At 54.6% G+C, this 56,182-nt stretch carries 56 protein-coding genes, 1 pseudogene and 2 riboswitches (1 of these 59 cut by a window edge); of the genes and pseudogenes, 39 read left to right on the forward strand and 18 right to left on the reverse strand.

The features are described from left to right. Positions 1-125: 125 nt before the first annotated feature. The 3 genes from PKY88_06470 to PKY88_06480 form a co-directional block, all read right to left on the reverse strand. Positions 126-1,469 carry a hypothetical protein gene (locus PKY88_06470; protein ID HOQ04840.1) on the reverse strand — a complete coding sequence of 448 codons (1,344 nt, stop codon included), beginning with the start codon at positions 1,467-1,469 and terminating at the stop codon, positions 126-128. Positions 1,470-1,537: 68 nt separating this feature from the next. Next, on the reverse strand, positions 1,538-2,521 hold the full coding sequence (gene galE / locus PKY88_06475) for a UDP-glucose 4-epimerase GalE (protein HOQ04841.1): 984 nt from the start codon (positions 2,519-2,521) through the stop codon (positions 1,538-1,540). Further along, complete coding sequence (locus PKY88_06480; GenBank protein HOQ04842.1) at positions 2,518-3,087, reverse strand: hypothetical protein; 570 nt, start codon at positions 3,085-3,087, stop codon at positions 2,518-2,520. Before PKY88_06480 ends, galE begins: the two co-directional genes overlap by 4 nt. A 131-nt stretch (positions 3,088-3,218) precedes the next feature. On the opposite strand from PKY88_06480, the gene PKY88_06485 reads away from it, so the two are divergent. Together PKY88_06485 and PKY88_06490 are read left to right on the forward strand one after the other, a co-directional pair. Next, a complete protein-coding gene (locus PKY88_06485; GenBank protein HOQ04843.1) occupies positions 3,219-4,157 on the forward strand; it encodes a site-specific tyrosine recombinase in 939 nt (312 codons plus the stop codon). Between the two features lie 106 nt (positions 4,158-4,263). Next, positions 4,264-5,271, forward strand: a complete 1,008-nt coding sequence (locus PKY88_06490) for a hypothetical protein (protein HOQ04844.1) — start codon at positions 4,264-4,266, stop codon at positions 5,269-5,271. Between the two features lie 18 nt (positions 5,272-5,289). Here the strand turns inward: PKY88_06490 and PKY88_06495 are convergent, their stop codons facing one another. Both PKY88_06495 and PKY88_06500 read right to left on the reverse strand, forming a co-directional pair. After that, on the reverse strand, positions 5,290-5,838 hold the full coding sequence (locus PKY88_06495; GenBank protein HOQ04845.1) for a DUF2617 family protein: 549 nt from the start codon (positions 5,836-5,838) through the stop codon (positions 5,290-5,292). Between the two features lie 197 nt (positions 5,839-6,035). Then, complete coding sequence (locus tag PKY88_06500; protein ID HOQ04846.1) at positions 6,036-6,923, reverse strand: CPBP family intramembrane metalloprotease; 888 nt, start codon at positions 6,921-6,923, stop codon at positions 6,036-6,038. 64 nt (positions 6,924-6,987) lie between these two features. Here PKY88_06500 and PKY88_06505 point away from each other — a divergent pair, with 64 nt between their 5' ends. Then, positions 6,988-7,653 (forward strand): endonuclease III domain-containing protein, encoded by a 666-nt coding sequence (locus tag PKY88_06505; GenBank protein ID HOQ04847.1) that lies wholly within the window; start codon positions 6,988-6,990, stop codon positions 7,651-7,653. Between the two features lie 12 nt (positions 7,654-7,665). On the opposite strand, the gene PKY88_06510 is transcribed toward PKY88_06505, so the two are convergent. Together PKY88_06510 and PKY88_06515 are read right to left on the reverse strand one after the other, a co-directional pair. Next, entirely contained in the window at positions 7,666-9,531 is a 1,866-nt protein-coding gene (locus tag PKY88_06510; GenBank protein HOQ04848.1) for a hypothetical protein, read from the reverse strand. Position 9,532: 1 nt separating this feature from the next. Further along, positions 9,533-11,350, reverse strand: a complete 1,818-nt coding sequence (locus PKY88_06515) for a hypothetical protein (protein ID HOQ04849.1) — start codon at positions 11,348-11,350, stop codon at positions 9,533-9,535. 207 nt (positions 11,351-11,557) lie between these two features. Here PKY88_06515 and rimO point away from each other — a divergent pair, with 207 nt between their 5' ends. From rimO to PKY88_06530, 3 genes are all read left to right on the forward strand, one after another. After that, positions 11,558-12,916 (forward strand): 30S ribosomal protein S12 methylthiotransferase RimO, encoded by a 1,359-nt coding sequence (gene rimO, locus PKY88_06520; GenBank protein ID HOQ04850.1) that lies wholly within the window; start codon positions 11,558-11,560, stop codon positions 12,914-12,916. Positions 12,917-12,984: 68 nt separating this feature from the next. Continuing rightward, the gene (locus PKY88_06525; GenBank protein HOQ04851.1) at positions 12,985-13,398 is read left to right on the forward strand and encodes a hypothetical protein; all 414 of its coding nucleotides are present in this window, start codon (positions 12,985-12,987) and stop codon (positions 13,396-13,398) included. A 73-nt stretch (positions 13,399-13,471) separates the two neighbouring features. Beyond that, on the forward strand, positions 13,472-13,762 hold the full coding sequence (locus PKY88_06530; GenBank protein ID HOQ04852.1) for a hypothetical protein: 291 nt from the start codon (positions 13,472-13,474) through the stop codon (positions 13,760-13,762). Between the two features lie 109 nt (positions 13,763-13,871). On the opposite strand, the gene PKY88_06535 is transcribed toward PKY88_06530, so the two are convergent. Further along, complete coding sequence (locus PKY88_06535; GenBank protein ID HOQ04853.1) at positions 13,872-14,489, reverse strand: methyltransferase domain-containing protein; 618 nt, start codon at positions 14,487-14,489, stop codon at positions 13,872-13,874. Between the two features lie 99 nt (positions 14,490-14,588). After that, a riboswitch (TPP riboswitch) is annotated at positions 14,589-14,700 on the forward strand. A gap of 54 nt (positions 14,701-14,754) precedes the next feature. On the opposite strand from PKY88_06535, the gene thiF reads away from it, so the two are divergent. The 11 genes and pseudogenes from thiF (at position 14,755) to PKY88_06590 (ending at position 21,224) form a co-directional block, all read left to right on the forward strand. Continuing rightward, on the forward strand, positions 14,755-15,366 hold the full coding sequence (gene thiF, locus PKY88_06540) for a sulfur carrier protein ThiS adenylyltransferase ThiF (GenBank protein HOQ04854.1): 612 nt from the start codon (positions 14,755-14,757) through the stop codon (positions 15,364-15,366). Then, on the forward strand, positions 15,363-15,578 hold the full coding sequence (gene thiS, locus PKY88_06545) for a sulfur carrier protein ThiS (GenBank protein ID HOQ04855.1): 216 nt from the start codon (positions 15,363-15,365) through the stop codon (positions 15,576-15,578). The genes thiF and thiS overlap by 4 nt, the downstream gene beginning before the upstream one ends. Positions 15,579-15,609: 31 nt before the next feature. Further along, on the forward strand, positions 15,610-16,383 hold the full coding sequence (locus tag PKY88_06550; protein ID HOQ04856.1) for a thiazole synthase: 774 nt from the start codon (positions 15,610-15,612) through the stop codon (positions 16,381-16,383). 4 nt (positions 16,384-16,387) lie between these two features. Further along, the gene (gene thiH / locus PKY88_06555; GenBank protein ID HOQ04857.1) at positions 16,388-17,542 is read left to right on the forward strand and encodes a 2-iminoacetate synthase ThiH; all 1,155 of its coding nucleotides are present in this window, start codon (positions 16,388-16,390) and stop codon (positions 17,540-17,542) included. 35 nt (positions 17,543-17,577) lie between these two features. Beyond that, positions 17,578-17,639, forward strand: a riboswitch (Fluoride riboswitch). 71 nt (positions 17,640-17,710) lie between these two features. After that, complete coding sequence (gene crcB / locus PKY88_06560; protein HOQ04858.1) at positions 17,711-18,088, forward strand: fluoride efflux transporter CrcB; 378 nt, start codon at positions 17,711-17,713, stop codon at positions 18,086-18,088. Between the two features lie 14 nt (positions 18,089-18,102). Next, on the forward strand, positions 18,103-18,462 hold the full coding sequence (locus tag PKY88_06565) for a DUF190 domain-containing protein (protein ID HOQ04859.1): 360 nt from the start codon (positions 18,103-18,105) through the stop codon (positions 18,460-18,462). Continuing rightward, positions 18,459-19,061 carry an isoprenylcysteine carboxylmethyltransferase family protein gene (locus PKY88_06570; GenBank protein HOQ04860.1) on the forward strand — a complete coding sequence of 201 codons (603 nt, stop codon included), beginning with the start codon at positions 18,459-18,461 and terminating at the stop codon, positions 19,059-19,061. Before PKY88_06565 ends, PKY88_06570 begins: the two co-directional genes overlap by 4 nt. Before the next feature lie 122 nt (positions 19,062-19,183). Further along, on the forward strand, positions 19,184-19,366 hold the full coding sequence (locus PKY88_06575; protein HOQ04861.1) for a hypothetical protein: 183 nt from the start codon (positions 19,184-19,186) through the stop codon (positions 19,364-19,366). Further along, positions 19,339-19,691 (forward strand): annotated as a pseudogene (gene eno / locus PKY88_06580) (phosphopyruvate hydratase). The gene PKY88_06575 and the pseudogene eno overlap by 28 nt, the downstream one beginning before the upstream one ends. An 11-nt stretch (positions 19,692-19,702) precedes the next feature. Then, positions 19,703-19,909: a hypothetical protein gene (locus PKY88_06585; protein HOQ04862.1), complete on the forward strand. Its 207-nt coding sequence runs from the start codon at positions 19,703-19,705 to the stop codon at positions 19,907-19,909. 109 nt (positions 19,910-20,018) lie between these two features. Beyond that, entirely contained in the window at positions 20,019-21,224 is a 1,206-nt protein-coding gene (locus PKY88_06590) for an MFS transporter (protein HOQ04863.1), read from the forward strand. Here the strand turns inward: PKY88_06590 and PKY88_06595 are convergent. The 3 genes from PKY88_06595 to PKY88_06605 all read right to left on the reverse strand — a co-directional run bounded on the left by PKY88_06595 (position 21,178) and on the right by PKY88_06605 (position 23,972). Continuing rightward, a complete protein-coding gene (locus PKY88_06595; protein HOQ04864.1) occupies positions 21,178-21,801 on the reverse strand; it encodes a CDP-alcohol phosphatidyltransferase family protein in 624 nt (207 codons plus the stop codon). The genes PKY88_06590 and PKY88_06595 overlap by 47 nt on opposite strands. A gap of 50 nt (positions 21,802-21,851) precedes the next feature. Continuing rightward, the gene (locus PKY88_06600) at positions 21,852-23,168 is read right to left on the reverse strand and encodes an NCS2 family permease (GenBank protein ID HOQ04865.1); all 1,317 of its coding nucleotides are present in this window, start codon (positions 23,166-23,168) and stop codon (positions 21,852-21,854) included. 138 nt (positions 23,169-23,306) lie between these two features. Further along, entirely contained in the window at positions 23,307-23,972 is a 666-nt protein-coding gene (locus tag PKY88_06605; GenBank protein HOQ04866.1) for a PEP-CTERM sorting domain-containing protein, read from the reverse strand. 139 nt (positions 23,973-24,111) lie between these two features. On the opposite strand from PKY88_06605, the gene PKY88_06610 reads away from it, so the two are divergent. From PKY88_06610 to PKY88_06645, 8 genes are all read left to right on the forward strand, one after another. Beyond that, positions 24,112-24,438 carry a hypothetical protein gene (locus PKY88_06610; protein HOQ04867.1) on the forward strand — a complete coding sequence of 109 codons (327 nt, stop codon included), beginning with the start codon at positions 24,112-24,114 and terminating at the stop codon, positions 24,436-24,438. 60 nt (positions 24,439-24,498) lie between these two features. Further along, on the forward strand, positions 24,499-24,714 hold the full coding sequence (locus PKY88_06615; GenBank protein ID HOQ04868.1) for a hypothetical protein: 216 nt from the start codon (positions 24,499-24,501) through the stop codon (positions 24,712-24,714). A gap of 131 nt (positions 24,715-24,845) precedes the next feature. Beyond that, complete coding sequence (cimA, locus tag PKY88_06620) at positions 24,846-26,429, forward strand: citramalate synthase (protein ID HOQ04869.1); 1,584 nt, start codon at positions 24,846-24,848, stop codon at positions 26,427-26,429. A gap of 89 nt (positions 26,430-26,518) precedes the next feature. Then, positions 26,519-27,055, forward strand: coding sequence for a YeeE/YedE thiosulfate transporter family protein (locus PKY88_06625; GenBank protein ID HOQ04870.1), 537 nt, complete (start codon positions 26,519-26,521; stop codon positions 27,053-27,055). 12 nt (positions 27,056-27,067) lie between these two features. Beyond that, on the forward strand, positions 27,068-27,598 hold the full coding sequence (locus tag PKY88_06630; protein HOQ04871.1) for a YeeE/YedE thiosulfate transporter family protein: 531 nt from the start codon (positions 27,068-27,070) through the stop codon (positions 27,596-27,598). 102 nt (positions 27,599-27,700) lie between these two features. Beyond that, complete coding sequence (locus PKY88_06635) at positions 27,701-28,615, forward strand: TIM barrel protein (GenBank protein ID HOQ04872.1); 915 nt, start codon at positions 27,701-27,703, stop codon at positions 28,613-28,615. 18 nt (positions 28,616-28,633) lie between these two features. Next, on the forward strand, positions 28,634-29,275 hold the full coding sequence (locus PKY88_06640; protein HOQ04873.1) for a DUF1080 domain-containing protein: 642 nt from the start codon (positions 28,634-28,636) through the stop codon (positions 29,273-29,275). Positions 29,276-29,316: 41 nt separating this feature from the next. Further along, the gene (locus PKY88_06645; protein HOQ04874.1) at positions 29,317-30,609 is read left to right on the forward strand and encodes a Gfo/Idh/MocA family oxidoreductase; all 1,293 of its coding nucleotides are present in this window, start codon (positions 29,317-29,319) and stop codon (positions 30,607-30,609) included. Between the two features lie 75 nt (positions 30,610-30,684). Here PKY88_06645 and ppk1 read toward each other — a convergent pair whose 3' ends face one another. The 5 genes from ppk1 to PKY88_06670 form a co-directional block, all read right to left on the reverse strand. Next, positions 30,685-32,796, reverse strand: coding sequence for a polyphosphate kinase 1 (gene ppk1, locus PKY88_06650; protein HOQ04875.1), 2,112 nt, complete (start codon positions 32,794-32,796; stop codon positions 30,685-30,687). A gap of 10 nt (positions 32,797-32,806) precedes the next feature. Beyond that, the gene (locus tag PKY88_06655; GenBank protein HOQ04876.1) at positions 32,807-34,375 is read right to left on the reverse strand and encodes a Ppx/GppA phosphatase family protein; all 1,569 of its coding nucleotides are present in this window, start codon (positions 34,373-34,375) and stop codon (positions 32,807-32,809) included. A 32-nt stretch (positions 34,376-34,407) separates the two neighbouring features. Continuing rightward, positions 34,408-35,019 carry an HD domain-containing protein gene (locus PKY88_06660; protein ID HOQ04877.1) on the reverse strand — a complete coding sequence of 204 codons (612 nt, stop codon included), beginning with the start codon at positions 35,017-35,019 and terminating at the stop codon, positions 34,408-34,410. Beyond that, the gene (locus tag PKY88_06665) at positions 35,000-35,998 is read right to left on the reverse strand and encodes a CHAD domain-containing protein (GenBank protein ID HOQ04878.1); all 999 of its coding nucleotides are present in this window, start codon (positions 35,996-35,998) and stop codon (positions 35,000-35,002) included. Before PKY88_06665 ends, PKY88_06660 begins: the two co-directional genes overlap by 20 nt. Before the next feature lie 131 nt (positions 35,999-36,129). Further along, positions 36,130-36,594 carry a PEP-CTERM sorting domain-containing protein gene (locus PKY88_06670; GenBank protein HOQ04879.1) on the reverse strand — a complete coding sequence of 155 codons (465 nt, stop codon included), beginning with the start codon at positions 36,592-36,594 and terminating at the stop codon, positions 36,130-36,132. Between the two features lie 336 nt (positions 36,595-36,930). Here PKY88_06670 and PKY88_06675 point away from each other — a divergent pair, with 336 nt between their 5' ends. The 3 genes from PKY88_06675 to PKY88_06685 all read left to right on the forward strand — a co-directional run bounded on the left by PKY88_06675 (position 36,931) and on the right by PKY88_06685 (position 41,618). Next, complete coding sequence (locus tag PKY88_06675) at positions 36,931-38,697, forward strand: formate--tetrahydrofolate ligase (GenBank protein HOQ04880.1); 1,767 nt, start codon at positions 36,931-36,933, stop codon at positions 38,695-38,697. Between the two features lie 82 nt (positions 38,698-38,779). Then, complete coding sequence (locus PKY88_06680; protein ID HOQ04881.1) at positions 38,780-40,891, forward strand: lipid-A-disaccharide synthase N-terminal domain-containing protein; 2,112 nt, start codon at positions 38,780-38,782, stop codon at positions 40,889-40,891. A gap of 1 nt (position 40,892) precedes the next feature. After that, a complete protein-coding gene (locus PKY88_06685; protein ID HOQ04882.1) occupies positions 40,893-41,618 on the forward strand; it encodes a glycosyltransferase family 2 protein in 726 nt (241 codons plus the stop codon). Between the two features lie 46 nt (positions 41,619-41,664). Here PKY88_06685 and PKY88_06690 read toward each other — a convergent pair whose 3' ends face one another. Next, positions 41,665-42,645, reverse strand: coding sequence for a DUF547 domain-containing protein (locus PKY88_06690; GenBank protein ID HOQ04883.1), 981 nt, complete (start codon positions 42,643-42,645; stop codon positions 41,665-41,667). Between the two features lie 282 nt (positions 42,646-42,927). Between PKY88_06690 and PKY88_06695 the strand changes: the two genes are divergently transcribed. From PKY88_06695 to PKY88_06740, 10 genes are read left to right on the forward strand one after another with little or no spacing between them, the layout of a single operon-like run. After that, positions 42,928-44,070: a hypothetical protein gene (locus tag PKY88_06695; protein HOQ04884.1), complete on the forward strand. Its 1,143-nt coding sequence runs from the start codon at positions 42,928-42,930 to the stop codon at positions 44,068-44,070. 51 nt (positions 44,071-44,121) lie between these two features. Continuing rightward, positions 44,122-45,963, forward strand: a complete 1,842-nt coding sequence (locus tag PKY88_06700; protein HOQ04885.1) for an ABC transporter substrate-binding protein — start codon at positions 44,122-44,124, stop codon at positions 45,961-45,963. Continuing rightward, positions 45,960-47,795, forward strand: coding sequence for an ABC transporter substrate-binding protein (locus PKY88_06705; GenBank protein HOQ04886.1), 1,836 nt, complete (start codon positions 45,960-45,962; stop codon positions 47,793-47,795). The genes PKY88_06700 and PKY88_06705 overlap by 4 nt, the downstream gene beginning before the upstream one ends. Continuing rightward, complete coding sequence (locus PKY88_06710; protein ID HOQ04887.1) at positions 47,792-48,730, forward strand: ABC transporter permease; 939 nt, start codon at positions 47,792-47,794, stop codon at positions 48,728-48,730. Before PKY88_06705 ends, PKY88_06710 begins: the two co-directional genes overlap by 4 nt. Further along, positions 48,696-49,706, forward strand: a complete 1,011-nt coding sequence (locus PKY88_06715) for an ABC transporter permease (protein ID HOQ04888.1) — start codon at positions 48,696-48,698, stop codon at positions 49,704-49,706. Before PKY88_06710 ends, PKY88_06715 begins: the two co-directional genes overlap by 35 nt. Before the next feature lies 1 nt (position 49,707). After that, on the forward strand, positions 49,708-50,694 hold the full coding sequence (locus tag PKY88_06720) for an ABC transporter ATP-binding protein (GenBank protein ID HOQ04889.1): 987 nt from the start codon (positions 49,708-49,710) through the stop codon (positions 50,692-50,694). Then, on the forward strand, positions 50,672-51,691 hold the full coding sequence (locus tag PKY88_06725) for a dipeptide ABC transporter ATP-binding protein (GenBank protein HOQ04890.1): 1,020 nt from the start codon (positions 50,672-50,674) through the stop codon (positions 51,689-51,691). The genes PKY88_06720 and PKY88_06725 overlap by 23 nt, the downstream gene beginning before the upstream one ends. Before the next feature lie 51 nt (positions 51,692-51,742). After that, the gene (locus PKY88_06730) at positions 51,743-52,105 is read left to right on the forward strand and encodes an STAS domain-containing protein (protein HOQ04891.1); all 363 of its coding nucleotides are present in this window, start codon (positions 51,743-51,745) and stop codon (positions 52,103-52,105) included. A gap of 45 nt (positions 52,106-52,150) precedes the next feature. Then, on the forward strand, positions 52,151-52,606 hold the full coding sequence (locus PKY88_06735) for an ACT domain-containing protein (protein ID HOQ04892.1): 456 nt from the start codon (positions 52,151-52,153) through the stop codon (positions 52,604-52,606). A 52-nt stretch (positions 52,607-52,658) separates the two neighbouring features. Then, positions 52,659-53,888 carry a PQQ-binding-like beta-propeller repeat protein gene (locus tag PKY88_06740; GenBank protein ID HOQ04893.1) on the forward strand — a complete coding sequence of 410 codons (1,230 nt, stop codon included), beginning with the start codon at positions 52,659-52,661 and terminating at the stop codon, positions 53,886-53,888. A gap of 10 nt (positions 53,889-53,898) precedes the next feature. On the opposite strand, the gene PKY88_06745 is transcribed toward PKY88_06740, so the two are convergent. Beyond that, entirely contained in the window at positions 53,899-54,840 is a 942-nt protein-coding gene (locus PKY88_06745; GenBank protein HOQ04894.1) for a fumarylacetoacetate hydrolase family protein, read from the reverse strand. A gap of 243 nt (positions 54,841-55,083) precedes the next feature. Here PKY88_06745 and PKY88_06750 point away from each other — a divergent pair, with 243 nt between their 5' ends. Next, positions 55,084-56,182: the 5' portion of an alpha-L-fucosidase gene (locus tag PKY88_06750; GenBank protein HOQ04895.1), read on the forward strand. 731 nt of this gene lie beyond the right edge of the window; 1,099 of the gene's 1,830 nt are visible here — the first part of the coding sequence; it begins with the start codon at positions 55,084-55,086; its stop codon lies off the right edge, out of view.

Below are 56,182 nucleotides of genomic sequence, written 5' to 3' on the forward strand. Positions count from 1 at the left end.
CGAAAAATCCTGAATATCCCGACGGCCCGTTTTCGAAAAAAGTATTAAAAAGGAAAAGTGAACCGCTTCAGATGCTGTCGGGAGGTTTTTGGACGGAATTGCTTGAGGTCCGCCGCCCGGCCTGTTTAATTCGTCAATCCCGCAATTGCCGCACCGACCAGCGTGGCATTGTCCACACTGACAATTTCGGTGAAAACTCCTTTTTTGTTTTCCAGATAGTCTTTCAGATAAAACTCCACACGGCTTTTGAGGGACTTCATTCTGTAAAACGTCGTGCCCTCCGCCACGATGCAAATCGGACGTGTGGGGTCTGTCCCCTGACCGGACTGAAGGGCTGCACTGGACAGATTCAGTGCAGCCAGTTTTGCCGCCCGCTCCGTGAGGCGGTCCGCCAGTCCGTAAAGAATCTGCACATCCTCCGGCAAGCCCTGCCGCACCGCCGCCGCCAGACGGCCTGTACCGTAGGGATGCTCCAGAAACTCATTCATCTCCTTGGTAGTCAGATTTTCCAGGTTTGACAGCGGCTCGGCGGCTTGGCGGCTGAAAAGCCCGTCTTTGCACGCCTGCCGAATCACCAGACCCAGCAGGCCCCCTAAATACGCCCCCGAAATCATTTTTTCAAACCTCTGTGAGCCCGGATTGACTGTGGACTTGTCAAATCGAATATCCAGTTTGCCGCGATGACAATGCCCAAAACCGCCGGATTCCGTGTTGATAATCTGACTGCGGCTTAAATCCAAATCCTTTTTCTTGAGGATATTGGCATTCTTTTCGATGTAGCAGCAGTTTGTCCCGGTTCCAAGAATAAAGCCGATCATTCCCCCAAAGATTCGGTTTTGATACCCGCAGCCCGCCAAAAGGGTCGCCACCGTATCATTCAGCAGCACAATATGTTTCCGACCCAGTCCGGCGGCCTGAAGGGCCTCATTGAGCCGCTCGCCAATCATCTGACCGATGACCGACGGGGCTTTAATTTCTTTGGCAAAGCGGAGCAGCCGCCCGTCTTTATTCGGGTACATCTCCACCGGATACGAGAAGCAGAATCCCAGCCGCTCGGAGGCATCCCCGATGTCGCGAAAATAACCGGCCATAATTTTGAAAAACTCCTCCGCCGAGACCTCTTTTTCGATGCCGGGCATGGAAAACAGCCGCAAATTCTCCAGAATCGGTCTTCGCTGCTCATCAAAAATCACCGTAGCCGATCGGAAATTGGTTCCTCCGGCATCGGCGACAATCACCCGCTGTCCGACCGGCACATCCGCATCCGCCTCCAGATACGTCGGAATCATCTCCACCGTGCTTTTCTTTCCGGCAAGCCCCTTCTGCATCTCCGCCAGAAACCGGCCGACATTCTCCTCAAAATCCACATCGAGGACATCCATTTTATAGTCCCGAAGGAAACGAATCACCTGCCGGCGGACCGATTTTGGATGGACCGGTCCGGACCTTTCTGTTCTCTTCCTGACCAAGATTTCATCCTCCTGACTGAAATGCTTCGTAATCCGTCATCCGCCTGCGGCGGTCTGCTGCCTCTGCGTTATGACTCGTATCCGTCCGGATGCGCCGTATGAAATCTCCAGGCGCTCTCGACAATGGTTTCCAGGTCTGGATACCGGGTTTTCCATCCCAATTCCCGAATGGCGCGGGAGGCATCGGCTGTGAGCACCGGCGGGTCGCCCGGACGGCGGGACGTCTCTTCCACACGAAACGAACGCCCTGACACACGCCGCACCGTGTCAATCACCTGACGGACGGAATAGCCGGTTCCGTTGCCCAGGTTGTACACCAGCTCGCGCTGGTTCGCCAGCCGCTCCAGAGCCAGCAGATGCGCTGAACACAAATCCTCCACATGGATATAGTCGCGAATGCACGTGCCGTCCGGCGTCGGATAATCCGTGCCGTAAATCCTGATGGACGGCCGTTTTCCCATCGCCGCCTGAATAATCAGCGGAATCAGATGCAACTCCGGGCGATGGTCTTCGCCGAATTGAGCATCAAAACCCGCCCCGCACGCATTAAAATAGCGAAGCGCGGCGTAGCGAAGCCGTCCCGTCTGACACTGAAAATGACACATCCGCTCTACGGCCCATTTGGTCTCTCCGTAGGGATTGATGGGGTCTTTCGGCAGGTCCTCCGGGATTGGAATCGTCCGGGGCATCCCATACACCGCCGCCGTGCTGCTGAAGACGAACTTCTCCACCCCCGCCTTCTCCATTGCCTCCAGCAGAGTCCGCGTTCGGCTCACATTGTTGTCATAATAGCGAAGCGGCGCTTCGACCGACTCGCCGACCTCGATAAAGGCCGCAAAATGCATTACGGCTTCGATTCGATGTTTTTTCAGAACCTCGACTGTAAACTCCAGATTTCCAAAATCCCCCTGCACAAACTCCGCACTTCGCACGGCGGCTCGATGTCCCTTGCTCAGATTGTCCAGCACAACCGGACGATGTCCCGCCCGAGCCAGCATCTCGGTCATGTTGCTGCCGATATAGCCGGCCCCGCCGCAAACCAGGATGTTCATTCTTTTCCTCCGTGAGAAACTGTCTTCTGAATCGAACGCAGAATTTTTTGTTCCAGCCGCGGGTCCGTCCCCAAATCAATCCACTCCGCCTTTGCCAGAACCTCCTGTCTCATTTGAAGAGACTGCCGGCGGGTACCGCTGTCTGTGATAAAACCTCCCGCTCGACTCATTCCCTCCAGCGGGCGGTCCGGAATGCTCAGCCGCCGAACCAGCACCCGGCAGTTAGCGCAGACCCGATTGCCCTCTGCTTCCATCCGAATCTCCGCAATTCGCTGAAGACTGTGCATGCTCGCCTCGGCCGTATCGGAAGGGCCGGCATTGTCCCCGCGCCAAAATTCAAAAAACTGGGCTCCTCGAAGCGGATAGGTGATAATTCGGCCTGCCTGAATGTCTGATTTTTCGATGGCAAACTGCATCCGGGTCAGGGTTTGCTCCGCCGCAGAAAAAACCTGGTCCATCGAAACCGATTCCAGACAAATCGGCTCTGTCTGTTGGCTCTGCTTTGTCGAAGCGCAGCCGGCCAGCAGTACCAGGACAAATCCGAGAAAAATCCTTTTCTGTTTCATACCTGTCTCCCTGTAAGTTAATGCAAAATTGTATCCGGAATCCTCTCTTTTCTCAAGCATCCTTTTGTTTTTTCCCTCCCGCTGTCCGTTATTCAACCTCCGGGCAAGCGGTTGTCGATAAGAAAGAAGAAATGAATAAACTGAATGTCCAAATCCAAAATGTCCGAAAACGCCTGGCCGAGCAGCCCCTCGGGAAAATTGTTGAGCAATTTCTCGACTATTTGCTTGTCGAGGCGGGTCTGTCGGCCAATACAATTCTGGCCTACGGCAGGGACCTGCTGGAGTTTTCCCGCTTTTGCCGCAGCCGAAATGTTCATCGGCTCCAGGATATTCAGCCGTCCGTCGTTTACCAATATCTGCAAACCCGCTGCGGGCTTTCAGAGGCGTCCCTGAGCCGACATCTGGTTGCCGTCAAAATGATGCTTCGATTTGCTGTGCTGACGGGTCTTTTAAAAGAGACCTTCATCGATACGCTCGAAAGCCCCAAGCAATGGCAGAAACTGCCCGCTGTATGCTCCAAAGAGCAAATCTTTGCTTTGCTGGATGCGCCCGGCCCCGATGACCCGTATTGGTTTCGGGACAAGGCGGTTCTCGAACTGCTTTACGCGACCGGGGCCCGCGCTGCGGAGGTGGCCGCTCTGGAAATCAAAGACGTAAACCTGTCCGTCGGATATGTCCGCTGCTTCGGCAAGGGACGAAAAGAGCGCATCGTTCCTTTAGGACGTCCGGCGGCTCAAGCCGTTCAGGCCTATTTGGAAAACCTGCGTCCGAAGTTGGCCAAACCATTCAGCGGTTCTGCCTTGTTTTTATCACGAACCGGTCGTCCTCTGGACCGAATCGAACTGTGGCGAATTGTCAAGAAATACGCCCGCCGTGCCGGTCTGCCCAAAAAGCTGACCGTCCATACCCTCCGTCACTGTTTTGCCAGTCACCTGCTGGCCGGCGGCGCCGACCTGCGCTCGCTTCAGGAAATGCTCGGTCATGCCGACATCCGAACCACCCAGATTTACACCCACGTGGACCACAATCGCCTCAAAGCCATTCATCGAAAGTACCACCCGCGCCCCTGAAAACCAAAGATTGACAAATCCCGCCGGTCTGATTACCATTGAGAAGGAATCGAGAACAGTTTTTGCACAATTTGGGAGCCAGAGAGCCCCTCCTAGGAGAGAAAAAATGGATTTTATACTGTCTCCAAAACAGCCGGCTTACCGAAAAGGTTTCCTTTGGCTTCTGATTTTTATCAGTTTGTTTGTTATTTCGCTGTTGTGTTTTGCCGCCGGCCGGCTGTTTGAAGTTCTCAGCTTTTTGGTGCTGCCTTCTGTTTTTTTGTTTTTGATTACCGCCTCTATCGGGGTCATCGCCGTTCTGCTGTATCTGAACGATATTGCTCTGTGTCTTCACGCTGTGATTGAAAAAATGGAGCAGACCCTCGAATCACTCGGACGTCAGCAGACTCTGCTGGTGAAAATCTCTCAGGCCGTCCGCGTCAGCGACCGGGCCAAAGAAATTATTTTCCGCGATGCCGAACAAATTGAACTGGGCGAAGCTGTGTTGAGCAAAGTGCATCAGCACGATTTTGAAGCGGCGGAGGCCATGCTCGATGAAATGGCCAAAGAGGCCCGCTACAAAGAGCTGGAATCCCGCCTGCGGCAGATGGCCGTCAAATACCGCACGGCCACCGAAGAGGGACGAATCAACCAGATTATCAATCACATCAACGACCTGCTCGAGCGGCACTTGTGGGCGCAGGCCGCCGCCCAGATTGAAAATCTGCTGACGCTCTATTCTTTCTCCGAAAAAGCCCGGCAGATGCCCGCCAAACTGCAGGAAAAGAAAAACCAGTACAAACGCAAACTTCTGGCCGAATGGGACAAGGCGGTCAAAAACAAAGAAACCGACCGCAGTCTGGAAATCCTCAAAGAGCTGGATATGTATCTGACTCCGGCGGAGGCCTTAGCCCTTCAGGAATCCGCCAGCACCGTCTTTAAAACCAAGCTGCACAATCTCGGCGTTGAATTCCAGATGGCGGTTACGGAGAAAAACTGGAAGGCGGCCCTGCACGCCGCCCGGCAGATTGTTCAGCATTTTCCCAACAGCCGAATGGCGGCGGAAATCCGCGGGAAAATGGATATCCTGCAGGAGCGGGCCCGTCAAACTGCTTCGGAAGGCACCGCTTCCTGACGGATTTTGGGGGTCGGCTCAGCCGCGCATATCAAACAGCGACTGAGTCTTGATAATCGTCAGCTGCTCCGGGAACGCGTGAAATGCATGAATGTGAAGTTCATCCCGGCGGGCCTCAAAATCGATATAACTGAACGGCTCCAGTCCCTCAGCCGAGACGCTTCCAAAGGCGACAAACAGCCCCCGGTTCCGGGCAAACCGCTGCAAATCGATGTGGCTCTGCCGATAGAGATTCGGACTCATCTTTTCAACCTGAAAGTCCGTCATATAACTCAAACCGCGGCTGAGGGTGCATTTGTGGGTCCGCGGTCCTCGAAACGGAAACCGCTCCACCAGTCCTCGGCGCGGCAGCGGCTGGTCCGGACCGCTGATCAGTTCCGTCAGGCAGTTGTCGTCTGCAAAAACACTCACCACGTGCGAACAGCCGGTTGCCCACAGCAGCATCTCGTACCGTTCCGTTTTCAGATGCCGTCGTGCGTAAATCCGAAACAGTTCAGGATGCAGCGGACGCTGAAAAAGGGAGAAGGTCAATTCGCTGACTGCCAGGTTGGTCTTCGGAACATCCATTGCTTTCCTGCCTTTCTGTGCAAATCCCTGTTTGTCTTTTCTCATTATACCAAAGCCGAAAAAGACAAATCAAGGCCCTTATCAATACTGAAAAAACGGTTCAGTCCGCTTTATCGGACTTAATTTTTGCAAGTCTGTACGAAACAACGACTAAAGAAGTGCAGAAAAATTGAGAAATTTTTGCTTTTTCAGAGATTTCACTGAAAGACAAGCAGGTTCAGAACGGCTGCCAGAATGTCGTAAAAGGCGTGAGTGCCTGCTGTGATGCCGAACCCCCGGAACGCATACAGCACAGCAAAATACACGCCTGCAATCATCCGAAAGAAAAACTTGCTTCCCTCAAAGGCCTCGCCGGTGCCCAGCCGGCCGTTCACAAAAAAGACATGATGATGCACGCTGAACAGAAAGGCTGACACCAGCACTGCCCCGATGACCGACTGTTTTCGCGTGAATCCCAGAATATCCTGAAACAGGAGCATCAACACGCCGATTAAAATCAGCCGAAAAACCAGTTCTTCATAAATCCCCGCCCCGATGCCGGTGATGACCTGCAGCCACAGCTCCTGACGGGCTAGGCCGACGGCGGAGGAAAGAAGCAGGGCCGCATTGGAAGAGATTTCCGTCGTCCGATTCAGCAGAAGACTAAGGACAATCAGCGGTACCGACAGCAGCAGGCACTCGCCTGTCATCGGCAAAAAGTCCGGCCAGTGAATCCGCCAGGGACTTTTGGAGGTGATTTGAAAAATCAGCAGAATCACCAGCGGAACCAGCGGGGTAGCTACCCAAATCATTCGGGGAGAAAACCCCAGGTACTCCAGAACGTTTTGGACCCACAAAAACGCAACCACTCGGGTCTGCGGCTGGGCCAGACGCTCCGAAAGAGCCGCCGGGTCAATCAGGTACGTTCCCATTTCATACAGCAGAATAAAGCCCAGCAGATAGACCAGGGCGTAAATCGGACGGCTTGTCCGGTCCATATAGGTATCCGGAACAAACGTCATCAGCTGACGGAACGAATCCCGATGTTTTCGCTTTCGGCTCATTTTCACCCGTTCTGCGGGGGCTTCTTCCTTTTCACAAGGCACTTGAAACAGTAAAATTCCTTTGCAGAAAAGTAAAGACAATTTACCAGACCGGAAAGGAAAATCAATGCGTTCCGAAACCCTGATGGATATCTATCATCGGCTCTACGCCCGATTCGGCCCGCAGCACTGGTGGCCTGGAGAAACGCCGCTTGAAATCATGATTGGGGCCGTTCTGACGCAGAATACCAACTGGAAAAACGTCGAAAAAGCCATTGCCAACCTGAAGGCCTCATTGCTTCTGGACATCCGCAAACTTGACCGGATTTCTCCGGACCGCCTGGCGGAGCTGATTCGGCCCGCCGGTTACTTTCGCATCAAGGCCCAGCGGCTGAAAAATCTGATTGCCTGGCTTTCGAAAAAGTGCGGCGGACAAATTGAGTCGCTCAAAGAACTGCCGACCGGCCGGCTCCGGGAGGAGCTTTTGTCCATCCGAGGAATCGGGCCGGAAACGGCGGATTCCATTCTTCTGTATGCGCTCGAAAAACCCGTCTTTGTCGTCGATGCCTACACCGCGCGAATCCTTGGACGGCATCACCTTCTTGAGGAGGGGGCCGGCTATGAAGAGATACAGTCTCTTTTTGAAAGCACCCTTCCCAAAGACACGGTCCTTTTCAATGAATACCATGCCCTCCTTGTGCGGTGCGGAAAGGACTTCTGCAAACCCAAAGCCGCCTGTCGAGGTTGTCCCCTTGAAGACCTCCCCCACGAAACCCGGCAGGATTTCCTGTAATTTTCCGGAGTTTCAGGGCTGCGGAGTCGGCTCAGTTTGCGGCGGAGGCGTTTCTTCTTTGGATTGTTCAATTTGACGCAGTTCTTCCTGAAGCCGCAGGACCGCCTCGGCACTTTGACGGGCTTTTTCTTCCGCCTGAACGGCACGCTCCCGAGCTTCCTCCATCTGCGATTGTTTTTGCCGGGCTTCCTCAGATGCCTTCCGAACCTCTTCCGAAAGGGCGGTGGTGGTTTCCTGTGTGGTCCGGCGATGCTGTTCAGCCTCCGCGGCTGCTTCTATCGCCTGTTCAAGCTCCCGCTGGGCTTGGGCGGCCTGCTCCTGAAGCTTCAGGGCCTCCTGTCGAAGCCGCTCCGCTTCCTCTAATGCCGCCTGATAACGCTGTTCTTCTTCCTGAAGCCGGCGAAGGGCTTCCTCTCGCTGCACCTCTGCCTTGACTCGGCGAGTTTCCATCTGAGCAGCCCGCTTTTCGATCAAATCCCGATAGGAACCGCCCCAGAACGGCTCCAGAATGCCGGGTTCCAGGTCCAGGTCAAATCCGGGTTTTTCAAATTTTCTGCGGATATCCTCCGTTACAGTCTCAAACGGCCTGCCTCCGCCGGAAATGCTCGGCGTCAGAATAAAGAAGATTTCGGTGCCTTTTTCTTCAAAGTCTTTGCTGGAGAACAAATATCCGATAATCGGCAGGTCCTTAAAGAACGGGATCCCTCGAACCACGGACCGCTTTTCACTCTTGCGCATCCCGCCGATGACCAGACTTTCTCCCGGTCGAATCCTTGTCTCTGCGATTTCAATCGAACGCTCCGTGATAATCGAACGCTGGATAACCCCTTCGGGCTTGGAACGAGAGCCGATTTTGATGGAGGCAGCCAGTCCGATGGAACCGTCCGAATAGACGGTCGGGATCACCGTCAGTGTATCCTGCACCCAGACATATTCCGTAATGTTGTAGGCGTCGCTCGCTCCGCCCAGGCCCGTCTTCACCTTTTCCACCGGTGTATAATCCTGAATGGTTACGGTTGCCTGCTTTCCGTTGACGGTTTCCAGCGTCGGATTGAGCAGAATCTTCAGATAACCGCGGGACACCAGCAAGTCCAGCACGGCCCGGACCTGATGCCCCGGCACCCAGCGGTCCACCCAATAGCCGAAATCCCCGCCGAAGTTAGCCCGTTCCGTTTCCCGAAGAGAGGCCCCCGGAAAGGCCGGGTCCAGGTCAATCAGCTCTCCCGGCTTAAACGAAAGGCCGGAATATTTCGACGGGTCTATCTCGAAAATCTGCCCGTTTTTGATAGCGTAATGTTTTCCGCCGCTTTCTCCGTAATAGAACGTGGCCAATTTTTCGCCGAGAGTAAGATTCTCTCCCAGAAAGTTTTCAATAAAGAGGGAGGTTTCCCAGTCCATCGTGACATCGCCGAACCGTTCTAAAATCAGGCAGTCCACATTCACCTGAATCGGCGGAACATCAATCTTCTCCAGATAGGCCAGAACGGCATCCGCCTGAGGATGGTCCTTGCAGTACAGCACCAGCTGATTGGTGGATTCGTTCGCAGAGGCCTGAATATCCATCTGCTCTCGAACCAGTCCGGCCAGGTATTCTGCGGAGTGGTGACGGGTAAAATAAAAGACCTTTATGCCGTCCTTAATCTCCAGACGGCTGGGCGGCTGAAGATAAAGTTCCGGCATGGCATTGGCGGTCTGGGCTTTGGTTTGGATTTCCCGCAGTTCCTTCAGCACACGGGCCGTTTCAACCTCCGTACTCCGCTTTTCAAAAAAACTGCCGCATCCTGCACAGAACAGCATTCCCGCCAGCACCGCCGCCGGGAGCATTGATGCTCTGTCGGCTGTCTTCAGATAGAAAGAATGGATTGCTGCTCGTTTCATCTTACTTCTCTGGTTCTGTCTGGGTGGGCTCCTGTTCCGAAGAGTTCTGCTGGACCGGCTCTGCGGACGGCTGTTTTTCGTCCGTTTTCTGCTGACTCTTTTGGAGACGCTCCTGTTCCTGGCGAAGCTGAGCGGCTTTTTCTTCCGCCTGAGCGGCCTGCTGTTCCAGTTCCGCGGCTCGTTTCTGGGCCTCCAGAGCGGCGGCTTCGGCGGCCTGGGCCTCCTGTCGGGCCTGCTGAATCTGCTGTTCCAGCTGTTCGCGAAGTGCCTGCTGTTCCGCCGCCGTCATCTTTTCAGATTCCGCTTTCCGACGGCTCTCTTCGAGCTGCTGACGAGCCTGTTCAATCTGCTGCTGTGCCTCTTTTCGCAGTCTCTCAAACGCTTCGGCATGCTGACGGGCCGATTGGGCCTGCTGCCGCCGCTCCGCCGCCAACCGCTGCGCCTCCGCAGCCTCACGCTGGGCCTTAACCAGGGCCGCCCGGGCTTCGGCCGTGCGTTTTTCCATCAAACTGGTGTAAATATCAGCCCCCATCGGGTCGCCCAGTATCTCTTCGAGAGTCTGCTTTCGCTCCGGGGCCTCATATTTGCTGCGAACCATCTGAGCCGCTTGGGCATACGGAATGCTGCCGGACGAAATGCTCGGCGTCAGGATAAAAATAATCTCGGTTGCCTTCTCTTCAAAATCCTTGCTTGAAAAGAGTACCCCCACAATCGGCAGGTCTTTCAGGCCCGGAATGCCCCGAATGACGGAGCGATTTTCGCTTTTCCGCATTCCGCCGATAATCAGACTTTTTCCCGGCTCAATCCGATTCTCCGCCACCTGAATCGAACGTTCCGTAATAATCGACGTCTGAACCACTCCTTCCGGCTTCGACTTGGAGCCGATCGTAATCGAGGTTTGGAGACCAATGGAGCCGTCTGCATACACCCGCGGCGTCACCGTCAGGGTATCCGCCACCCATTTGTAGTCTGTAAGGGTATAGGTAATCGTGTTGTTCGTCTCAGAGGTTCCTTTGGCGGTTACCTGAAGCTCGATTGGAGCATTATCCCGAATGGTAATCGTAGCACTTTTCCCGTTGACGGTCTCAATCGACGGATTCAGCAGAATCTTCAGGTAGCCGCGGGATTCGAGCATGTCCACTACCAGACGAATCTGATGCCCGTCGATTCCTTTTTTATGCCAATATCCGAAATCCATTCCAAACTCCGACCGGCGGCTTTCCCGCAGCGAAGCCCCCGGGAAGGCCGCTTTGGGATACTTGGAAGCCCCCAGCGTCACCCCTTCCCCGAAAAGATTTTCAATCAGCAGCGAGGTCTCCCAGTCCATTGTGATGTCGCCGAACCGCTCCAGAATCAGGCAGTCAATATGAACCTGAATCGGGGGCACATCCAGCCGTTCCAGAAACTGCAGAACCTGGTCCGCTTCTGCATCGTCTGCACAATGAATGATTAACTGGTTGGTTGTCGGATTCGAGCTGACCTTAAACCCCAAATCCCGAACCGCTCCGGCAAGCGAATGCACTTCTTTCTCTTTGGCTTTGTCCGGACTTCGGAAGGAAAGGTCGCCGGAAGGATGATGTTTTGTGAAATAAAAAATCTTCACACCGTCAGGAACCTTTAGGCGAAGCGGCGGCTGGCGATACATCGTCGGCAGGGGATTGGCAATGTGCGGATTCTCCCGGACCTGTGAGAGTTCGTTTAGGATAATCCGGGATTCGATTTCCGTTGATTTTCGCTCAAAAAATGTCCGGATTTTCTGGTCGGCGGACTCGTGCGCACAGCCGCCCCAGAAACACACCATAGCCAAACAGCCGCCCAAAACCATTCCTTGCTGCAGAATGCTTGTTTGACGGCTGGTCCGATATTTTCGGAAAAAAAACATCCCCGCTCGCTGTTGACAGACTCTTTCTGCTTTTTGACGCTTTAAGGACAATATCGGCGATAAAACGTTTTTTTCTGTAAAAAGAACCGCGATTTTATGAGATACCCATAGAAAATGCGGCTCGATTGTGGTACTTTTGCCAAAATGAAAAGCAAGGGAATTGGAAACAAACAAATTACGGTTGGTTTTGTTTCGCTGGGCTGTCCGAAGAATACTGTGGACAGCGAAGTGATGCTTGCCCGAATCGGCCAGGCGGGTTTCGTCCTGACCGGTGAGATGCAGGCCGATGCCGTCATTATTAACACATGCGGCTTCATCGAACCGGCCAAGCAGGAGGCCCTGGACGTGATTCGCCGGGCCGTCAAAGAAAAGAAAAAAGGCCGGCTCGGCAGAATTATTGTAGCCGGATGTCTGTCCCAAAGGATGGGCGCAGCTCTTTTGGAGGAGATTCCCCACATCGATGCCGTTGTCGGGTTGGGCCAGAGGGACCAAATTGTGGAGATTCTCCGTTCTGTTCTCCAATCACCGGCAAGACAGCCGGCGACTCGACAATTTCTCCAGCCCTCATCCGATGTGGTCTTTGACGACAGCGAACGTCTTCTAATCAACCCCTCCCATTGGGCGTATCTTCGCATCAGTGAAGGATGCAGCCGACAATGCTCCTTCTGCACGATTCCAGCCATCCGTGGCAAATTCAGGAGTAAGCCGCTCAATTTGGTTCTCTCCGAAGCCCGACAGCTTGCCGAACACGGGGTTCTGGAGTTCAATCTTATTGCTCAGGACACGACCTCGTATGGACGGGACATAGGTCTGAAAAACGGCTTGATAACACTGATAAGTGAGTTGGAAAAGATCGAAAAAGTCCATTGGCTTCGTCTGATGTATCTCTATCCGGCCTCCGTTGATGAGGCCCTCATTGAGAAAATTGCCCAAAGCCCCAAAGTGGTTCATTATGTTGATATCCCCATCCAGCACATCAGCAACACGATTTTGCGGGCGATGCATCGGCCTGATACCAAAGAAAACACGCTCCAATTGCTCCAAAAACTGCGGCAATCTATTCCTGACATAGTTTTAAGAACGACCGTTATCGTAGGATTTCCGGGGGAAACCGATGAACAATTCGAAGAATTAATTGATTTTATCCGCTGGGCCCAGTTTGACGCCCTCGGGGCTTTTCCTTATTTTGCCGAGTCCGGAACCAAGGCGGCAGACCTTCCGGATCAAGTGCCGGATTCGATCAAACAAGAGCGATTAAATCGACTTATGCTCACCCAGCAGGAAATTGCCTTTCGAAAAGCGGATGAAATGAAAAGCAAAGAATTGACCGTTTTGGTGGATGAGGCGGATCAGAACGGCAATCTTATCGGACGTTTTTATGGTCAAGCCCCCCATATTGACAGCGTTTGTCTTCTTCAAGGGCCGCCTGTCCAGCCGGGGCGGTTCATCCAAACCCGTGTTGTCGGCCGGGAAGGATACGACCTGCTCGTTGAACCCATCTGATTTTTACGAACACAGTTCTGAGAAATGTGGTATAATATAATAACCTGAAATAAAATAGGAATAATAAGATGACTGGTCTGAGACAATATCATCTGGTTTTCCTTTCGGTCATAGCTATGGCCTTTGGAGGAGCGGCAAACCTTCGCTGCGTTCAGTGTGAATGCTGTACACACGAAAAGAGTGCAGCGGGACCTGAAGAAGTTTCCTGCTGTTCCGAACAAATCACAAAATCCGAGATTTCTTTTTGCACCCTTGCTTCCGTACCCTCCTGTCGATGCACAATTCAGTCTGCTCAGGCCGTTCCTGCCGAACGCAATCGTGACTTTTTCTCCTATGAGAATAAAACTTCTAACTCGTCCTTAACGTCTCTGTCGAGTGAAGAGAACGAACTCCATCAAGTTTTTTCAGAACAGCAAACCCCCGGGCTTGTGTACGGCTGGTCTGCACGTGCCCAATCCTTTCTTTATCGGCTGAACTGTTGATTCGTTCTTTTTCGAGTTCAGTCTCACTTTTTTGAAAAAGAACCTGAAGCTTTCTGAATGAAAGGAATGAACCATGAGGAATAAAACGGTATTGTTTGTGATTTTGGCCGGCACAGCCGCATTGGCGGTTGCTTTTTCGGGCGGTGCATTAAGAATGTCTTCGCATGGACAGGCCGGATGCAGTGCTGATGCGCTGACGGCTGCAACTGCCTGCTGCAGTGCGTGCACCTGTACCGATTGCTCGTGTACGGATTGCAAATGCACCAGCGGGTGCACCTGTGAAAAATGCGAATGTTCCCCCTGCACATGCGGGCAGAATTCCTGCTCCTGCTGCGGCGGATGCACCAAGCCCAATGCGGCCTAATTTCGCCGGTAGGGCAGTCTAAAAGCGGAAACTTTTTCACACGGTCTCTTCTGTGGGGGCCGTGTGTTTTTTCTTTTCTTGTTTTGAACTTCTTGTGGATTTGAGCTCTTCAACGAATGCACTGATAAATGACAGCGGGGGGGAGGTTTCTCCAGACGGCCGGAGAAATTGTTACGCGGCTGAAGAGCGATTTGATTTTCTTTCGGAAGGCAATGCCGCTGGGCAGCATCAGGCCCGTCAGATAGGCAAACGTCGCAAACACCCCGCCGGGACGCAGGGCCTCCAACGTGGCCTTCAGGAGCCGGTCCTGCAGCTCTTCGGAAAAACTGCTCCAGGGCAGTCCGGAGACAATGCTGTCGGCGTGTGCAAACTGAAATTGCCGAAGAAGACGGGGGGTTTCCTCCACGCTGTGTTCAAGAATCACTAAATTCGGGAAACGCTCTCGAAGGACCTGAACGAGAGCCGGATTGCTTTCAATCGCCAGAAACGAGGCCTCAGGTTTTTTGCACCGCAGAATTTCTTCTGTAAAAGCCCCGGTGCCCGCGCCGTATTCAACAACGACTTGGCTTTCGGCCACATGGGCCAGACGCACAATCTCTCGCGCCAGCACGCGGCTGCTCGGAGCGATGGCTCCGATTCGGGTCGGATTTCTCAGGAACTCTCTGAGAAAAAGCCGACTCGTCTGCAGATGGCTTTTCGGTTTGGCTATATTTGTCGTGTTAGACATAGAGAAGCATAATACCAGATAATAGAGGTAGAAAACAAGAAAAAACTGACAATCTTCTTGCAAACCATCCAACCTTCTTTTATTTTGTCCGTATTAACAGAGACGTGTCAGGGGAGCGCAAGGCATCTGCCGACGCTGAGAGGTCTGGAAAGACCAACCCTTTGAACCTGATCCGGCTAATACCGGCGTAGGGAGGCACAAGTTTGAAATTCACGATGCGCTCCCGAGTTCGGGAGCGTTTTTTTGTTATCGAAAAGGCCCAACAATGACTCCGCCTGTCTTTTATGAATTAAAATCGGCTGTTGTGGGAATCGCCGGACTCGGCGGTCTGGGGTCTAATGTGGCCGAAGCCCTTGTCCGGATGAAAATCGGCAAACTGATTCTGGTTGATTTTGACCGCGTGGAAGCCAGCAATCTCAACCGTCAAAAGTATTTTTATGACCAAATCGGCCGCTGGAAGGTTGATGCAACCCTCGAAAACCTGCTTCGGATTTGGCCGGAAGCCCAGTTGGAAGGGCATAAAGTTCGCCTGACCCCTGAAACGGTCCAATCGCTTTTTGCTTCTGCGGATGTGATTGCCGAGTGTTTTGACCGGGCGGACCAGAAACAGATGATTGTGGAGACAGTTTTATCAAAAATGCCCGATAAGGTGATTGTTTCGGTCAGCGGTCTGGCCGGGTGGGGAGCCAGCAATGACATTGTGACGCGTCCTATCAACAATCGGCTGATTCTGGTCGGCGATGGAGTCAGCGGGACGGGCCCGGGAATTCCGTTGACGGCCGCACGGGTCGGCGTGGCGGCCTATCATCAGGCCAACGCTATTGTCGAAGCCCTGATGGACCTCAAGCATAGGCGACTGTCGCGAGGTGCGCAATGAGCTGGACATTAAAGATTAACGGAACGCCGCAGACGTTTGAACCATCGGAGCAGCCGGCCACGCTGGCGGATTTATTAAAGCAGCTGCAGATGGAGAAAGCGGCTGTTGTGGCCGAGGTGGATGGGCAGATTATCCCCCGTGAGCGTTTTGCGCAGACGGTTCTGCGGGATGGTCAATCGATTGAACTGGTTCGCTTTGTCGGCGGCGGATAAACTGCATGAATAATCCGGATAAGGAGCCCTGATGGACTCACTGGTGATAGCAGGCAAATCGTTTCGTTCGAGGTTGTTTGTCGGGACCGGCAAGTTTGCCTCGACGAGTGTGATGGCGGCGGCGATTGAAGCTTCCGGAACGGAAATGGTGACGGTGGCCCTCCGCCGTGTGGATATTCAAAATCCCTGCGATGATATGCTGTCGGCCATTGACCGAACACGGTACCAGCTGCTTCCGAATACGTCCGGGGCTCGCGATGCGGCGGAGGCCGTTCGTCTGGCGCGGCTGGCCCGCGCTGCCAGCGGGATTCACTGGGTCAAACTGGAGGTCACGCCCGACCCGTATTATCTGCTGCCGGACGGCACGGAAACGCTCAAAGCCGCTGAAATCCTGGTCAAGGAGGGGTTTGTCGTGCTGCCGTATATTCATGCGGACCCGGTTTTGGCCAAACGGCTTCAGGAAATCGGCTGTGCAACGGTGATGCCGCTGGCCAGCCCCATCGGGTCCAATCAGGGGATGCGGACGAAGGATTCGATTGCGATTATCATTGAGCAGGCGACGGTTCCTGTGGTGGTGGACGCAGGGCTGGGGGCGCCCTCTCATGCGGCCGAGGCGATGGAAATGGGGGCGGATGCCGTTTTGGTCAATACGGCGATTGCCACGGCAGCGGACCCGGTTCGGATGGCGGCGGCCTTTAAGCAGGCCGTCGAAGCGGGCCGTCTGGCCTGGGAGGCGGGACTGCCGCCCAAAAGCACAACGGCGCAGGCCTCCAGTCCTCTGACCGGATTTCTGCGGAGTGAGTAGGCGGATGATGGAAGACATTCGAACCATTCTGGCTCAAAAAAATCTCGACCATGACCGGCAGGTCTGGACGGAGCAGATGCTTCGAATCCGCCCGGAGGATGTGCAGAGGGAATTGTCTGTTCTGCCCGGCAAATACTCGTTTCGGCGGCTTTTGACGCTGCTCAGTCCGGCTGCGGAAGATTTTCTGGAGGAAATGGCTCAGCAGGCCGCCCGTCTGACGGTTCAGCGGTTTGGACGCACCATTCAGCTGTATGCTCCGCTGTATGTATCGAATGTGTGCATCAACAGCTGCCGCTACTGCGGCTACAATCGGCATACGGTTTTTGAGCGGACGCGTCTGTCTGTCGAGGAGGCCCTGGCGGATGCGGAGGTGATTGCGGAGGAAGGATTCCGTCATCTTCTGCTGGTCAGCGGCGAAGACCGTTCCTTTGTGACGACGGCGTATCTGGCGGAGCTGGCGGCTCGGCTCCGCCGGCGATTCAGTTCCCTGAGTGTCGAGATTTATCCGATGACGCAGGAGGAGTACCGAACCCTTTTTGAAGCGGGCATTGACGGCGTAACGCTTTATCAGGAAACGTACGACCGGGCGGCCTATGCGTATTATCACCCGGCCGGTCCCAAGCAGGATTATGACCGGCGGCTGCTGGCACCGGACCGGTTTGCATCCGCCGGCATGCGCCGGATTGGGCTGGGGGTCTTGCTGGGGCTGACCGATTGGCGTCTGGAGACGCTGGCTTTGGCGGAACACGCCGCATATCTGATGAAACGATACTGGCGTTCGCAGGCGGCCTTTTCGTTTCCGCGGCTTCGACCCGCTCTGGGGGCTCCGTCAGACTGGCCGCATCTGCTTTCGGACCGGAATCTGGTGCAGATGATGCTGGCGCTGCGGCTGTGTTTTGCCGATGCGGGGATTGTGCTGTCCACCCGGGAGCGTGCCCAGCTGCGCGACCATCTGGTGGAACTGTGTGTGACCAGTATGAGCGCGGGCTCCAAAACCAACCCCGGCGGCTATACCGGCCATGACGATACGGCCGAACAGTTTGCCGTCGCCGACACCCGGACGCCCGCCCAGATTGCCCAAATGATTCGTTCCAAAGGCAAAGACCCCGTCTGGAAGGACTGGGATGCAGCCTTTGCTCAATCGGAAGTTTTTTCATAAAAAACTTTACTTTTTGCCCTTTTTCGGCTAAAGATGCTGACAGAGGGGATGGAGTCCCCCTTGAACCGCTCTGCGAGCTGATGACTCCTGCAGGATGAATGCTGCGGGAGTCTTTTTGTCATTCCCGCTTCAAGCATCCTGCTGAACTGTTGACGCAGGAGAAAAACCATGTGGCAGAAATTATGTTATTTGGGTTTTGCCGGAGCCCTGGGGACGCTTTGTCGTTACTGGCTTTCGGGATTTGTTCATCGGACGTTTTCCACAACGTTTCCTGTCGGGACGGCGTTGGTCAATATTCTCGGGTGTTTTCTGTTCGGTCTTTTGTGGGCGGTGATTGAACTGCGTCTGAATATTCCCGCGCAGATGAAACTGGTGATTTTTCTGGGGTTTTTCGGGGCGTTCACAATGTTTTCGACGTTTGCGTTTGAAACGGCGCAGATGATCGATGATTCCCAGTGGTTCTGGGCTGCCGGCAATCTGATTTTGCAGAATGGTGTAGGGCTGCTGGGGATGATTGCGGGACTGACAATCGGGAAATGGATTTGACAAAGGAGCGAACTATGCAGCTGCCTTCAGAAGCACAATTGCTGCGGATTTTTATCGGAGAGGCCGACAAGTGGGACGGCAAGCCCCTTTATGAGGCCATTGTCCTGCTGGCTCGTCAGCGGGGAATGGCCGGGGCGACCGTGTTGCGGGGACTGATGGGGTTTGGGGCGCACAGCCGACTGCATACCGCCAAGATTCTCCGGCTGTCCGAAGACCTGCCGATTGTGATTGAGATTGTCGATAAGCCGGAGCGCATTGAGGCATTCCTTCCGGAGCTGGACCGAATGATTCAGGAAGGACTGGTTACCCTCGAAACCGTCAACATCTTTGCGTACCGATACGATGAAAAAACTTTTCGGAAAGAAGAAAAATGAAGTTGCGCAAACTCCGAATCGACCTTTTGAAACTGCTCTTTGTGCCGATTATTTTTGTGGTGGTGTTTGTACGGCCCGCCTGGTCGCTGGATTCGTATCGGGCTTTCTTTGTTGAATTCTTAGGATATCTGTTTCTGCTGAGCGGGTTGACCGTCCGGATTTGGTGTATTTTTTATATCGGAGGGCGAAAAACCAAAGAATTGATTGCCGAAGGGCCGTATTCAATCTGCCGCAATCCGCTGTATGTGGGGACGTTTCTGCTGTCCATCGGTGTTGGGCTGTGTTTTGAAAATCTTCTGATGCTTCTGCTGGTGCCGGCGGTGATTATTCCGGTTCATTTTCTCACTGTTATCATGGAAGAAAGCCATTTGAAGGAAAGGTTTGGGACGGCCTATCTGGAGTACCAGAGGAGGGTTCCCCGCTTCTGGCCCCGATTTTCCGCCTATCAGAGCCCGGAATACGTTGAGGTAAATGTGAAGGCCGTTCGACGGATTGCTCTGGATACAATCGGGGTGTTGCTGCTGCCGCAGGTGGAAGACCTGCTGGAACTGCTGCATGAGCATAATATTCTGCCGGTTTTGTGGCATTTTCCGTCATAACTTTTTTGGACTCGCAATGAAAACGTTTTTTTCTCCGTCGGCAATTCAGCTTGCCGGGGCAATGACGATTCGGCCAAGACGGCTGTAAAACGAGCCGTGGAACAGGTGCCGGACGGTTTTCTATGAAGAAACAGAGATTCAGCCGGCCTGACAGGAATGACCGCAGGGAAGAGCAGCTTCGCCCCAGCCGGTATTTGGGGTACGATCGGGATGAACTGGGAATGTATCTGCTCTCTCGCGGCGCCTTGGAGATTGCGGAAACGCAGTTTCGGCGAGCCAGATTGTCGGAGATGACCTCTATGTGATCAATACCCGTTTTATCGCCCGGGGAATTCGGGAGCGGTCAACCAATGCGGTTTTGATTAAGCTCAATCAGATCGGCACCGTTACGGAAACGATGGAGGCGATTGAACTGTGCGGAAGGTCGGCTGGGGTTATGTCATCTCCCACCGCAGCGGGGAGACGGAGGATGCCTTTATGGCGGACTTTGCCGTGGCGATGGGCGGTGGACAAATCAAAACCGGTTCTGCCTGCCGCAGTGAGCGGATTGCCAAGTATAATCGGCTGTTGGAAATCGAGGCGGAATTAGGAAAAGCGGCTGTGTTTGCCAATCCGTTCGAAAAAATCTGAACGGGACGGAAATGTTTGGGCTGATTTTCAGTCTGGCGGTTATCTTCAGTCCGTTGGCGGCGCTGGCGGCGTATCTGATTACGTATCAGGAGTATGTCCATCATTATCCGGATAAACGGCAGGTCAGAAAAACAGCTGCCCAGGCGGCGGCGTTTGCGTTTTTTGTCTTTTTGGCGGTAGGGGCGTTTTGGGCCCTGATTCTGCCGTTTTGTCTGTGATGGACATGGCGGCAATCGGACTGGGAACAGGTCGGCTTCATGCGGAAAAACGTGTGTTTGAAAAGGCCGGCATGCCGGTCAGAGGAAAAATTAAATTCGGGATAATTGAATGAGCTCTGTTTCATCAAAATCGGCGATGCGATTTGTTGTGCTTTTGGGGGTGGTATCCCTTTTGTCGGATGTGACGTATGAGGCCGCCCGCAGCATCAGCGGGCCGTATCTGGCGGTGCTGGGGGCCGGAGCGGCGGTGGTGGGAGGGGTGGCCGGTCTGGGCGAGCTGCTCGGCTACGGCCTGCGCATCCTCTCCGGTCTTGTGAGCGACCGCACCGGACGGTATTGGCTGATGACGCTGGTCGGATATACGGTGAATCTGCTGGCTGTGCCGGCGCTGGCTCTGGCGGGCCGGTGGGAGATTGCCGCCGTTCTGCTGATGGCCGAACGATTCGGCAAGGCCCTGCGCACCCCTGCGCGGGATGCGATGCTCTCGCATGCCGCCGCTTCGGTCGGACGCGGCTGGGCCTTCGGCATCCATGAGGCGATGGACCAAATCGGCGCCGTCCTGGGGCCGCTGATTGTCTCGGCCGTATTGGCCTGGAGAGGCGATTACCGGTTTGGTTTTGCGGTTTTGCTGATTCCGGCCCTGCTGGCGCTGACGGCCCTGGTGCTGGCTCGGATTCTGTATCCGCGTCCGTCGAGTCTGGAAACGCAGACGGCCTCCGGAAGACGCGGGCTGCATCGTGCTTTCTGGCTGTATCTGGCGGCCGCTTCCTGTATCGCCTTTGGTTTTGTGGATTTTCCGCTGATTGCTTTCCATATCAAGACGACCCGTCTGCTGGGCGATGCGTGGATTCCGTTTCTGTATGCGGTGGTGATGGGCATTGATGCTGTTGCTGCTTTGGTTTTGGGGCGATGGTATGACAAAAAGGGCATGATGGTTCTGGCCGGTGCGGCGGTCCTTTCGGCGGGCTGTGCACCGCTGGTCTTTCTGACCTCTCGGTGGGGGCTTCTGGCCGGAATGGTCTTGTGGGGAATCGGGATGGGGGCCCTCGAATCGATTCTGCGGGCGGCTGTGTCCGAATTGGTTCCCAAAGAACGCCGGGCGACGGGGTTTGGGATTTTCAATTCCGGTTTCGGTTTGGCCTGGTTTGCCGGCAGTGCCCTGATGGGGTTTTTGTACACACATTCTTTGCTTTGGCCCTCGGTGCTTTCCGCCGCCGCTCAGCTGCTTTCTGTGCCGCTGATTCTCTATGTTCAGCGGATGCAGTCCCTTAGCGAATCGGTCTCCGCAGCGCCTCCAAACCCGAGTACAAAGTAACCCCCAGCACAATCAGATAGGTAATCAGGGTAAACCAGTCTCCCCAAGTCCGCGAGACAAAGGCCCATCCAATCAGGACGGTGCCGATTCCGAAGGATTGGACAAACATTTTAATCTTGCCGGAAACGACCGCTCCAAAGGGCACTCCTCTGGCTTCGGCGATATGCCGAAGGGTCTGAACAATCACTTCTCGTCCCGTCAGCAGCAGGGCGGTTCCCCAGCGGATGGTGTGCCCCAGCCATTCCGGGAGGTGGAAATTGGCCAGCAGGGGCTGTCCGACGAGGGCAAAGCACACGAACGAGCCGCAGACGAGCACTTTGTCGGCCAGCGGGTCCACGACCCGTCCGAATCGGCTGGTGACGTTGAATCGGCGGGCAATCGGACCATCGACAATGTCTGTTATTCCGGCAAGGACAAATAAGGTGAAAGCCGTCATCAGAACACCGGCGGGTTTGGGATGGCCGGTCCGGGGCGCATACAAAATCAGCCCCAGAAAAAGCACCGTCATAATCAGACGGGCCACCGTCAGGGCATTGGGAAGGTGCCGAATGATGCCTGTCAGTCTCTGTTGTTCCATACCTTTCGCTGGAAATATAACGGAATCGGCGGCAAACTGCAAATCTTTGTTTACAAACGGATGCCCGCTTCCCGGAGCACCTTAAAAACAAAATACAGAACAGAAAGCACCGTGATTATCCACAGAGTCGGGTTGATTTGTCTGATTTTTCCTTTCAGGACCATAATCAGGGTATGAGCGAGAAAGCCGAAGGCCAGCCCTTCGCTGATGGAATAGCAAAGGGCAATCAGAACCATAATGAAAAAAGAGGGCAGGCCGTGTTCGACGTCTGAAAAGTCGATTTCTTTTATCCGCTTCATCATAAACAGGCCGACCATGATAAGGGCCGGCGCCGTGGCATAAGAAGGGACAATTGCCACCAAAGGAGCCAAAAAGGCGGACAGCAGGAAAAAAAGCCCCGTTACGACGGCCGTCAGTCCTGTCCGGCCTCCCTGCTCAATCCCGGCGGCGGATTCGATATAGGAGGTTGTCGTGGAGGTTCCCATCAGCGCTCCGAACATGGTTGCCGCCGCATCGATGGCCAAGAGCCGGTCGAGTTTTTGAATCTTTCCGGTCTCGTCGGCCAGCCCTGCCTGAGGTGCCACGGCCAGCAGCGTGCCGATGCTGTCAAACATGTCGATAAACATCAGGGTAAAAATGCTCGAGAAAAGCCCCCATTTTAACGCCCCGAGGATATCCAGTTGAAAGGCGACATCGGAAATCCGAAAATCGGCCGAAATGAACTGTTTGGGTAGGGCAATCTCTCCAAACACGGCGGCCAGAGCGGTCGAAAAGGCAATTCCGAGCAGCAGGGCCCCTGGGATGCGGCGGATTTCCAGAAAGAGCATCATCAAAAGCCCTGCCAAGCCAATCAGGATGGTTTTATTGAGCGGGGCGGCCGTCACCAGCGTGACCGGATGGTCGCGTACCAGTCCCAGATTTTGAAGACCAATGAATGTAATAAACAGACCGATTCCGACAGAAATGGCGGCAATCAGGGACGGCGGAATCGCCTCCACCAGTTTTCGGCGAAGTCCGGCCAGGGTCAGTATCAGAAAGAACAGGCCCGACAGAAAAACCACACCGAGGGCTGTCTGCCAGGAAATGTGTTCCGTCAGCACGAGCGTATAGGCAAAAAACGCATTCAGCCCCATTCCGGGGGCCATTGCAATCGGAGCATCGGCCAGCAGCCCTGTGGCGATGGTGCAGATTCCGGTTACCAGACAAGTAATCAGAATCAGGGCTGAGGCGTCCATTCCGGTTTTGGATAAGATATCCGGGTTGACGAAAATAATGTAGGCCATTGTCAGAAAAGTGGTTAATCCAGCGATGATTTCCGTGCGAATCCGGCTTTTCCATCTTCCAATAGCGACAAACTCCCTGCCCATAAATCGTCTCCTTAGATTGATGTCGGAGGATATTATAGACGCTTGCTCGTCGGGAGCAAAGAAGGTTTGAAAAAAGAAAAGGCCGACAGTCTTTTTCTCGAAAAACCGCCGGCCTTTTGGAAATTAGACGGAGAAAACTTACTTTTTGAACCGAATCATCACCGCTCCAGCCACAGCCAGAAGACTCAGTGTGGACGGTTCAGGAACGCACTCGTGGAGAATCACGCCGTTCCAGATGCCCACGTTGCCCATTCCCTGTACGTCGATGGATACCCACTCCGGATTGTAGTCAATCGGCAGCCAAATGATTCCGCTGTCCCAATGTCCGGGCGGAGTTCCCGGCGGCAGATGGAATTTCCAGTCATCCAGATTCATATTGTACTGGGGGTCGGAGAGCCGCTCGATGTACATCTCCGGGTCATAGCCGGGCGGGTCGGACCAAATTGGGGGTGTATTCTGTCCCACCCACAGTCCGTTCGTCCAGTTGATGGTGATAAACACATCCCCCGGCAAATCCGGAATGAGCAGTTTGTAGTCGAATGAGACTTGGATCCATTTGCCTCCCAGGATGTACGGGTCATTCCAGTACCATTCATTCCACCACGGCCGGGGCTCAGGGGCGTTCGGACGCGGGTACCGGTACCACATGCTGTTGTAGCCGGAATTTAGTTCCCTCTCCCAGGAGATTTCCTCCGGGCTGTACAGATTCACCTGAAACATTCCATCCCGGATTTGACCGAAGATGAACGGAGAAATCATCAGGACGGCAATCAGTCCGAGGATGACAGTTTCTTTTGTTTTCATAAGATTAAAACCCTCCAAATAACGTTTCCGCCTTGTGTACTCGTATATGATAAAAAGCCCGCTGTCAGCGATGTCTGCGCAAAGCCCGTGGGGACTTGTTGCAGAAACTCAAAGACAAACGGCGGAGGAAAATCAATAGATGGAGCAACTTCGCTCTGTTCAAACGCAGAAAAAATCAGCAGGAGAGAAAAACAAAAACAGCGTTTTGTCCTTCAATTTCAAAATGAGCAGGGCCGCTCAGAGAACCTCACTTTGCTTGATTCCACATACTTTACACATGGGCTTCTTCAAATTGCAAGAAAAAAAATGTCAGGTTCGTAAAATCTCTTTTTTGCCAATTCTTGTCTGTTTCAGTCCGGAATTTTCCCAAAAGGATGGCGAAAGAGGTTTTTCTTCTGCCGGGGCTGTTTTCCTGCAGAAAACCCGGAAGAAAAAAAAGTTTGACCCCGGACTTTTTCTCTTTTAGGATTGTCATTGCTTTCTGCTCGTGTATGAAAGAAGACATTCTGGAGAAAAGGAGCCGATTATGATGGAAGTCCGCCAGCAGACCTGTGACAAATGTGATTATTATCTTCAAACCTCTCCGGGCTCCGGGGAATGCAGATGGTATGCCCCAAGCCCGAACAGGACTATTTTTGTTACACGCTCCGAAGCTACGGGCAGCTATAAGACGGATGTTCACTGGCCGAAGGTCTATGACAGCAACTGGTGCGGAGAGTTTAAGGCCAAGGTCAAATCCTGAATGATTTTTAGGGGGGCTGAACGGTTTCAAGGAAACTCGTCTTTTCTTGCAGAGAGGTGTCTTGTTTTTCTGCTTTACTTGTGGACGCCGGAGGGCTACAATGCGGCTGTCTTCTTCGGTAAATGGGAAAAATGGGAAAAGTAGCCATATACGACACAACTTTGCGGGATGGAATGCAGGCCGAGGGCATCAGTTTTTCCCTCGAGGATAAACTGCTGATTGCCCGAAAACTGGATGAGTTTGGTATCCATTATATCGAAGGCGGTTTTCCTCTCAGCAATCCCAAGGAAGAGCAGTTTTTTGCCCGACTGGCTCAGGAAAAGCTGAAAAATTCCATTCTGGCGGCCTTTGGAAGCACCCGGCGGGCTTCTCAGAAACCGGAGGAAGACGCGGGGCTTCGGGCGCTTTTGGCCTGCGGTGCTCCGGTTCTGACCATCGTCGGGAAAAGTTGGGACCTGCACGTCAAGGAAGTCCTTCGCTGTTCCCTTGAGGACAATCTTCAGCTCTGTGCGGATTCTGTTGCCTATCTGAAAAAGCAGGGGCGCAGGGTCTTTTTTGATGCGGAGCATTTCTTTGACGGGTATAAAAACAATCCGGAGTATGCCTTGAAGGTTCTTCAGGCTGCCGCCGAGGCCGGGGCGGAAGTCTTGGTGCTGTGTGAGACAAACGGCGGCTGTCTGCCGAATGAGGTCTTCGATATCACACAGGTGGTCTGCCGGACCCTGAGCGGGGCGGTCGTCGGAATTCATACCCATAATGACTCGGACTGTGCTGTGGCCAATTCCCTGGCGGCCGTGCAGGCAGGGGCCCGCCAGGTTCAGGGAACCATCAACGGACTGGGGGAGCGAAGCGGCAATGCCAACCTCTGTTCGATTATTCCCAATCTGACTCTGAAAATGGGCTATGAAACGGTCGGCCTTTCTCGTCTCAAAGGACTGACGGAGCTGTCTCGTTTTGTCTTTGAAGTGGCCAATTTGCCCCCCGTGTCTAACCTGCCTTATGTAGGCGAAAGTGCCTTTGCCCACAAGGGCGGGCTGCATATTGATGCCCTCCGCAAGAACGAAAAAACGTATGAACATATCCACCCCTCTCTGGTGGGCAATGAGCGCAAATATCTGATTTCGGAGCTGTCCGGTTCTTCCAATGTACTCGACAAGCTCGAACGCAAAAAAATTACCGCCGACAAGCAAACGGCGGCCAAAATTCTCAAAGCCGTTCAGGACCTTGAAAACGCCGGCTATCAGTTTGAAACGGCCGAGGCCAGCTTCGATTTGCTTGTGAAGAAAACGCTCGGCGAATATGTTCCCAGTTTCGAACTGATTAAATATCACATTGATGTGGAGAGAAATCCCGATGGCGCAATGGTCACGGAGGCCACGGTCAAACTTCAGGTAGACGGCAAAGTGGAACACGTTGTTGCGGAAGGGGATGGTCCGGTCAATGCACTGGATAACGCCCTTCGGAAGGCCCTCGAACGGTTCTATCCGTCTCTGCGGGAGATGTCTCTGGTTGATTACAAGGTTCGTGTGGTCAATGCCAAAGCGGGCACGGCGGCCCGGGTCCGGGTTGTCATTGAAAGCCGCGACCGAGCCGACCTGTGGGGCACGGTCGGCGTTTCGGAGAATATCATCGAGGCCAGCTGGCTGGCTCTGGTGGACAGCGTGGAATACAAGCTGCTCAAAGATGCCGATAAGTTTTCCGAACAGTCTCGATAGGAGAACGAGGAGTCTGTTGAATAGAAAACGATTCGGGTTGCCCAGTGTAATTCAATCGTTTTTGATGTCTTTTCGGAAAGGAGTCTTTTATGGGAGAAATCAAAGTTCCTAAGGCACCTCTTCCCTGGTGGGCGGCCGGGCTGGCGCTGGGCCTGATTCAGGTCCTGGCTGTCTATGTAAAAGGCCCGCTGGGAGTCTCCACTCAGTTTGTGATTCTCGACAGCATCGTGATGCACAAAGCAGCCCCCGAATATGCCCAGAATCATCCTCTCCTCAGTCAGGAGAAAAACCGGAAGATTGGATACGGCTTCTGGCTGGATGTGGGGATTGTTCTCGGCGCGTTTACGGCCGCCGTCATGGTCAAACGCTGGAAACTGCAGACCTCGACTGTCTGGTGGAAGACCAATCGAAACGGTTCGCTCTTTGGACGTTTTTTTGCTGGGTTTATCGGGGGGATTTTCATCCTGCTCGGGGCCCGGCTGGCCCACGGCTGCACCAGCGGGGGCTTCGCCAGCGGATGGGCGCAGCTGTCTCTGAATGCCGTACCGATGACAATCGGGCTGTTCAGCTTCGGAATGCTGACGGCTTGGCTTGTCTACCCCAAAACCCCGGATTTTGAAAAATAAGGAGGATACATTATGTCAGCGGTTTTCTGGGGACTTCTGATTGGTTTTTTGTTCGGCGCCGCTCTGTACCTGGGCGGCCTTGCCGAACCGGATAAAATTATCGGCTCTCTCCGGCTGAAGGATTTTCATGCCTTTCGGACGATTGCACTTTTTGTGCTGGTCGGCATGCTCGGTACCTGGATTCTCCAGAAAACCGGTCATGCCAACTCGGATGTCAAGCCGGCTGCTGTTCTTACGGTGTTTATCGGCGGTGCCCTGCTGGGGGTGGGATTCGGGATTACCGGCTACTGTCCGGGAACAGGTTTGGCCTGTGCGGCGGCCGGACGGATGGATGCTCTGATCACCGTGCTCGGGATGTTTGTCGGAGCTATGGTTTATATTCTAATCTATCCGACGGTTGTCGTCTCTCTGGAACAGCATTTCAATTACGGGAAAGTTACGCTGCCGGAGATTACGAATACCTCCTCTACGGCCTGGGTCCTGCCGATTGTTCTCCTCGGTGCCCTGATTTTGTGGGTTACGGCACCGCGTGGAAAATCATGATTTTTTGCGGAAAGCGAATGTCTGAGCGGGCGAGGCTGCGATAAAACAGGCGGCTTCGGGAATCATATTGGGTGGATAAAAATGTCAGGAAAAGGATTGCTTATGAATCGACGCACGTTTTTGGGGACGTCATTGCTGACGACCGCCGCACTTTCTTCCTCGCTGAAGGCGGCGGAGCAGACTTCTGAAAAACCGACAGGCCCTTTCAAGCTCCGTTACGCACCCGAATTGGGCCAATTCAAACATCACGCCGGCGAGGACCCGATTGACCAAATCAAGTTTATGCATGAGCAGGGGTTTCGGGCGTTTTTTGACAACGGGCTGATGGGCAAAAGCCCCGACCTGCAGGAAAAGATTGCTCAGGCCGCCGCTCAGTACGAAATGATGATAGGCCCCTTTGTCGCAGAGGCCCAGTTCGGCCAGCGTACCTTTGTGATGCCGTCCCGCTCGGTGAAGAATCAGCTGGTTTCCAAAATGAAGCAGGCCGTCGAGACGGCCAAACGCACCGGCGCCAGGTGGGCTCTGGTGGTTCCCGGTCAGTATGACCAGAGTCTGGAGTGGGATTACCAGACGGCCAATGTGGTCGAAAATCTCAAGTATTGTGCCGAGGTTTGCGAACCGGCCGGCCTTACGATAGTGATTGAGCCGCTCAATCCCAAGAGTCATCCGGGTCTGTTTTTGACGAAAATCTCGCAGGCCTTTCAGATTTGTCAGGCCGTCGGAAGCCCCGCCTGTATGATTGTCAACGACCTTTTCCATCAGCAGATTACGGAAGGCAATCTGATTCACAACATCGATGCGGCCTACAGCCGTATCGCCGCCTTTCATATCGGCGATGTCCCCGGGCGGATGGAACCGACCACCGGCGAAATCAATTACCAAAACATTTTCAGACATCTCTATCAGAAAAAGTACGAAGGGGTGCTCTGTATGGAGCACGGCACCAGCAAACCCGGCAAAGAGGGGGAGCTGGCCCGAATCGCCGCCTATCGGCTCTGTGATGCATTTGAACCCTGAAACCAAAGGAGCCTTTCGATGAGATATGAAATTGCTCTGATTAGTTTGTGTGTCGGCGTGCTGACCTCCGGCTGTGCGGAGCGCATCCGGCTGTTTAACGGCTACAATCTGGACGGATGGAAGTTCTATACGGACGACCCGGGCGTGGTTGTGACCGAAGTCTGGAGCATCCGGGATGGTATCCTGCGGTGCGAGGGGCGGCCCAACGGGTATCTTCGCACAACTCGGCCTTTTTCCAACTACAAACTGACGCTCGAATGGCGCTGGCCGCAGGAGCCGACCAACAGCGGCGTGCTCCTGCACGGGACCGGAGAAGACCGGCTTTGGCCGACCTGTTATGAGGCCCAGCTGCGAAGCGGGGATGCAGGCGACCTGATTATCATTGGGGAGGAGTTGTCGCTGACGGCGGATGGAAAGGCCTTCCGTCCTGAAGAGTCCCGCTATCTGCGGCTGGCTCGTCAGAAACCCTCCAGTGAAAAGAAACCCCCGCAATGGAACCGCTATGAAATTATCTGTCGGGACAATACCCTCGAACTGATTGTCAACGGCGTGCGGCAGAATCGGGCCGAAGGGCTTTCCGCTGCATCCGGATTTATCGCCCTCCAGTCGGAAGGGTCTCCGATTGAGTTTCGCAATATTGTTCTCGAGAAGCTTCGGTAGGGGCGGAAACTTCCAAAGACAAATTTTTTAGGAGCGAACAGATGAACCAGCGAAGTGATACAAATCTGACGCGTCGGGATTTTCTGAAAACATCGGCTGTTGCCTCCTCCGCGGCGTTCTGGCCGGCGGCCTCCGCTTTGTTCGCCGCCGGACAGGAAAAGATTCGGCTGGCCCTGATCGGCTGCGGCGGACGCGGAAACGGAGCCTTAAAAGACTGTCTTCAGGCCGTTTCTTCCCTCGGAATGACGGCGGAAATCACCGCGCTGGCGGATTTTTTCAAAGACCGCGTCCTGAAAACCGCTCAGGAACATCAGGTGCCGCAGGACCGATGTTTCGACGGCCCTCTGGCTTATCAAAAAGCCCTCGCTTCGGAAGCGGATGTGGTGCTGCTGGTGACACCGCCTGTTTTTCGTCCCCGCCATTTTGAAGCGGCGATAGCCGCCGGCAAGCACGTCTTTATGGAAAAACCCGTGGCCGTCGATGCGCCGGGAGCCCGAAAAATTCTCGAAGTCGGACAGACCGCCGTTTCCAAAGGGCTGGCTGTCTGTGTAGGGGCTCAGCGGAGACATCAGGCCTCTTACCTGCAGACCAAAGCTGCGATTGACCAGGGGGCTATCGGCACCATCCTGTCCGGCCAGGTCTGGTGGTGCATGGGACACCTGTGGTTCAACAAGCGGCTTCCCGGCGAAAGCGATGCTGATTACATGGTTCGCAACTGGGTCAGTTTTACCGAAATGTCCGGCGACCATATTGTCGAACAGCATTTTCACAATATTGATGTGGCCAATTGGTTCCTGGGCAAAACCCCGAAGCAGTGTGTGGGCTTCGGCGGACGAGCCCGCCGAAAGACAGGCAACCAGTTCGACTTCTTCAGTGTTGATTTTGACTACGGCGGCGGGATTCATATCCACAGCATGTGCCGTCAGGTGGACAGCTGCTATAACCGCGTGGCCGAGTTCTTTACGGGCACGCAGGGCACTGCGGCCGGAAGCGGACCGGTCAATCCTTCCGACGGCAAACGCGTGTCTGTCCCGGAGCTGCAGCTGCACGAAAATCCCTATGTGCAGGAGCATATCGACCTGCTCAAGAGCATTCGAGACGGCAAGCCCCTGCAGGATGCACAGTGGGCGGCCCAGACCAATTTGACCGCCCTGATGGGACGAATCAGCGCCTATACCGGCCAGCTGGTTCGCTGGCAGGACCTGACCGACCCCCAGTCCAAAAGTCCGTGGTACAATCTCACTCTTTCTCCCACGGCGGAGGATTTTGAGAAGGGGACCGTCAAGGCGCCGGCCGATGATGTGATTCCGATACCCGGAACAGAGCCTGCCTGATTCCATCACGGAAATCCGAGGGGCGGTTTCCTTCGCCGGTACAGCGGAAAAAAAGAAGTCAGGACGCTGCGAGGATTAGTCCTGTTTGATGGGCCGAAAGCGGCTTTGGCTCCTTCGGCCTCGCCGGGCCGCCTCCACGGCCTGTTCATAGAGGACTTGCTGAGCCCGAACGGGTTTGCCTTTGGATTCTTTGAGCTTGTAGGTCCCGTCGGGCAGCAGCTGCCACGATTGACAATTATCCTGCAGATACAGTTCGAGCATTTGAATGAGGCGTTTTTTGTGACCGGCGTCTGCAATCGGAAACAGCAGTTCCAGCCGTCTGTCCAGATTGCGGCCCATCCAGTCCGCACTGGCCAGATACACCTCCGGATGGCCGCCGTTGCCGAAATACAGAATCCGGGCGTGTTCAAGAAACCGGTCCACGATCGAGACGACTTCAATGTTTTCGGACAGCCCTTTCACACCGGGCCGAAGACAGCAGATTCCGCGAATATTCAGCCGCACTTTTACTCCCGCCTGCGAGGCCCGGTACAGCGCCTGGCACATTTGTTTGTCCTCCAGGGCATTCAGTTTGGCCATAATCAGCCCCGGACGGTCCGGACTGGACACCTGAATTTCCCGCTCAATCAGTTCCAGGAGACGTCGGCGCATTGCTGTCGGGGCAATGACCAGTTTGGACCAGCCGACGGATTCAGACAGTCCTGTCAGCAGGTTGAAAAAGGAGGCCGTATCTCGGGTCAGTTCGGAATCGGCGCTCATCAGGCCGATGTCAGAGTAAATTCGTGCCGTTTTGTCATTGTAATTGCCCGTCGAAAGATGCACATACCGCCGAATGCGTCCTTCCTCCCGTCGAACAATCAGCAGGGCCTTGGCATGGGTTTTCAGTCCCATCACACCGTAAATCACCGTACAGCCGGCATCCTCCAGCCGGCGGGCCCATTGGATGTTTCGTTCCTCGTCAAACCGTGCCTTCAGTTCCACCAGCACAGTGACCTCTTTGCCGTTCTGGGCGGCCTCCTCCAGGGCCCGGATAATCGGTGAATCCCCGCTGGTCCGGTAAAGCGTCTGCTTGATGGCCAGCACCTGCGGGTCTTCCGCGGCCTCTTTCAAAAGACGCACCACCGGGTCAAAACTCTCGTACGGATGAACCAGCAGCACATCGCGGTCGCGAAGAGTCTCCCAGAGATCCTCCCCCTCCGGCAGGTCCGCCGGCGGCTGAGGGGGCCAGTCGGCAAGCTTCAGCCGTTCATAGCCCGGCCGTTCGGCAATCTCCCACAAACTGCGAGCCCCCAGCAGGGCATCGGTTTCGTAGATATCCTCCGACTTCAGATTCAGGTGTTTCCGCAGCCATTCGAGCAGTTCCGGCGCCGGATTGGAGGAAATCTGCAGCCGCACTGCCGCCCGACGAAGCCGCTCCCGTACCGCCTCCTCCATCGTTTCCAGCAGGTCGCCCGCTTCATCTTCCTGAATCGGAACGTCTGCATCCCGTGTAATCCGGAAACAGGCGGTGGAGCGGATTGTCCGGTTGGGACACAGCATTGCGGCGTATTCCAGTATCAAATCTTCCAAAGGAATCAAAACCGTTTGTCCCGAAGACGGAATCGCCGGAAATCGCTTAAAACTGTCCGGCACGGGAACGGCCAAGATGGAGACCTCTTCCGTGTCCTCCTGCGGTTCCAGAACAATTGCGGCAAAAAGCTGAAGTCCTTCCAGCAGCGGCGGAGGATTCAGACCTGTCAGGGAAATCGGCGTTAAAACCGGAAAAATTTCAGATTCAAAATAGGCCCGGAGGGCGGTTTTCTGTTTGCTTGTCAGTTCTTCCCGCCGGAAAAGAATCAGCCCGTTTTCGCGAAGTTCGGCAAAGACCTGACGCATCGTTCGGGCGTGTTCCTCCATCATCTGATGACAGCGCCGGCTGATTTCCTCCAATTGTTCGGCGGGGGTTTTTCCGCTGGGGTCCTTTTTGCGAATGCCTGCCGCCGCCTGCTGACGAAGACCGGCCACGCGAATCATAAAAAACTCGTCCAGATTCGATGCAAAAATCGCCAGAAACTTCACGCGCTCCAGCAGAGGCAGTTTCGGATTTCGGGCCTGCTGAAGCACTCGCCGATTGAATTCAAGCCAGCTGAGTTCCCGGTTCAGAAAGGATTCCGGCTGTTCCAGTTTTTCAGTTTCGCTTCTGCCCATAGGATTTCTTTCAGAGTCCGCCTGTCCAGAGGATTTTCAGCCCGTACACATCTTCAAAAAAATCTGTTCCCAGTCCGATTGACTGCGTTTTGAGCGATTCTTCCGAAAGCCCCGGCACTTCAATCGTCAGTGTGTCATCCTGCAGACGGATGCGCATCTGTTCGATCTGCCGGGTCTCCTCCAGGTCCATTGCTTTGGCCAGCCGGAGCAGAGCGGCCAGTTTGTTGACCGCCAGACGATTTTCCCGGGACAGACTCATATACTCCACATGGGTCGGCTTCGGAGTGCCCCGACGGTGATACCGGGCGGTATGGGCGACAATCTGGACTTCCTCGCGGCTGAGCCCGAATATTTCTGAATTCAAAATCAGATACAGGGAATGTTTGTGGTAGGCCCGCGCCGACACAAACATTCCGATTTCGTGCAGCAGGGCGGCAATTTCCAGGAGAAGACGATGCCGCTCCGAAAGGCCGTGCTCGGTTTTCAGGGCATCGAAAAGACGGACGGCACAGGCCGCTACCCGCTGAGCATGGTCCAGATTCACCTTATATTTTTCCGCCAGCGCCAGAGCGGACTGCACCGCTTCCTGCCGAAACACCTGTTCCTGACGTCCGCTGCTTCGACGAGACAGTTCAACCAGAAGGCCGTCGCGCATCGAAACCGACGAAACAATCCATTCTTTGGCGGACGTGGCGTCCAGAAGTTCCTGATAAATCAGCAGGGCGGGCACCAGCGTTTCCGCCTCCGTGTACGGCAGGTCGTACTGCTGGGCCAGCTGTTCAGGCGAAAAATTCTTCAGTTTTTCCAGAAAACGCCGAAATCGGGCACGGGAAATCTTTCGAAAAGAAGGATTCGGCAGCGGTGTCCCTATCTGTTCCGCCGCAAACCGTGCATCCGCTCCGAGTGTCAGAAAGGTTTTCACCGAGCGCAGCGGCATCAGCGATTCCAGCGGTGATACGATAGATTCAATCTCCCGACGGATAAACTCAGAGGTCTGCATCCAGTTTCTCCCCGCCGGCTCCAGCATCTCCTGAAGCCGGATGGACCCAAGTCCCAGTCCCTGGGAGGCGGTAATTTGCCCGTTTTTCAGGAATGTGAGCATCGTGCTGCCGCCGCCGACTTCCGTAATCAGGGTTTGGCACCCCATCAGAGACATATCGTTTTTCAGGGCTTCCCGAACGGCCAGAACCGTCAGCCGTCCCTGCTCCGTCGGGTCGAGAATATCCACCTCCAGACCAGTGCTCATCAGAACCCGGTCCACAAACACATCCGCATTTCGCGCCTCCCGCAGAGCGCTGGTTGCGGCTGTCCAGATGCGCCTCGCCCCGTAAAAGTCAATCCGTCTCTTGAACTCCCTCAGGATGCTGATAGCAGCTCGAATGGTGATACGTTCCAGCCGACCGAAGCGGAATGCGTCCTGCCCCAGGTGGACAGCACGCTGAAGCCGCTCGAGCACTTCTACGCTGCCGTCGGCCAAAACCTGGCCGATGGACATTCGAATGGAGTTGGTTCCAATATCAATGACCGCCAGGATCGGCGGTTCTGTGGGAGATACCGGTTTTGCTTCCTGCTCTGCCATACGCCGCAGTATCCCTTTTGAAAAGGGTTTCGTCAATACAAATTCGCTGCGGAAGATTCCTGAATGATTTGGACCGGAATGGACAGGACTCTTTCCAGAAGGTCGGATTTTTTTCGGGCGGCCTGCAGCTCTTCGTGGGCCCCTGGACCGCCTTGGCAGCGAATCACCAGCCGGTCTCGGCTGATTTCCGCTTGAATCCCCTTGATCAGATTCCGGTGGCTGCAGTCCAGACCGTCTGCAATTCGCAGCAGACCGGCCAGGAGGTCTATGTGTTTTTGCTCCTCCGCTCCCAGTTCGCTGTAAATCGGATGGTCTTTCACCGGCAGAGCTTTTCGATGGTAGCGGGCGGTCAGGCCGATGCGAATTCGCTCCGTCCGGCTCAGCGGCAGGGTTGTATCGTCCAGAATCATTTTCATCGATTGTTTATGGTGTCCCTGCTGTCCTGTGCACCAGCCGATGTCGTGCAAAATCGCCGCACATTCCAGGACAAACCGGTCCGACTCATCGAGTTTCAATGAATCGGCAAGCCGGTCAAACAGCTGCATTGACAGCCGGCGCACCTGCTCCCAATGCCCGCGTTCCGCCCCGCATCGGTCGGCAAATCGTTCTGCCTGTGCAATTTTGTCATGGAGAGGATGGGCCATGATTTTTTTGAGGGAAAGCTGCTTTCGGCGCTGCAAATATTTTGGTCATCTGCTTCCAGAATCCGTCCGTTTCCAATTTCCGACAATAAGCACAAACCTCTCGGAACAGGGTCTGCCATTGTTTTTTTCGATTCCGCCGCACATACTCAATCCCGGGTTGAAGCCGCAGGAAGGGGCGGGCATGTCCAAAGTATTCTTCTGTGCGTTCTTTTTCTTTCGCGGAAAATTTTTCGATTTGCTCCAGCCAGACGGCGCAGTCATTCAAATCCCCCAGGAGTGTCTGCATTTTTTTCAGGGGCTGAATAAGTTTGTCAAAATCTTCTTTGAACGCCGGCTGGAAAATTTCCAGGGTATAACGGAGCCGTTTGACGGCAATCCGCAGCTGGTGATGACCCTTGATGTCTTTTTTGTCGTTCAGGCGGTCCAAAAGGGCTGTCGTTTTTTCCATTGCTTCCTGTACAGCCGTCCCTGCCCGTTCGGCGACAGAAAGTCCGCCGGCTTCTGCAGCAGGGCTTTGCGTCTGTTCGAGCCGTTCCGTTTCTGCAGCAATTTCCTTCAGGATATTCTGTTTTCGGAATCGGTCTGCGCTTTTGCGGATTCGCTTCTGCAGACGCTGCCGTTTCTGCCGGAGCCGAAGCTGAAGCCGTTTGAGGCCGGGCAGAATCTTCTTGTCCCGAATGGCTTTTTTCAGGAGTTCCTCCAGAAACTGCATCTGAATGTCGAGGTCGCGGGCCTTGCGCAAATCTTTCAAAAGCCGCTTGCATTCTTTCCGCCATTTGGAGACGGAATCCTCCTGCAGGCAATCGGCAAACAAACGCAGGGCCGTCCGCAGCCGTCTGCAGACCACGCGAACCTGGTGAATCGGTTCAATGTCCGCACCCTGTGCTGCTGCCTCCAGGTTCTTTTGGATTGCCTCTGCATAGCGGCGGAGCGTTAAACACGCTAAAGTCAAAACGGAATGCACAACCGGGGTTTCCATCAGATTTCATTATACCTGATTCGCTGCAGGCGTGCAACGGAACGCAGGCTGCTGCTGCGCAATAAAAAAAGGATTCAGAGATTTCTCTGAATCCTTTGGGTATTCAAAAACGGATGAAAAAGACAACGCTGCTATTTTCTGCGAATCAAAGCCAGCCCGCCCAGTCCCAGCAAAGCAAATGTTGCCGGTTCCGGAACAGGGGTCGGATTTACACACAGCGTAAAGAACGAAAGCCAGTTGGGGTTGTTTGTATATACGGTGAAGCTGGCGCTCTGGCCCTGTCCGATGGGGTTGCTGTAGAAGTAGAAATCAACAGTGCTCGGGGTAACAGTCCAGACGGCTCCGGGAATGCTTGTCGCTGTTCCCTCTTCAGAGAAGAATGCTCCCGCTCCGCTGATTTGAAAATGGAAATCACCCCATGGCTCACTTCCCGTGTTGGTTACGTTTAAGGTGATCAATCCTTTCCAGGGGTCCGCATCATTGTGAATTAAGTCTTTTTGCTGTCCTAACGATAGATTTTCCTCAAATAACTCATAGTGTGCTGAAGCGAAAAAAGCTATTGCAAGAAGTGCCGTCAGAAGAATTGCTTTTTTCATTTTTACCTCCCATCCATTCTCAAACCTCTTCCGTTTTCAGGCAGGCAAATGTACTTTGCCTCCTCCGTAAATCTACGGCTTACTGTACCGCAGCGAGGGTTTTTTGTCAACAGGAAAAAAGAAAAAATTTCCGAGTATTAATCTTTCTATATATAGAAAAAATCGAGATTTACAGTTGCTCAGATTCCGTTTTAGATGTAATAAGATGTATAATATCTATTTATAGAAGATATTCTCCTGCTGAAAATAAAGAAAAAACAGGAATCCGACTGATAATTTTATATACTGAATCCCCCGAAATATCTTTGAGAACATCTTTTTTTGCGAAAGGGAACAATGAATACACTGGACCCGCGAGTGATGCCCGACTGGCAGATTGCCGAAGCCGCCGAAGAAAATATGAAACCGCTCTATCAGCTGGCCCGTGATTTAGGGCTGGCTTATGGCGAATTGCTTCCGATGGGGGAAAAACTGGCGAAGCTGGATTATAAGAAGATACTTGAGCGGCTTCGGTTTGCCCCGAATGCCCGCTACATCGACGTGACGGCCATTACGCCTACCCCATTAGGCGAAGGGAAGACCACAACGACAATCGGTCTCGTGCAGGGGCTTGGCAAACTGGACAAACGAGTAGTAGGTACCATTCGTCAGCCCAGCGGCGGTCCGACCTTCAATATCAAGGGTACAGCGGCCGGCGGCGGACTTTCCCAGTGCATTCCGCTGGTTCCCTTTTCCTTCCGCCTGACCGGCGATATCGAATGTGTCACGAATGCTCACAATTTAGCAATGGTTGCTCTGACGGCACGGATGCAGCACGAGCGCAATTATGATGACGAACGTTTGGCAAAAATCGGCCTTCGCCGGCTCAATATTGACCCGGAAAATGTGCAGTGGAAGTGGGCTATCGATTTCTGCGCGCAGGCCCTGCGGAACATCACCATTGGAAAAGGCGGCAAAATGGATGGGGTTCAGATGGAATCCGGATTCCAAATCTCCGTCTCCAGCGAGGTGATGGCTATTCTGGCGATTGCCAAAGGGCTTGCCGATATGCGTCAGCGAATGAGCAAAATCGTGATGGCCTACGACAAGGAGGGCAATCCTATCACAACGGCTGACCTGGAGGTGGACGGAGCGATGACGGCCTGGATGGTGGAGGCCCTCAATCCCAATCTGCTGCAGACCATCGAGGGCCAGCCCATTCTCGTGCACGCCGGTCCTTTTGCCAATATTGCCATCGGCCAAAGCAGTATTATTGCGGACCTGGTTGCCTGTAAACTGGCGGATTACGTCGTCACCGAGAGCGGTTTCGGGACGGATATCGGCTACGAAAAATTCTGGAATCTCAAATGCCGGATGTCGGGTCTGAAGCCCCATGCGGTGGTCATTGTGGCGACGGTTCGTGCTCTGAAGATGCACGGCGGCGGTCCGGCCGTCAAACCCGGCGCCCCGCTCAGCATTGAATATACCCGAGAGCACCTCGAACTGCTCGAGAAGGGCTGCGAAAATCTGGCGGCCCATATTGAGATTGTCCGCAAATCCGGAATCCGGCCGATTGTCTGCATCAACCGCTTTAAGACGGACACAGATGCGGAATTGAATTTTGTCCGCCGGTTTGCTGAAGACCACGGGGCCGAGGCGGCTGTTTCCGATCATTGGCTTCGCGGCGGAGAGGGGGCCCTCGAGCTGGCGGAAAAAGTGGCCGCCGCCGCCCAGGAGGAGCGTGATTTTGATTATTTATATCCCCTTGAGATGCCTCACAAGGAACGGATTGAATTGATTGCGACGCAGATTTACGGCGCGGATGGAGTGGTCTTTGAAGAAAAAGCACTCCAGAAGCTCAAAAAAATTGATGCCGACCCTCTCCGCCGGCAGCTCGGGACCTGTATGGTCAAGACCCATTTAAGTTTGTCCCATGACCCGGACCTGAAAGGTCGTCCGCGCGGCTGGAAACTGCCGATTCGAGATGTAATGATTTATGAAGGAGCCGGCTACGTTGTGCCCATCGCCGGCGACATCAAACTCCTGCCCGGAACCGGTTCCGATCCCGCCTTCCGACGCATCGACGTCAATGTCAAAACCGGAAAGATTCAGGGCCTGTTTTAGTAGGCAGAGCTCCTGAATCATCCAATTTCTCTCTGCAGGAAAAACTGGACACGGCGGAGAGAGTATTTATAATCGGCAAGCAATGAATTTGAGGACGAAAGAATCCGGTTCTTTTTCCGTTGTTGGGCTTATTCTGGCGACGCTGCTGGCATGGGGCCTTTTTTTTGCCCGGATAGAATATCCTGAATTGAAGAGTGTTCATGAGGCCCGTGTTGTGGTGACGGCGGAAAATATGGTTCGAAGCGGCGATTGGATTGTTCCGGTGTTTAATGGCCGGATTCGTCTGGAAAAGCCGCCTCTTCCTTATTGGGTGGTTGCCGCGGCCCGTTCGATAGCCGGAACAATGGAAGAACGGGTGTTTCGACTGCCCTCTGCATTGCTCGGATTGGCCGGTGTACTGATGGCGGCGGCCTGTTCCGCGCAGCTGTTCGGCAGACGGGCCGGTTTGCTTACAGTCCTGTTTCTTTCGCTGACGCTCAGCTATCTGATTGAATCCCGCAGCGCCGAAGTGGATATTTATCTGGCCTTTACCGTGACCCTGTCGCTGCTGATTGTATCAAGCATTTTTTGGGGAGAGCCGCGTCGAGACTGGCTGTGGCCGGCCCTGGGGGCGTCAGCCGCACTGGGTACTCTGGCGAAGGGGCCGGTGGTGTTCTTTTTTGTGGTGCCGATGGCTGTCTGGGCGTTTTGGCTGTTTCCGGACAGACGCCCTCGGTTCGGATGGCTGCTGGGGGCTTTGCTTGTTTTTGCTGGGCTTTCCCTCTTCTGGCCATTTTTGCTGATTCAGCGCCTCGGTTTGAAGACGGTTCGGCAGGTTTGGTTTTCGGATATTCTTCGGAATGTAGAAGCCGGCGTAAACAGTCGGCGTCCGTTTTATTTTTATCTGACCCAGTTTCCGCTGGCAACGTTTCCCTGGTCAGTGCCGGCGGCGGCTGCTGTTTTTCTGCCTTTGTGGAAGGAAGTGCGTCCGGACAGAGATCTGCAGCGAAAAACACTTTGGCTGAGCTTAACTATAGCGGCGGCGGTGCTTTGTTTTTCCTTTGTGGGGAAAAAAAAGATTGATTATCTGGCGCCGCTGCTGCCGATGGCGGGGATTTTGACAGCGGCGGCATGGGGGCAAATCAGTCGAAATCTTCAGCAAAACGCTCCCTCTGCGCGGTTCAATCAGGGATTGCTTGTTGGCCAGGCCGCTCTTGTTATTTTGGCGGGACTGGCTGTAGCCGGATATGCTGTGTTTGACCCTTTTCGTAGGACGGTTTTTCTGCTGACTGCCGGCGCGGGGTTGATTTTGGGAGGGGCGGTTTCCATTTGGTTTCTTTTCCGAAAAAAACTGTCGGCGGTATTGATTTCTCAATCTGCCGGTCTGCTGGTCGGCGGGTATGTTCTTTTCTGTTTTCTGCTTCCGCGTGAAGATGTTCGGCTGTCGCCGGCGCGATTCTGTCAGCAGGTTCGCCAGGTCATCGGGGACAGTCCGATTGCTTATTTTGAGGGAAAAGATGAAACGCTTGTCTATCACCTGCGGCGTCCGATTCCGTCTCTGAGCGGCACCGAGCGGCTGGAGGAGTTTTTGCGGAGTCATCCGGACGGCTTCGTAATTGTGCGTGGGGAAAAGCTTGCTCAGGCCCGTCAGGCGGCACCGCATATCGTTTTTTTCTATCCGCTGGAAAAACGGGATATTCTGCTGCCGTCGCTGCGTGCTTCACGATTGGATGAGGATGACCAGGAACCGGAAGACGTTTCAGGCGAGATTGGGAATTATTCGGGGCTGTATATTCTGACGGCGAAAGAATGGCCGTCTGCACCGGTTGAGTATCCGTCTGTGGAAGCCGTTTTTCCACCGTGGCTGACGATGGAGCTGCTGTGGGTTGTGTTCGGTTTGGCGGCCCAGACGCTTTTCTTTCTGCGGTTTTTTGTCCAGTGGATTGCTTCAGAAAAAGCCGGTCAAAGTGTGGTACCGGTGGTGTTTTGGTGGTTCAGTCTGGCCGGCGGTCTGATGTTGCTGGTATATTCGCTTTACCGCCGGGACCCGGTTTTTATTTTCGGTCAGTCCGCCGGTGTGTTTATTTATCTGCGAAACCTGTGGCTGATTTACAAGCAGCGGCTGGCGGAGGTTTCGTCGGAGCCGAGTCTTTCGGCAGAGGACTCGGAGGGACGCCGTTCGGATGCAAAAAAGCCGGCCGCGGAGTCAAACTGATATGAGTCCTGTCGAATTATCGCTGGTGATTCCCGCCCGCAATGAAGAGGAAACGGTTGGACCGCTGCTGAAGCGGATACGAGAGGTTTTCGAGAAGTCCGGTCTTTCCTTTGAGGTGATTCTTGTCGATGACGGAAGCACGGACCGAACGCTGGAGATTCTGAAGGCCGAACAGAAAACGACGCCCTGGCTGCGGATTCTCAAACTGGACGGCCCCCACGGCCAGACGGCGGCGATGTGGGCCGGTTTTCAGGCGGTTCGGGGCCGGATTGTTGCGACGCTGGATGCGGACCTTCAAAATGACCCGGCGGAAGTCCCTCGTCTGATGGCTATGCTCGACAAAGCCGATGCCGTGTGCGGCTGGCGGCAGAAGCGGCAGGACCCCTGGCTTCGCAAGGTCTCCACGAAAATCGCCAACTTTGTCCGCAACAAGCTGACCGATGAAACGATTCACGACTCGGCCTGTTCGCTGAAGGTTTACAAGCAGTGCTGTCTGGAACGGCTGCCGTTTTTTGAAGGGATGCACCGATTTATGCCCACGCTGGTCAAAATGCAGGGATATCGAGTCATCGAGGTGCCTGTTTCGCACCATCCCCGATACGCCGGACGGGCCAAATACGGGGTCTGGAACAGACTGTTCCGGGCATTTGCAGATTTGCTGGCCGTTCGATGGATGAAAAAACGCTTTATCCGCTGCCGGGCGGAAGAAGTATCTCCGCATTCATAAGAACCCTTGCTTGATGGACCGCATTCACACCGGTTTGAAAGAGAGACTAAGGAATCTCATCCAGACGCCAGTCGTAGTTAATCATTTTGAAGGTCACCGGCGTGGTTTCAAGAAATTGAATTTCTTCGGCGCTTAGATAACGTGCTAAAAAGTTCAGCCAGGCCCGCTGAAGCCCCGGATAGTCCCGAAACCGCCGGATAGAAGCGTATTCCGATTCCAGAAAGACTGTTCGTTTGGTCTGGAACAGCACGGACAGAGAGACGGTTTGTTCTTCCCGGTTCAGCGAATACCCCTGCGGACTGAACAGATACCTGCGCACCTGGTCGTCCAGCTGCTGGTCCAGTTTGCTGCCTCGATAGGCCTCATTGCGCTGGCGTCCTCCGCCCACACTGGCATAAGACAGGACAAAACAAACCCGCGGGTCTTTGGTGCGGGCCAGCAGAAATTCCTGCTCAATCTCTTCCAGGTTGTACTGAAGACCCTGCACCCAGAAAAAATTCTTTGTCCAGGGGTTGGAGATCTGCATGATGCTGTTGCTGGGATAGCGAATCATATACCATTTCGGCTGAATCGGATAATTGTCTATAATCAGCTGCAGGGTGCACAGATTGTACACGTTAATCCAGAAGGCCGTTTTGTCGTTCTGACTGAGAGCCATCAGGTGCAGGGGATTGATTTCTTTCAGCAGCCGCATCGCCGGCAGCAAATCCAGCCGATTTCTCCGCAGGGCGGCGTACTTGACCAGTCCGTTTTCCGTCACATAGGTGGAAAAAATGCGGTCACATAGGTCAAAAAATTCCGGAATGCGGCTGTCCGACTGTTCGTCGACGATAGAAGAATGATTGCCTGTCCCATTTCCGTTTTCCGACGGGCTGTTCGGTTCGGCGGAAGGTGGGCTCTGTTTTTCAGACGGGTTAGGCGGGGAATTCGGTTCGTTGGTTTTTTCCTGCCCGAACACAGACGACCCAAACGTCAGAAGGACGGCAGGCAAAAAAAGCATAAAAAGACAAAAACGTGTCTTGTTCATCGGCTTAATACCCATTCTTTCTATTAGCAATATACGTCTTGGAACCGTTCTTTCAATTTTTTCCTGAGAAGAATCAATGATTTCGACTCGTTTACTTTGTCGGTTAAAAAACCCTTCTGTTTGAGGTGCTTTCCCGTCTTTTTCATTATCGGACTGGAAAAACTTCGAAATTGGACCTCTCCTGTGGCTTAAATCCTTGACAGAACAGCTTCGGCGGGCTATCCTTTGCGTACTCTCGTATATTGTGGATACAGTAAATTCGTTTTCTGAAGGTGCAAGCCGATGAAAAGGGTCTTTTTCTTTCTGACCGCAGGGGTGTTTGCTTCATTCGCACAGGCCGTCGTTCCCACAGAGGCCGTTACGGCCGTACGAACCAAAGCCGAGTCCGCAACAGCCATCTCCGAACAAGACAAAGCCGAAATCGACAAGTTCATTTTGGCTGCCTTAAACGAGATGTTTCTGGCCGAGCAATCCGAAGAAATGGCCAAAACACGCCGGCAGATTGTGGAGCAGAAAGGCACAAAAGACTTAAGTTTGTATGCCACCGCTTATGTAACCATTCTTCGCGATCGTCTTCGGACCCTGGCCCAAACCTCTTTGGAGCGAATTGACGACTCGGCGCGCCGTCGGCTGGTCCGTCTCAATTTGGCTATTTTAATTGCCGAGCTGCGTAGTTTGCTTCTGACGGAATTCGGCGTTCTCTGGTCGCAGGATGAAGATGCTGTAGTACGCTACTGGGCGGTTAAGTCTTTGACGGATCCGGAAATCGCCAAACAGCTGAATTCGGAGACAACCGCCGATCCCGAGGTGACCCAGAAGATTTTTGAGACACTCCGGTCGCTGATTCAAAAGGAGCCGCTGCCGGAGATTCTGGCGCTGACGGCCGGCTTTGCAGCGGCTTGGCAGGATGCCCGTTCCGGGGAACTGCTTGAGCAGCTGACGGCTCGGCGGCTGAATGACTATACGAAGTGTCAGGAAAAAAGTGCCTGGCTGGATGGACGCATTCTGACTGCCCTGACGGAGAAGTATGTGTCGGCAAAAGTGCCGGAGGAGAAAACCGCCGCCGGCCGGCGTTTTGTACTTTTGCTGAGCGCTGTCATGCAGCGATGGCTCCAGAATGAGGCCGCCGGCGGAAAAAATCTTTCGGAAGAGGCCCGCACCCAGCTGATTACGGTGATGGCGGAGACGGAAGACCGTCTGCTGCCGAAGCTGGAGATTTCGACTCCCGGTATTCGCCGGGCTTTTGAACGAACCGGAGGATTGCAGGCGGTTTATGAGGAGCTGATGGGAACGGTCAGCCGTCGCGGAACGCTGCCGACGCGGCTGGGAATTGATTTCGGGCGGGATGCAGACGGTCGGCCTCTGACGGTTCCTCCGACGCTGCCGAACTGCTTTGCGTCGCCGGCCGCTTCTTCCGCCGGGTAGTCGAAATGCATTTCTGTCCTCCTTCCCGAGAGGCCCCAAAGGAAATGAGCCGTGGATCGTTTGAAAACGCAGCCGATAACCGAACCGATTCGCTGGAAACGAAGGGGGATGTTCGGCGTGCTGATTCTGGGGCTGCTGGCGGCATCCTGCCGGCCCAAAGATTCGTCTTCTCGTTCTGAAATTCTTTTCCAGCAGCGTTCCCGGGCCAAGATTCAAACCCTCGACCCGGCCCAAATCGGCGATGTGCCCACCGATGAGGTTTCACGCGAATTCTTTGAAACGCTGTATTATTATCATTATCTCAAGCGTCCGTACGAATTGGTGCCGCAGCTGGCCGCTGCGATGCCGGAGGTTTCCGAAGACGGCTGCACCTATGTCATTCGGATTCGTTCGGATGTTTATTTCCACGATGCTCCCTGCTTTCCGAACGGCAAAGGCCGCAATGTGACGGCAGAGGATTTTATCTACGCCTGGAAGCGGATCGCCGATGTCAAGACCGCCAGCAAGAACTGGTGGATTTTCGACGGGCGGATTGTCGGCCTCAATGAATTCCGCGAGTATTCCAAAACCTGTGAAAAAGGGCGGGTGGATTATACCCGGCCGGTGGAGGGGCTGGAGGCGGTCGAGCCGTATGTCTTGCGGATACGGCTGATTCGTCCGTGGCCGCAGTTGATTTACTGGCTGGCCCACGTGCCGACGGCGCCGATGGCCCGCGAGGCGGTGGAGTATTATGGGGATGAGATTCGAAACCACGCCGTCGGCACCGGACCGTTTGTTCTGAAGAAGTGGGTCAAAGGCAGTTATATCGAGGCCGTCCGCAACCCTTCTTACCGCCCCGATTTTTACCCGAATGAAGGGATGCCCGAAGACATGGAACAGGGCCTTTTGGCGGATGCGGGTCTGCCGGTGCCCTTTATTGACCGGATTATCTGGCGCATCATCGAGGAAGACCAGCCCCGCTGGCTGATGTTTATGCGGGGGCGGATTGATATCAATTCCATCCCGAAGGACAATTTTGGACAGGCCGTTGCCTTCGGCAAGACCCTGACGGAGGAGATGAAGCGAAGGGGGATTCGGCTGCAGACGTTTATTGAGCCGAATGTGTTTTATGTGTCCTTCAATATGAGCGACCCGATTCTGGGCAGAAATAAGCCGCTCCGGCTGGCCATCAACTATGCGATAGACCGGGAAAAATTCATTGAGCTGCTGATGAACGGCCGGGGGATTGTCGCCCATGGATTTATTTCACCGGCGATGGAGGATTATGACCCCAATATCGTGCAGGTTTCCCGTTCTGTTTTTGACCTGGAGAAAGCCCGCACCTGGCTGCGCGAAGCCGAGCGGATTCACGGCGGCCCGATTCCGCGGCTTCGGCTGGCGGTCGGCGGCACCGATACCACCTATCGCCAAATCGCTCAGTATTTTCAGCGAAATATTCAGGAAATCGGTCTTCAGGTTCAGATTGAGGTGTTCGACTGGCCGACCTTTTTGGAAAAGATGCGCACCAATCAGCTTCAGCTGATCGGCGGGACCGGCTGGATGGCCGATTATCCCGATACGGAAAGTTTTCTGCAGGTGTTTTACGGTCCGAATGCTCCCTGGCCCAACAGCAGCAATTATTCCAGCCCCGAATTTGACCGGCTGTATGAGCAGATTCGGGTTCTGCCGCCTTCGCCGGAGCGGACCCGCTTGTATCGGCAGGCCGAGCGGCTGGTGATTGAGGATATGCCTGTGGCCTTTGTGTATCACCGCATCGGGTATATTCTCTATCACGACTGGATCGGAAATTTCAAGCCGAACGCCTATAAAGCCGAATGTATGGGAGGAGGATTCGCCAAGTATTATCGAATCGATGCGGACAAGCGTCGTGCCTATTGGAAGCAGTACGAATGAAAAAAAGAATCGTTCAAGTTCGTCCGGCTGCCGTGACTGTACTGGTCCTGGCCGCCTGTTTGACGGCCGGCTGCCGCAGGAGACCGGATTCCTCCGCTTCGGAACGGATGGTCATCCGGGTGCCGATGTTTTCCAAGATTCAGACGCTCGACTGCGGCAACCTGACGGATGTCTATTCCATCGGGGTGGCCTCGCAGATTTACGAATCCCTGTATGAATATCATTACCTCAAGCGTCCGGTGGAACTGGTGCCCTTGCTGGCCGAAGGGATGCCGGACATCAGTGAGGACCATCTGACCTATACCATCCGCATTCGAAAAGGCATTTTTTATCACGACGACCCGTGTTTTCCCGACGGCAAAGGGCGGGAGGTCAAAGCAGGGGACTTTGTCTTTGCCCTCAAACGCATCGCCAACGTCAAATATATGAGTCAGCGGTGGACCGACTGGAACGGACGCATTGTCGGTCTGGATGAGTTTCGCGAATACACCAAGGGGTTTCGGCGGGAGTCGGATGTGGATTACAGCGCGGAGGTGGAAGGGCTGCGGGCTCTGGATGATTATACGCTCCAGCTGAAGCTGACCAAGCCCTGGCCCCAGCTGATTTGGTATCTGGCCTCCGCTGTGACGGCCCCGGTGCCGCGCGAAGCCGTGGATTATTACGGCAAAGACATCCTGTATCATCCCGTCGGCACCGGTCCGTTTCGCCTCAAGGTCTGGGAGCGGGGGTTTTATATCGAACTGGTTCGCAATGAAAAATGGCACGGCGGAACCTATCCGACGGAGGGTGAGCCGTCCGATTGGGAGAACGGCTATCTGGAGGACGCCGGCAAGCCGCTTCCGTTTGCGGATGCGATTGTGTACCGCATCATTGAAGAGTTTCAGCCCGCCTGGCTGATGTTTCTTCGCGGCGATTTGGACATTATGCAGATTTTTAAGGACAACTTCGCTCAGGCCGTGAACCCGGATACCCTGACGGCGACCCCCGCAATGGCCGAACGCGATATTCGGCTGCTCGTTTTTGACGACCCATCGGTTTTCTGGATCGGTTTCAATATGCAGGACCCTGTTCTGGGCCGGAATAAGCCGCTCCGGAAGGCCGTCAGCCGGGCGATTGACCGCCAGGCCGCCATTCGCCTGTTTTTCAACGGCGTGCACAAGGTCGCACACGGCTATCTGCCGCCGGGGCTGGAGGAATATGACCCCAATATTGTCCATACCGATTATGCCAAATATGACCCCGCGGAAGCCCGTGCGCTGCTTCGGGAAGCGCAGCGGATTCACGGCGGGCCCATTCCTCCGCTGACCATCGCTATTCCGGGTACGTCGAATCTGGACCGTCAGATTGGGCAGTTTCTGCAGAAATATCTGGCGGATGTCGGCCTGCAGCTTCGCGTGGATTATATGGACTGGCCGACCTATCTGGACGGGCTGAACAAGGGCAAACTTCAGATTTTCTTCAGCGGGGCCAGTCCGAGCATTCCAGACTCCCTCGATATGCTGATGGGATTCTGCTCCTGGAACTGGGGCTACGGCGGCAACCATTTCTTTTATTCCAATCCGGAATTTGACGCCCTGTACCGGCAGGCTGAGCCGATGTTCCCTGGGCCGGAACGAACCCGCCTGTGCCGTCAGATGGAGCGGATTATGCTCGAAGACTATCCGGCTGTTTTTCTGAATCACTGCGTTGCGATTGCAATTATTCACGGCTGGTACAAAAACGCCAAGCCCCATGAGTTTTCCTATAATACCGCCAAGTACAGAAGGATTGACCTGGACAAGCGAAACCGGTATAAAGAACTCCTGAACGAGCTCAAAAAGAAACCCAAATGACTGTCTATATCATTCGAAGACTGCTTTATACGATTCCGATTGTCGTCGGCGTGCTGTTGCTGACGTTTTTTCTCTTTTCCGTTGTCGGCGGAGATATTTCCCAGCAGATTGCCGGCAAAAATGCCGATGCGGAAACCATCGCGGAAATCCGCCACGAGTACGGGTTCGATAAGCCGCTTTTCTGGTCGCTGGACAGTCAGTTTATTGACCATTTCCGCAAGGCCCTGACGTTCAATTTCGGACGGGCCCTGGACCGAGAAAAAATCAGCGACAAAATCCTCCGGGGCGTCGGCCCGTCTCTGTCTTTGACGGTTCCGATGTTTCTGGGGACGCTGGTCCTGTCGATTTCGCTGGCCCTGATGGTGGCGTTCGTCCGGGGCAGCTGGCTGGATGTGGCGGCGGTGGTGCTCTGCGTAGCCGGAATGAGCATCCCGTATCTGAGTTTTATCATCTACGGCCAGTATATCTTCGCCTACAAACTGGGGATGTTTCCGATTATGTATATGCCCGAAGAGTCCCTTCTGACCAGTCTGACGCTGCCGGTGCTGATCGGCATCGCCGCCGGTCTGGGCGGCAATCTTCGGTTTTACCGCACGATTGTGCTGGATGAAATGCGAAGCGATTATGTGCGGACGGCCTTTGCCAAAGGGCTTTCCACCTCCAAAGTCCTTTTCAAGCACGTGCTCAAGAACGCCCTGATTCCGATTATTACCAGTGTAGTTCTGTCGATTCCCTATCTGTTTTTGGGTTCTCTTCTGCTGGAGCGGTTTTTCGGAATCCCGGGTTTGGGTTCACTAATGATTGAGGCGATTGCCTCCCGCGATTTCTTTATTATCAATGCGATGACGTTTATCTTTTCGCTGCTGATTGTGGTCTTTACCTTATTGACGGACATCTGCTATGCCTGGGCCGACCCGCGAATCAAACTCGAATAATTCGTCCTTTCAGCCGGGGACTGAAGAGCATATCCCGCCGGGCCGCTCTTTGTGGGCGGATGGGATTCGCCGTCTCCGCAAGCAGCGGCTGGCCGTCGTCTGTTTTTGGATTATTGTCTTCTATTTCGGGCTGGCTGTCTTTGAATGGATTGCGGAGGCGTGCAAGTGGGAAAGCCCGGCGTTTATTCGCTGGAATGAGATTGTCGGCCCATCCTATCAGAAGCCGATGGTTCCGTATGAGTGGACGACGGCGGACGGCAAAACCGAAATCCGCCGCGAATGGATGGGGACGGATTTTATGGGCCGCTCGACCTTCCGCCGAACGCTGTATGGGGCCAAGACCTCCATTACAGTGGCCCTTTTTGCATCGCTGATTAGTCTGGCCATCGGCGTGCCGCTGGGGGCCGCCGCCGGCTATTTTCGCGGCCGGCTGGATGAACTGATTATCTGGCTGATTTCCACCCTCAGCACGATTCCCTATCTGCTTTTGCTGATGGCCTTTGCCGTGGTGCTGCGGGATAAGACCGTTTTCGGACTGGAGCTGCGGGGCATTACGAGTGTCTATCTGGCGATGGGGCTGACGTCCTGGGTGGGCATCTGCCGGCTGATCCGCGGAGAGTTTATCAAACGCAAGGAGAGTGAATATGTCCTGGCGGCCCGCGCGACCGGCTGTTCCAATGCCCGCATTATCTTTTCCCATCTGCTGCCGAATGTATTTCACATTATTATCATCGACTTGTCGCTTCGGTTTGTCCATTTCATCCATGCCGAGGTGATTTTGAGTTTTCTGGGACTGGGCGAGACTGACAAACCCAGCTGGGGCGCGATGATTGATGCGGCCCGGGCGGAACTGGCCCGCGATGTCTGGTGGGAGATGACCGCCGCCACGATTGCCATCTTCCTGCTGTCGCTGGCCCTGAATCTCTTTGGCGATGCCCTGCGCGACTGCCTGGACCCCAAATTGAGGGTGGATTAAAATGACGGATACGCTTTTGTCCATTCAGAATCTTTCGACGCACTTTTCCACAGAGCAGGGGCTGGCCCGGGCCGTTCAGGAGGTCAGTTTCGATATCCCGCGCGGACAGACCGTGGCTCTGGTCGGCGAAAGCGGCTGCGGAAAAAGCGTTACGGCCCTGTCGATTCTGCGGCTGGTGCCCCAGCCGCCCGGACGGATCGTTTCCGGACGGATTCTTCTGGAACACCGCGATTTGCTTTCCCTGACGGAGTCTCAGATGCGGCGCATCCGCGGCAATGAGATTGCGATGATTTTTCAGGAGCCGATGACCAGTCTGAATCCGGTTTTTACCATCGGCAGCCAGATTGTCGAGGCCATTCGGCTTCACCAGAAAAAAACCGCCCGTCAGGCCCGTCAGGCAGCGGTCGACATGCTGGCCAGGGTGGGCATTGCCGACCCGCAGCGGCGGTTTGATGAATATCCGCATCAGCTCAGCGGCGGGATGCGGCAGCGCGTGATGATTGCGATGGCGCTGTCCTGCATGCCCAAGCTTCTGATTGCCGACGAGCCCACGACGGCCCTGGATGTGACGATTCAGGCCCAGATTCTCGACCTGCTCCGGCATCTGCGGCAGCAGCAGAAGATGAGTATTCTGCTGATTACCCACGATTTGGGGGTGGTGGCGGAAAATGCCGATTCGGTTGTAGTGATGTATGCGTCGCGGGTTGTGGAGTCGGCGCCGGTCGAGCCGCTGTTTGACAAGCCGCTGCATCCCTATACACGGGGACTGCTTCGCTCGCTGCCGCGGCTGAATGAACGGCGCGACCGTCTGGAGGTCATCCCCGGAACCGTTCCCAATCCGGTGGATTTTCCCTCCGGCTGCAAGTTTCATCCCCGCTGTTCCATCGGATGTCGAGACAAGCGATGCCGGACCGAGGAGCCGCCCCTGAAGGAAGTGATGCCGGGACGCCGGGTGGCCTGCTGGTATGCGGAAGGATACGGAGGATAAACGGATGGTGTCTGCAGAGAAGAAGCCCCTGCTGGAGGTTCAGGACCTCAAGACCTATTTTCCGATCCGAGTCGGTTTGTTCGGCCGAACGGCGGGTTTTATCCGCGCGGTGGACGGCGTCAGTTTTCGGATTGAGCCGGGGCAAACGCTGGGCCTGGTGGGCGAAAGCGGCTGCGGCAAAACGATGGTGGGGCGGACGATTCTTCGGCTGATTCCCGCCGTCGGGGGCCGGGTCTTTTTTGACGGGACGGATGTGCTGTCCATTCCGGCCGGCCGGCTCAAACCTCTCCGCCGTCAGATGCAGATTATGTTTCAGGACCCGTATGGGTCCCTCAATCCGCGGATGAATGTTGAGGCCATTGTCGGAGAGCCGCTGAAGGTTCACGGCCTGGCTTCCGGCCGGCAGCGCCGACAGCGGGTCGTCGAACTGCTCGAGCAGGTCGGTTTGTCCCGCCGCTATCTGGACCGCTATCCGCACGAGTTTTCCGGCGGGCAGCGGCAGCGCATCGGGATTGCCCGGGCCCTGGCCCTCGGCCCGAAATTTCTGGTCTGCGACGAGCCGGTCAGTGCGCTGGATGTGTCCATTCAGTCTCAAATCATCAATCTGCTGATGGACTTGCAGAAGCAGCTGAAGCTGACGTATCTGTTTATTGCTCATGATTTGGCGGTGGTTCGCCATATCAGCGACCGGGTGGCGGTGATGTATCTGGGACGCATTGTTGAGCAGGCGCCGCGGGATGCCTTGTTCGAACAGCCTCTTCATCCTTATACGCAGGCCCTGCTCAGTGCGATTCCCGTTCCCGAACCGGGCCGCCGCCGCAACCGCATCGTTCTTCGGGGTGAAGTGCCCAGCCCTGCCAATCCCCCTTCCGGCTGTCCTTTCCACCCGCGCTGTCCTTTGGCGGAACCTCGGTGTGCTCGGGAGGAACAAACGCTGCTCGAATATGGAAAAGACCGCTGGGCAGCCTGCTGGAAGGCGGGCACCCCGCTGGATTGACAAAAGTCGGGCAGGTGCATACAATAGAGGAGAAAGGAAAACAGCAAACCTATGGAAGCTTCGAACCGGCTTACGCTGACGGAACAGGATGGAGCGGCGATTGCGACCCTGAATGCGGAGTCGGTCAATTTGGCGGAACTGGAGATAATCGCCGGTGCGCTCCGCGACTATATCGCCTCCCGTCGTCCCCCGCGTTTGATTATCGATTTGGGCCGGGTTCGTTTTCTTTCATCGATGATGCTCGGCCTGCTGGTGGATACCTGGCGGCGTCTGAGAGAATACGGCGGGCGCATGCGAATCTGCGGTCTTCAGCCCCATCTGATGCGGGTTTTCCGTGTGACCCATCTGGACCGAATCTTTGAGTTCTCTCCGGATTGTACCCAGGCGTTGGATGCGTTTCGTCAGAACCCATAAGGGTTCTTTGCGTAGAAAAAGAGTTGATATGGAAAGGAGCCGACCGTGTATCTGGACACCCAATTTTCGATTTTCATGGTCAATAAGCCCGGTGTGCTGGCCCGTATTTTGAAGGAAATCGCCGAAGCCAAAATCAACATCGTGGCCCTGACCATGACCGATTCGTATGAGCACGGCGTGATGCGTCTGGTGGGAGACGGTGCCGACCGCGTGCGGGCCGTCCTCAAGCGGCTCAACCTCCAGTTCAGTGAAACGGAGGTGCTTTGCGTAAATCTTCCAAACCATGCCGGTGTGCTGGCGACGGTCACGGGCAAGCTGGCCGATGCCCATATCAATATTTCGTATGCCTACTGCACGGCAGGCGCTCGCGGCGGACGCACAACCGGTGTTCTGAAGGTCGCCGATGTGGCCAAAGCGATGAAAGTCCTCGAAGGGCATGTTGAGCCGAAAAAGAAGAAAACCGAACAGTCTGTCCGGCGCAGCCCGACGGTCCGGCGGTAATCGGTCTGCTCATCTTTTTTGGAACAGGAATGGTCGCGAAAGGATGGGTCTTATGAAAAAGGGTATCTTGTCTCTGTTCTTTTTTACCGGATTGGCATCTGTGTTGGTATCGGGGGTTTTTGCTGCCGACTGGCCTCAATGGCGCGGTCCGGGGCGTGACGGAAGAGTACAGGATTTTTCCGCTCCTTCCCAGTGGCCGGCGGAACTCAAACAGCAGTGGTCTGTGCCCGTCGGACAGGGGGTAGCCACTCCCGCCCTTGTGGGACAGCGGCTGTATCTGTTCACCCGGCAGGGCAATGAAGAAGTGATTTTGTGCCTTGATGCTCAAACCGGAAAAGAAATTTGGTCCAACCGCTATGAAGCCGCCGCAGTCACCGGGGCTCCGGGACGATTTCCGGGTCCCCGCAGTTCCCCGGCCGTCGGGGAAGGCAAGGTGGTCACCCTCGGCGTCGGCGGCGTGGTCTCCTGTCTGAATGCGGAGGACGGGAAACTCCTGTGGCGGACCGACCCCTATTCCGGGGCTGTTGTACGGTTTTACACGGCTGTTTCGCCTTTGATAGCCGAAGGAATGGCGATTGTTCAGCTGGGCAAGGAAGAGAACGGCGGCGTCATCGCCTATGATTTGAATTCCGGTCAGCCCCGCTGGCAGTGGACGCAGGAAGGGCCCGCTTATGCTTCACCGGTTCTTCTGACTGTCGAGGGGAGCCGGCAGGTGGTCGCATTTACCGACAAGAAACTGGTCGGACTGGCCCTGGGCGACGGTGAGCTTCTCTGGGAGCTGCCGTTTCTGCCGCTGGAGCGCTCCTATAATTCCGTCTCACCGATTGTTGATGGACAGACTGTTATCTATTCCGGCGCTCAGCGGGGCACGTTTGCCGTTCGAGTGGAAAAGCAGGGAGAGGGGTTTTCAGCCCGCTCGCTCTGGGAAAACAAGGAAGTGTCCGCCAAATACAATACCCCCGTTCTTCATCAGGGCTTTCTCTATGGTCTTACGGACAATGGGTATCTGTTCTGCCTGAATGCCTCCGACGGCACGCTCGGCTGGCGCGGCCAGACCCAGTATGACCGCGGCGGTTTCGGAGCCATTGTCGATGCCGGTTCGGTTCTGATGTTTTTGTCGCCGACCGGCGATTTGGTTGTGTTTGAGCCCAATCCGAAGGAGTTTAAGCAAACCGCCTCCTATAAGGTTTCCCAGACGCAGACCTATGCGCATCCGGTCCTTGCGGGCGGCCGCATCTACATCAAAGACCAGGAAAACCTGATTCTCTGGACACTGGAATAAGAGAAGGAGTTTATCGTACGCCGGTGTAAAACGCCGGAGGTTTTTCGCCCATTCGGTTGGTCAGCGTGCCGATGCCTTCGATGGTGCATTCCATCACATCGCCGGGCTGCAGATAGCGTCCGGTTGCGGCGCCGACCCCGTGCGGCGTGCCGGTGGCAATCACATCCCCCGGCTCCAGCGTCATCAGGTAGCTCAGGAAGGAAACGATTTCGTAAACCGTATAAATCATTTCGGCGGTGGAGGCGCTTTGCCGCACTTCCCCGTTGACTTTCAGGGTCATCGGAAGATTCTGCGGGTCGGCGATTTCATCCGCCGTAACCATCCACGGCCCCAGCGGCAGAAAATCGTCCGACCATTTGCCCATCAGCCATTCATAAAAATCCTTTTCGCCGCCCGCTTCTTTTTTCCGTCCGAAAGTGACCGACCGCGCCGAAATATCATTGGCAATCGTATAGCCGGCAATCACATTTTTGGCTCGTTCCGGTGAGAGAGCACGAGCCGTTTTTCCGATAATGACCGCCAGTTCAATTTCGTAATCCACTTCCTCGCTGTACAGAGGCCACAGAATCGTTTTCTGATGGCCGCAGGCCGCTGTCGGAGGCATCATAAACGGTCGAATGGGACTTTTTTTGCCCGTCAGATTCGGCAAATCCTTATACCGGCCCGTTTCCTGAATGTGCTGCGGATAGTTTCCCGCCAATGCCAGAATCTTGTTGGGCTTGGGGATCGGAGCCAGCCACATCAGGTTGTCATAAGGGATTTTTTCTGTCGGCCGCTCCAAAATCTTCTGGAGCGTTTCCATTGCACCGGCCCCTTTAATCAGGATTTCCTTGACGCTGTGAAGGCGGTTTTTCGGGTTGTCCTGAGTGGCGGTTGGAATGTCAATAAACCCTTCCGGCGTTACAATTCCGCATGTAACGCGGTTGTTGTAAAAACAGGAGGCAAGCTTCATTCCCGACCCTTTCGAATAAAGCCGGACCCTCCGCGAGCCGCAGGAGGTCCCTACAGGTTTTTATTTTGGCGTTTTTTTAGCAGCGTTCGGATTCCTCCGAAAAAACTTTGTTTTCTCCGTATCTACCCTATAATCTATCGGATAGCATTTCAAGCAACTTTTGGGAGAATCTTCATGAATTGTTTAAAATCAGCTGCAGGGGGGCGGAACCGTTGTGAGAAAAAGAGGAGGAACTATGGACAAATGCAGTCTTTTATCGATTCCTTCTTTTTAGGGGCTCTCGGAATAGTTCTCGCATCTTTTGGCACAGCTTTGTCTCAGGGCCGGGAAGTGCCGGCTCAGGAGACGCTTCAAGAACCTTCATTGCCGCAATGGCTAAAGGATGCTAAATTCGGCATTCTTGTCTGCTGGGGGCCTTACAGTGTACCTGCCTTTGATAACGAATGGTATTTTCGGAATATGTATCTCGAAGGCCATCCGGTTTATCGGCATCATCGGGAAAAATACGGAGACCCATCCGTATTCGGATATAAGGATTTTTTCCCGCTTTTTAATGCGGAGTACTTTAACGCCGAAGAATGGGCGGCCCTGATGTCGGAGGCGGGGGCCCGCTTCGGCGGTCTGGTGGCCGAACATGCCGACGGGTTTTCGATGTGGGCCAGCCGAATCAACCGCTGGAATGCAATGGATTTAGGGCCTCGGCGAAATATTGCCGCCGAATTATCCGCTGCGATGCAAAAACGCGGACTGAAGGCAGTGCTGAGCTTTCATCATTCGTCCAATCTTCTTCAGAACACGTTTCTCACCAAAGAAGGATGGGATACGGCAGACCCTCAATATGCGGACCTTTACGGAAAGTTTCTTGACCCGGTGGTCGGTTTTGAGCGATGGCTGGTCAAAATCCAGGAGGCCGTCCAGACCTGCCGGCCGGACCAGATTGTCTTTGAATCCGGTCTTGACGGCATCCCGGATGCTTACAAACGCCGCATGGCCGCCTTCGTTTCCAGTCAGCAGGGACAATTCGGCCAATCCATTATTGTAGCCGGACTGCCTCAGGATTTTCCCGCAGGCGCAGGGATTCCGATTCTGGAACCGGCACGCGTTCAGGCAATCCAAACCTCCCTGTGGCTCGCCCTCGACTCTATCGGAGCAAACAGCCGCTGTTTCACCGAGTCGCTGCAGTTGAAATCCGCCCAGGAGCTGATTTATGAATTGATTGATATCGTCAGCAAAAACGGGGTTCTGCTTTTGACCATCAGTCCCCGTGCCGATGGAACAATCCCCTCCGACCAGCAGCAGATTCTTTCCGAAATCGGGCGGTGGCTTCGGGTCAGCGGTGCGG

This window comes from Anaerohalosphaeraceae bacterium, from assembly GCA_035378985.1.
Lineage (GTDB): Bacteria > Planctomycetota > Phycisphaerae > Sedimentisphaerales > Anaerohalosphaeraceae > JAHDQI01.

Coding starts and splice junctions, on each gene's coding strand:
- galE (HOQ04841.1), bottom strand. CDS start 2,521: ATGAACATCCTGGTTTGCGGCGGGGCCGGCTATATCGGCAGCAACATG.
- PKY88_06480 (HOQ04842.1), bottom strand. CDS start 3,087: ATGAAACAGAAAAGGATTTTTCTCGGATTTGTCCTGGTACTGCTGGCC.
- PKY88_06485 (HOQ04843.1), top strand. CDS start 3,219: ATGAATAAACTGAATGTCCAAATCCAAAATGTCCGAAAACGCCTGGCC.
- PKY88_06490 (HOQ04844.1), top strand. CDS start 4,264: ATGGATTTTATACTGTCTCCAAAACAGCCGGCTTACCGAAAAGGTTTC.
- PKY88_06495 (HOQ04845.1), bottom strand. CDS start 5,838: ATGGATGTTCCGAAGACCAACCTGGCAGTCAGCGAATTGACCTTCTCC.
- PKY88_06505 (HOQ04847.1), top strand. CDS start 6,988: ATGCGTTCCGAAACCCTGATGGATATCTATCATCGGCTCTACGCCCGA.
- PKY88_06510 (HOQ04848.1), bottom strand. CDS start 9,531: ATGAAACGAGCAGCAATCCATTCTTTCTATCTGAAGACAGCCGACAGA.
- rimO (HOQ04850.1), top strand. CDS start 11,558: ATGAAAAGCAAGGGAATTGGAAACAAACAAATTACGGTTGGTTTTGTT.
- PKY88_06525 (HOQ04851.1), top strand. CDS start 12,985: ATGACTGGTCTGAGACAATATCATCTGGTTTTCCTTTCGGTCATAGCT.
- PKY88_06530 (HOQ04852.1), top strand. CDS start 13,472: ATGAGGAATAAAACGGTATTGTTTGTGATTTTGGCCGGCACAGCCGCA.
- PKY88_06535 (HOQ04853.1), bottom strand. CDS start 14,489: ATGTCTAACACGACAAATATAGCCAAACCGAAAAGCCATCTGCAGACG.
- thiF (HOQ04854.1), top strand. CDS start 14,755: ATGACTCCGCCTGTCTTTTATGAATTAAAATCGGCTGTTGTGGGAATC.
- thiS (HOQ04855.1), top strand. CDS start 15,363: ATGAGCTGGACATTAAAGATTAACGGAACGCCGCAGACGTTTGAACCA.
- PKY88_06550 (HOQ04856.1), top strand. CDS start 15,610: ATGGACTCACTGGTGATAGCAGGCAAATCGTTTCGTTCGAGGTTGTTT.
- thiH (HOQ04857.1), top strand. CDS start 16,388: ATGATGGAAGACATTCGAACCATTCTGGCTCAAAAAAATCTCGACCAT.
- crcB (HOQ04858.1), top strand. CDS start 17,711: ATGTGGCAGAAATTATGTTATTTGGGTTTTGCCGGAGCCCTGGGGACG.
- PKY88_06565 (HOQ04859.1), top strand. CDS start 18,103: ATGCAGCTGCCTTCAGAAGCACAATTGCTGCGGATTTTTATCGGAGAG.
- PKY88_06570 (HOQ04860.1), top strand. CDS start 18,459: ATGAAGTTGCGCAAACTCCGAATCGACCTTTTGAAACTGCTCTTTGTG.
- PKY88_06575 (HOQ04861.1), top strand. CDS start 19,184: ATGAAGAAACAGAGATTCAGCCGGCCTGACAGGAATGACCGCAGGGAA.
- PKY88_06585 (HOQ04862.1), top strand. CDS start 19,703: ATGTTTGGGCTGATTTTCAGTCTGGCGGTTATCTTCAGTCCGTTGGCG.
- PKY88_06590 (HOQ04863.1), top strand. CDS start 20,019: ATGAGCTCTGTTTCATCAAAATCGGCGATGCGATTTGTTGTGCTTTTG.
- PKY88_06595 (HOQ04864.1), bottom strand. CDS start 21,801: ATGGAACAACAGAGACTGACAGGCATCATTCGGCACCTTCCCAATGCC.
- PKY88_06600 (HOQ04865.1), bottom strand. CDS start 23,168: ATGGGCAGGGAGTTTGTCGCTATTGGAAGATGGAAAAGCCGGATTCGC.
- PKY88_06605 (HOQ04866.1), bottom strand. CDS start 23,972: ATGAAAACAAAAGAAACTGTCATCCTCGGACTGATTGCCGTCCTGATG.
- PKY88_06610 (HOQ04867.1), top strand. CDS start 24,112: ATGGAGCAACTTCGCTCTGTTCAAACGCAGAAAAAATCAGCAGGAGAG.
- PKY88_06615 (HOQ04868.1), top strand. CDS start 24,499: ATGATGGAAGTCCGCCAGCAGACCTGTGACAAATGTGATTATTATCTT.
- cimA (HOQ04869.1), top strand. CDS start 24,846: ATGGGAAAAGTAGCCATATACGACACAACTTTGCGGGATGGAATGCAG.
- PKY88_06625 (HOQ04870.1), top strand. CDS start 26,519: ATGGGAGAAATCAAAGTTCCTAAGGCACCTCTTCCCTGGTGGGCGGCC.
- PKY88_06630 (HOQ04871.1), top strand. CDS start 27,068: ATGTCAGCGGTTTTCTGGGGACTTCTGATTGGTTTTTTGTTCGGCGCC.
- PKY88_06635 (HOQ04872.1), top strand. CDS start 27,701: ATGAATCGACGCACGTTTTTGGGGACGTCATTGCTGACGACCGCCGCA.
- PKY88_06640 (HOQ04873.1), top strand. CDS start 28,634: ATGAGATATGAAATTGCTCTGATTAGTTTGTGTGTCGGCGTGCTGACC.
- PKY88_06645 (HOQ04874.1), top strand. CDS start 29,317: ATGAACCAGCGAAGTGATACAAATCTGACGCGTCGGGATTTTCTGAAA.
- ppk1 (HOQ04875.1), bottom strand. CDS start 32,796: ATGGGCAGAAGCGAAACTGAAAAACTGGAACAGCCGGAATCCTTTCTG.
- PKY88_06655 (HOQ04876.1), bottom strand. CDS start 34,375: ATGGCAGAGCAGGAAGCAAAACCGGTATCTCCCACAGAACCGCCGATC.
- PKY88_06660 (HOQ04877.1), bottom strand. CDS start 35,019: ATGGCCCATCCTCTCCATGACAAAATTGCACAGGCAGAACGATTTGCC.
- PKY88_06665 (HOQ04878.1), bottom strand. CDS start 35,998: ATGGAAACCCCGGTTGTGCATTCCGTTTTGACTTTAGCGTGTTTAACG.
- PKY88_06670 (HOQ04879.1), bottom strand. CDS start 36,594: ATGAAAAAAGCAATTCTTCTGACGGCACTTCTTGCAATAGCTTTTTTC.
- PKY88_06675 (HOQ04880.1), top strand. CDS start 36,931: ATGAATACACTGGACCCGCGAGTGATGCCCGACTGGCAGATTGCCGAA.
- PKY88_06680 (HOQ04881.1), top strand. CDS start 38,780: ATGAATTTGAGGACGAAAGAATCCGGTTCTTTTTCCGTTGTTGGGCTT.
- PKY88_06685 (HOQ04882.1), top strand. CDS start 40,893: ATGAGTCCTGTCGAATTATCGCTGGTGATTCCCGCCCGCAATGAAGAG.
- PKY88_06690 (HOQ04883.1), bottom strand. CDS start 42,645: ATGAACAAGACACGTTTTTGTCTTTTTATGCTTTTTTTGCCTGCCGTC.
- PKY88_06695 (HOQ04884.1), top strand. CDS start 42,928: ATGAAAAGGGTCTTTTTCTTTCTGACCGCAGGGGTGTTTGCTTCATTC.
- PKY88_06705 (HOQ04886.1), top strand. CDS start 45,960: ATGAAAAAAAGAATCGTTCAAGTTCGTCCGGCTGCCGTGACTGTACTG.
- PKY88_06710 (HOQ04887.1), top strand. CDS start 47,792: ATGACTGTCTATATCATTCGAAGACTGCTTTATACGATTCCGATTGTC.
- PKY88_06715 (HOQ04888.1), top strand. CDS start 48,696: ATGCCTGGGCCGACCCGCGAATCAAACTCGAATAATTCGTCCTTTCAG.
- PKY88_06720 (HOQ04889.1), top strand. CDS start 49,708: ATGACGGATACGCTTTTGTCCATTCAGAATCTTTCGACGCACTTTTCC.
- PKY88_06725 (HOQ04890.1), top strand. CDS start 50,672: ATGCGGAAGGATACGGAGGATAAACGGATGGTGTCTGCAGAGAAGAAG.
- PKY88_06730 (HOQ04891.1), top strand. CDS start 51,743: ATGGAAGCTTCGAACCGGCTTACGCTGACGGAACAGGATGGAGCGGCG.
- PKY88_06740 (HOQ04893.1), top strand. CDS start 52,659: ATGAAAAAGGGTATCTTGTCTCTGTTCTTTTTTACCGGATTGGCATCT.
- PKY88_06745 (HOQ04894.1), bottom strand. CDS start 54,840: ATGAAGCTTGCCTCCTGTTTTTACAACAACCGCGTTACATGCGGAATT.